Raw genomic sequence first — 57,671 nt, 5'->3', positions numbered from 1 at the left:
GGTGGAACTGGTTTAGGTAAAACTCACTTGCTTCAAGCAATTGGAAACGATGCAATAGAGCATGGTAGAACAATTATTTATGTTACAATTGAACAGTTCATGAATGACTTTACTTTTGCAATTAAAAACAAAAATATGGAACATTTTAGAAGTAAATATAGAAAATGTGATGTCCTACTAATCGATGATATTCAATTTTTAAGTGGAAAAGAACAAACTCAAGAAGAGTTCTTTCACACTTTTAATGAACTTCATAATGCTGAAAAACAAATTGTCATGACTTCAGATAGACTTCCATCTCAAATAGCAGGCCTTGTGGATAGATTAAAATCAAGATTTGAGTGGGGTTTAACAGCTGATGTTCAAATTCCTGGATTAGAGACAAAAATAGCAATTATTGAAAAAAAATCTGAATTAAATGGCATTCATTTAGATAGGGAAATAGTAAATTATATTGCTACAAATCTTGATAACTCTATTAGAGAAATAGAAGGTGTACTAATTAGAATAAATGCAAGTGCAGCCTTACTTAACCAAGAGATTAATTTACCTATGGTACAAAACCTTTTAAAAGAGCAAATTAAAGAAACAAAAGAAAATATAAAACTTCCTGATATAATAACAATCGTTGCAATAGAACTTAATATCAAACCAAGTGATATTAAATCTAAAAAAAGAACAGCAATTGTTGCAAATGCAAGAAGAATAGTGATATATTTAGCAAGAGAGTTAACACATAACTCTATGCCAGATATTGCTAAGTTTTTAGGTATGAAAGATCATAGTTCAATTTCTCATAATATTAAAAAAGCAAATGAGTTAATTGAAAAAGATGAAAATTTTAAACTTATAATAGAAAATTTAAAAAATAAAATCATAAATAGAGGATAGTCGTAGAAAAGTTTTAAACCATTATGTGAATAGGTGTGAATATCTTTAATCTTTTAATCACTCTTCCAAGAGTTGATTTTATCGGATTAAACCAAGAGTTTTCATCTATTCACATAGTCTACTACTACCACTAAATAAAATAATAAATAAAGGGGATAACATGAGATTTATCATTGCTAAAAATATCTTTGAAAATATAATCTCTTCAATGCAACCATTTTTAGAAAAAAAAGATTCTAGTTCTATTACTTCACATATATATTTAGAAGTAATAAATTCTAAATTAATATTAAAAGCTACAGATTATGAAATTGGATTAGAATCTTATGTTAATGATATTGAAGAATCAACAGATGGAAAAGGTACAGTTAACGGAAGTAATTTATTAGGTATTATTAAAAGATTAAAAAATGACAAAATTACTGTTGAAACTATAGATAATAATTTAGTTATAAAACAAAGTAGATCAACTTTTAAATTACCAATGTATGATGCTAATGAATATCCTAATTTAATTATGAATACTGAATTAAATATATTAAATATTTCAACTATTAGTTTAGTAAATAGTATTAGAAAAATTACACCAGCTATTGATAACAACAATCCAAAATTTGAATTAAATGGTGCATTAATTGATATTAAAAATTCTAAAATCAATTTTGTAGCAACAGATACAAGAAGACTTGCTATTTCTCATTTACAAAATATTTCAAATAATGAAGCGCAATTTATTATTCCAAAAAAAGCAATTATAGAAATACAAAAACTATTTTTAGATGATGCAAAAATATCTTATGATGATACAAATTTAGTAGTAGAAACTGATAATTCTAAATTTTTTACAAAACTAATTAATGGGAAATTTCCAGATTATGAAAGAATTATTCCAAATACTTTAAAATATAATTTAACTTTACCAAAAGCTGTTTTAATAGATTCTATTAAACTAGTTACATCTTTGTTTTCAAATATCAAAATTACTTTTTCTCCAAATTCTATGGTATTTGAATCTTTAGATGAAGATACAGAATCTAAAACTCAAATTGATATTGATTTAAATATTAATGAAAATTTTTATTTAGCAGTAAATGCTAAATATTTATTAGATTTTTTAAGCATGTCAAATAATGAAAATGTTGTAGTTGGATTCAATGAATCTAACTTACCATTTTATTTAGAAGATGATAAATTTTTTACAATTGTAATGCCAATTGTGTTAGACAAATAAAAAAGGATAATTAATGAGCCAAGAATATGGTGCTAGCAATATTAAAGTTTTAAAAGGTCTTGAAGCTGTTAGAAAAAGACCAGGTATGTATATTGGTGATACTAACACTAATGGATTACATCATATGGTTTACGAAGTTGTTGATAACTCTATTGATGAGGCAATGGCTGGATATTGTAAAAATATAAAAATTACTATGACAAAAGATCATTGGATCAAAGTTGAAGATGATGGAAGAGGTATTCCAACTGCTATTCATGAAGGTGAAGGAATTTCAGCTGCTACTGTTGTTTTAACTGTACTTCATGCTGGTGGTAAATTTGACAAAGATACGTATAAAGTTTCTGGTGGTCTTCATGGAGTTGGGGTTTCTGTTGTAAATGCCTTATCTAAAGAAGTTAAAATGACTATTTACAGAGAAGGAAAAATTCATTATCAAGAGTTTTCAAAAGGTATTCCAAAAGCTCCTTTAGAAGTTATTGGAGAAAGTCCTAGAAAAACTGGTACTACTATTGAATTTTTAGCTGATGATTCTATTTTTGAAGTAAATACTTATGATTTTGCTGTTTTAGCAAAAAGATTTAGAGAAGTAGCATATTTAAACTCATTTATCTCAATTACTTTAATAAATGAAATAACTAAAAAAACAGAAGTTTATCATTTTGAAGGTGGTATTAAACAGTTTGTTGAAGATATAAATACTGCAACAGCCGTATCAGACGCAGTAGCATTTAATGACAATGTTGATGGAGTAGAAGTTGATATTGCTGTTATGTATAACGATACTTATGTTGAAAAAACTTTATCATTTGTAAATAATATTAGAACAATTGATGGGGGAACTCATGAGGCTGGATTTAAAGCTGGACTTACAAGAAGTATTGTTAAATATTTAAATGAAAATGCAGCAGCTAGAGAAAAAGATACAAAAATCACAGGTGATGATGTAAGAGAAGGTCTTATTGCAATTATTTCTGTAAAAGTTCCAGAACCTCAATTTGAAGGTCAAACAAAAGGTAAACTTGGAAGTTCTTATGTAAAACCTATTTGCCAAAGATTAACATCTGAACAACTAGATAAATACTTTGAAGAAAATCCAGCACAAGCAAAAGCAATTATGGATAAAGCTTTAATGGCAGCACGAGGTAGAGAAGCAGCTAAAAAAGCTAGAGATATGACTAGAAAAAAAGATGCTATGACAGTAGGAACTCTTCCTGGTAAACTAGCAGAATGTCAAAGTAAAGATCCAGCTATTAGAGAATTATATCTAGTAGAAGGGGACTCTGCGGGAGGTTCTGCAAAACAAGGTAGAGATAGGGTTTATCAAGCAATTTTACCACTTAAAGGTAAGATTTTAAATGTAGAAAAATCAAGACTTGATAAGATTTTAAAATCTGATGAAATTAGAAACATGATTACAGCTCTTGGTTGTGGTATTGGTGAAGATTTTGATGAAGAAAAAATCAGATATCATAAAATCATTTTTATGACGGATGCCGATGTTGATGGATCTCACATTCAAACACTGCTTTTAACTTTCTTCTTTAGATTTTTAAGACCAGTTATTGAAAAAGGTTATTTATATATTGCTCAACCACCTCTTTATAGATATAAAAAAGGTAAAAATGAGACATATTTAAAAGATGACAATGCTTTATCTGCTTTTTTAATTGAAAATGGTTTAGAATCATTTGAATTCCAAGGTCTTGGATATAATGATTTAGTGGATTTATTTAAAACAGTTTCTAGATATAGAGGTATGTTACAACAATTAGAAAAAAGATACTCTTTAGCAGAAGTTTTAAAACACTTAATTGAGAATTCAAATTTAGTAAATTTAGATTATCAAGCTTTATATGAAGAAGTAAAAGGATTCCTTGAAGCTAAGGGATATAATATTTTATCAAAAAGATTAACTGATGAAAGTATTCAACTTTTCGTTCAAACAAATGAAGGTCTAGAAGAGTTACTAATAGATGATGAACTTTTTGCCTCACCATATTTTAGTGAAGCTACTTATATTTATAACAAATTAGTAGAAAGAGATTTAACTGTATTTGAAGGAAGAGATTTAGTAGAAATACTTGATGAAATAGAAACTTTAGCTAAAAAAGGTGCATATATCCAAAGATATAAAGGTCTTGGAGAAATGAATCCAGAGCAACTTTGGGAAACAACAATGACACCAGAAGCAAGAAGACTTCTAAGAGTTACTATTGATGATGCAACAATTGCATCTGATACTTTCACACTGTTTATGGGTGATGAAGTAGAGCCAAGAAGAAACTATATCGAGGAACATGCAAAAGACGTAGAACATCTAGACGTTTAAAAGTTTATCTTTTATTCATACTCTGCGTTAAAGCGCAAAATTTACTCAGTCACTTACGACTGAGTAAGCTCCCTCCCAAATTTTACCCTTTGCCTTGATTATAAATAAAATATAAACTTTTAATAATTTATTTTAGGTATATTATTATTTGTTAAGTTTTAGAGCAACTTTCATATAATAAACATTAACTAATTAGTAATTGGAGTAAGTATGGAAACAATGGGATTTCTTGGTAGACTAGCAAATGAAATTGATAATAATCTTTACATTAATTCGGATAATTATATTTTAGATGATAAAACAAATAGGCATGGCATTTTACATGGAGCATATTCTGATGAAGATTATGGTACACCAATAAATTTTTATAAATCAATTGCGTCAGTAGATTTTCTTTGTTTTATTTCTTCTTTACGAGCACCTATTTCATTCTTTGCACCTGAGCCAACAGAACACTCGAAAATGTTAGCTAATTATTATCAAATTTGTAAACAAGTTAGTAATATTAAACCAAAAGCAACTAATAAGAAAATATAACATTATCCATGTATCTTATTATCCTTAAAATATATATGTGATACACTCTCAAATATGAAAAACTTAAAATACTTAGAACACTATCCTAAAGATATAATCTTGCAAATACAAAAGCTAATAGATAATAAAAAGCTTGATAAGTATTTGTTAAATAAATACAAAACTTCTCATGATTATAAAAATGATAAAGCCCTTTACTCTTATGCTATGGATTTTAAAAATAGTTATTTGAAAAAGTCACTTCCTCTTAGTAAGGTGATTTATGATGGGAAGATAAATGTTATCAATGATGCTTTGGGTTTGCATACTATTATTTCTCGGGTTCAAGGTGGGAAGCTTAAGAGTAAAAATGAGATACGAATAGGAACTTTGTTTAAAAATGTTCCAGAAGAGTTTCTTAGGATGATTGTAGTGCATGAATTAGCTCATTTAAAGGAAAAGGAACATGATAAGGCCTTTTATAGTTTATGTTGCTTTATGGAGCCTCATTATCATCAATATGAATTTGACTTAAGAGTTTATCTTACATATATGGATTTATATGGGAAACTTTATTAATATATAACAATCTGCAATAAAATCAATCCACTTTAAAAATTTATCTTATACTTCTACAAATCATATGATTAATGTCCCTTTTAAATGGGATATTTAAAAGGAATAATAAAATGAATATATGTGGAATAGAACTAAAAGCAAATCAAACAATTTTGGTAGTTCAGATTGATGGCGAATATAAAGATTTAAAAACTAAAAAGATTACCCTTGAAGATGATGAAAAACAAGAGTCAATAAGAAGCTATTGTAATGACTTATTAGTGTTTTTGACCGAAAATGATATTGAACAAGTCTATATTAAAAAAAGAGCAAAAAAAGGAAACTTTTCAGGTGGTGCAGTTACTTTTAAAATGGAGAGTTTAATTCAATTAAATCCAAAATGTAAAGTGGATTTGGTATCAGCACAAGCTATGGGAAGTTATGAAAGAAAAAACAGTATTGAGTATCCAGAATCTTTGAATAAATATCAAGAACAAGCTTATTTAGCAATTTTAAGTTCTAAGTAAAAATGGCTTACAAAAATGTAAGTTAAATAAAATAAAATTTTTAAAAATGTCAAAATTATGTAAATTTTTTTGATAAATAGCTCATTTTGTGTTAATTATTTGTTTATTTTTTTAAAGCAAATGAATCTTCTCTAATAAGAAGTATCCCAAAAAAGGTTCTTCTCTTCTATTTGTACTTATATAAGAACAAGTCCTTATATAAGTATAATTTAAGCTTTAACATATAATACTTAAGTTTATTAAACAGTAGTTTAAAATAATATAAGAAATTTAAACTCAGTTTTTTAAAGTATATAACAAAGGGGAAAAAATGTTTAAAAAATTAGTAAAGCTATCTTTAGCTATAGCAATGTTTGGTACATTCTTACAAGGGGCAAGTACATTTACTTTAAAACTACAATCTGCAGATCCATCAGGGTCTATTAATTTTAAGTTACAAGAGAAGTGGGCAAAAACTGTTGCTACAATGACTAATTCTGATATTAATATAGAAGTTTTACCAGTAAATAGTATTGTAAAATATACTGAAACCTTAGATGCTATTGGCGCTGGGGTTCTCGATGGAGAAATTTCTTCAATTGCATATTTTTCTGGTAAAGATCCAGCATTTGCTTTAATGGGAAATACTGTTGGTGCATGGAGTGATCCAAATGATTTAATTTTGTTTATGGAATATGGAGGAGGAAATGAATTTATGAATAAATTGATGAATCCTTATGGTGTAACATTTGTTTCTGCTATGACAAATGGTTTAGAATCATTGGTTGCAAAAAAACCAATAAGAAGTGTTGCAGAGTTAAAAGGTTTGAAAATGAGAGCACCTGAGGGTCTTGTTCAAGCAGTATTTAAAGCAGCAGGTGCAGCGCCTGTAAATTTACCATATAGTGAAGTATTTACTTCATTAGATAAAGGGGTTATAGAAGCAGCGGATGCATCTACTTTAGCTGTAAATGCTCAAGCAGGACTTAATAAAATTGCTAAATTTCCTATATTCCCAGGTTTTCATTCTATTCCTTTAATGGATCTTTCTATTAATACTAAAACTTGGAATAAAATGCCAAAAAATTATCAAGAGATAATTAAAGTTTCTTTTAGAGATTATGTGAGACAAATTATTTCTACAATAAAACTTTCTGATAAAGCAGAAGCTGCAAGAGCAACAGAAACTAAAGATTATACTATTGTAACTTGGCCAGAATCAGAAAAAATAAAATTTAGAAGAATTGCACAAGGTGAGTGGGAAAAAATGTCTACACAATCTCCTAATGCAAAAGAAGCTTATGATCTTATTACTAAGTTTTTAAAAGATAATGGAATGATTTAATGGAAAATACTGAGCTGAAATATAATAAACTTGACCGATTAATAATTTTAATCGGTCGAAAGATTTGTATTTTTTATATAGTTTGTTTTATCATTATTTGTTATGAGGTTTTTTCTCGATATGTACTTAATTCACCTACTTCTTGGGTTCAAGAAACAACAACTTTGATTGCAGGTATTTTATTTATTTGGGGAGGATTACACTCTTTAACAATTGATAGACATATAAAAATAACTATTTTATATGATATGCTATCAAAAAAATACAAGTATTATGTTGATATTTTAATCTCAACATTATTGATAATTTGTTTAGTATTTATGAACTATTCAGCTTTTTTACTTTTCAAAAGTTCTTGGTTTAAGCCATGGGGTGCTTTTTATATGGAAACTTCGGGTTCTGCATGGAATCCACCTTTTCCAGCAATATCAAAACTTGTTTTATTTTTGGTTTTAATATTGATGCTTATACAAGTACTTGTTAAATTTATTTCTATACTTAGGAGAAAATAATGTTTGAATTACTTAATATTTCTTCTATGGGAATAGAAGCTGGTAGTTTATTGATGCTAGGAATGATAATTGGATTATTGATTCTTGGCTTACCGTTGGCATTTATAACTGCCTTGGTTGCTGGATTCTTTTTACTTTTTTGGATTGGACCTCAAGCTTCAAGTTTAATATCAACAAGAGTTTATGCCTTTGTTACATCTTATGCCTTTGTGTCCGTGCCCATGTTTGTATTGATGGCCGCCATACTTGATGGGTCAAATATATCAAGGGACTTATTTGCTGCTATGAAATCTTTTAGTGGTAATATAAGAGGAAGTGTTGCTATACAAACTATAGTTCTAGCAGTTTTTTTAGCTGCAATGTCTGGAATTATAGGTGGTGAAACAATTTTATTAGGAATGATTGCTCTGCCTCAAATGTTAAAAATGGGTTATGATAAAAAACTTGCAATTGGGGTTGTTGTATCTGGTGGTGCTTTAGGAACCATGGTTCCTCCATCTATTGTATTGATAATTTTTGGTTTAACAGCAAATGTTTCAATTTCAGATTTGTTTACAGCATCATTTTTACCGGCTTTAATGCTTGCAGGATTTTATATAGCGTATGTATTAATAAGAGGATATTTAAATCCAAGTATGGTTCCTGAATCAGTACAAGAATATGTTCCTTGGAGTGAGAAGATTAAGTCTTTAAAAAAAGTTATTCTACCATTATTGGTTGCAGCAAGTGTTTTAGGAAGTATTTATATGGGTATAGCATCAGTTACAGAATCTTCTGCTATTGGTGTATTGGGTATTACTCTTTCTGTTTATTTAAGAAAAGAACTTACTTGGAAATTGATGGTTGATAGTGCTTATAAAACGCTAGAAACTTGCGGTACTATTATTTGGATAGGAATAGGAGCTACTTTATTAGTAGGTGTATTTAATCTTATGGGTGGAATTGAGTTTGTTAAAGGTGTAATATTAGCACATGGAAGTGGTTCTCCTATTTATATAATATTTTTAATGATGGTAATTCTATTTTTCTTAGGTATGTTTTTGGATTGGGTTGGAATTGTTTTATTAACAATACCTATTTTTATGCCAATTGTTATTGCCTTAGGTTATGACCCTGTTTGGTTTGGTGTGTTGTTTGCTTTAAATATGCAAATAGCATTTTTATCCCCTCCATTTGGAACGGGTGTATTTATTTTAAAAACTGTTGCTCCGCCAGATGTATCATTAGGTGATATATTTAAAGCTGTAATGCCTTTTATAATGTTACAGGCTTTAGCAATTGTTGTATTAATTGTATTTCCAGAAATTGCATTATGGTGGAAATAAAAATATAAATTTTATTTGTAATTATTTGAATATATAAAAGTTAATAAGGAGAAAATTATGTCAGAAAAAAGAGTTTATGAAATGTATATTAATGGAGAGTTTGTTTCTAATAAAGGTGAAACAACTCCCGTAATTAATCCTTCAACAAAAGAGATTATTTCTTATATCCCAAAAGGAAATGCAGAAGATGCAAAAGTTGCAATTGATGCAGCGCACAATGCACAAGATTCATGGGGAAAATTACCAGCAGTAGAGCGTGGTAATTATCTTAGAAAGATTGCACAAAAAATTAGAGAAAATAGTGATATGCTTGCAAAAACTATCACTGAAGAACAAGGTAAAGTATTAGGTTTAGCAGAAGTTGAAGTTAATTTTACTGCTGATTATTTGGATTATATGGCAGAATGGGCGAGAAGATATGAAGGTGAAATAATCCAAAGTGATAGACCAAATGAAAATATCTTTTTATTTAAATTACCAATAGGAGTAGCAACTGGTGTCTTACCTTGGAATTTCCCATTTTTCTTAATTGCAAGAAAATTAGCTCCTGCACTTTTAACAGGTAATACTATTGTTATAAAACCAAGTGGTGAAACTCCAAACAATGCCTTTGAATTTGCAAAATTAGTTGATGAAATAGATCTTCCAAAAGGTGTATTTAACTTAGTTTCTGGATCTGGTTCAACTGTTGGAAATGAACTTGCAGCAAATGAAAAAGTAGGAATCGTAAGTTTTACAGGAAGTGTTCCAACAGGTGTTAAAATCATGGAAGCAGCTTCTAAAAATGTAACAAAAGTATCTTTAGAATTAGGTGGAAAAGCACCTGCGATTGTTATGGCAGATGCTAATCTTGATATAGCAGTTGAAGCTATCAAGAATTCAAGAGTTACAAATAATGGACAAGTTTGTAATTGTGCTGAAAGAGTTTATGTACATAAAAGTATTGCAAAAGAGTTTGCTGACAGAATCACAAAATCTATGGCTGCTTTAACTTGTGGAAATCCTTTAACAGAACAAGTTGACATGGGACCACTTATTAATGAAGATGCTATTACTCATGTTCAAAAATTAGTAGATTCAGCAGTTGCAGCAGGAGCTTCTATTACAACTGGTGGTAAAAGATGCGATAGGGATGACGGATACTTCTATGAGCCAACAGTAGTAATTGATGTAAAACAAGATATGGATATTATCAAAGAAGAGATTTTTGGACCAGTACTTCCAATCGTAACATTTGATACACTTGATGAAGCTATTGCTTTAGCAAATGATAGTGAGTTTGGATTAACTTCATCAATCTATACACAAAACCTTGATATAGCTATGAGAGCTTGCAAAGAGATAAAATGTGGTGAAACATATATCAATAGAGAAAACTTTGAAGCAATGCAAGGTTTCCACGCTGGATGGAAAAAATCTGGTATTGGTGGAGCTGATGGTAAACATGGTTTAGAAGAATTCTTACAAACTAAAGTTGTATATTTACAATACGATTTAAATAAACAATAATCTATCTATAAAAATAAGTTACCTTTTAAGGTAACTTATTTAAAACTACAAATTCTATAAAAACTATTACAATTAATTATTTCATTTTTATATAAAGTATTTAGATTTATTTTTTTGAAGAGTTATGTGAGATAAGAAATTATCTCACATAGTTAAGAGTTAAGCTTCTTTTTTCACTTCTACTAGATTTTCTCTATTTAAAGTAACACCAAACCCTGGTTTATCAGAAACTTTTAGTCTCCCATTTACTGGAACTGGCTCATCTAATAGTAGTGGATAATATTGTGGTAAAACTTTATCAGCTTTTGGTGCCATCATTAAACACTCAGTAAAAGGTGAAGATAGTTTAGTAATAACATAATGGTGGCTATAAACACCACTTCCATGTGGAATAACTAACTTCCCTGCTGCTTCAGCTAGATTACCTATTTTGATTAGTTCAGTCATACCACCACACCAACCAACATCTGGTTGTAAGATATCAAGGTCACACATTTCAATTAACATTTTGAAACCATATTTAGTAGCTTCATGTTCTCCACCTGTTACCATCATAGTATTACCAGCTGCTTTTTTTAAGTCTCTATAAGCCCAATAATCATCAGGATTAAAACACTCTTCAATCCATTTCATACCTAATTTTTCAGATTCATGCATAAGTTTTTTTGCATATGGAAGATCTAGTGACATCCAACAATCCCACATTAGCATAAAATCATCACCAACAGCTTCTCTCATTTTTCTTGCATATTCTATGTTTTTTCTTAATCCCTCTTCCCCATCAGCTGGACCATATACTAGTGGCATCTTTCCACCAATAAATCCCATCTCTTTTGCTAAATCTGGTCTAGGACCTGTGGCATAAAATTCTAATTCATCTCTAACTTTTCCACCAATCATAGAATAAACAGGTTCATTTCTAATTTTACCTAGTAAATCCCAAAGGGCAAGGTCTACAGCAGAAATAGCATTCATTACGATACCTTTTCTACCATAATAAAGTGTTCCTCTGTACATTTGTTCCCACATCTTTTCGATGTCTGAGGGATTTTGACCTACAATAAATCTATCTATATGATTCATTACTAGCCATGCAGCTGGGTAACCACCAGTTGAGATACCAAAACCTACATTTCCAGTATTGTCTTCAACTTCTACTACAATAGTTTTAAGGGCATTAATTCCAAAGCTTGTTCTTGTTTGTTTATATTCAGGAAAAAGGCTCATAGGAGTTGATATTTGATTAACAATCCAATGCTCTTCACCTTGGTCGTGGTAATCAGCACCACCACCGCTTACTACATAAGCTCGGATACTTTTAATTGTTCTTTTTGACATTTCCATAATTTACCTTTTAATTATAAGATATTAAGTTTTTGCAAGTCATTTTTAAGTGCTTTCTTTTTCTCTTCACTTAAAGAATATGCTGGTAATTTTTCATATTTATCTTCTTTTAGTACTCTAAAATATACAGCTTGTTTACAAGCTTGTAAAAGAGGTTGGCTATATGTATAAACTTTCATTGCACTATTCATTTTATCAAAGTACTCTTTTGTAAGTTCTTCATTTCCTTCATTAAAATATTTATATGTATTTACAGTAAATTCAGGTGCAAAGTTTACAGTAGCATTGATAAATCCATCAACACCTAGTTTTAAGGCTTCTATTGCTTGGCTTTCAAAGGCACAAAAAACAGAAAAATCTTTTTTCTCATCTTTTATTTTTAACATTTTTTCAATATGTTTTATATCTTCAACAGTCTCTTTTATCCCTGCTAAATTATTATTATTTAAGGCTATTCTTCTTACAACATCATAAGTAAAATCAAATCCACTCAATGTTGGGAAATTGTAAATAAGCACATTTTTAGATGTTCTATTACATATTTCACTATAGTATTTTACAATTGTATCTTCATCATAAACAACAAAATAAGGGTTAATAACTAACAATGCTTCTACATCTTTATCTTCTAAATAGTCTATAAATTTAAATGCTTTACTTGAATTTGTTTCTCCAACCCCTACTATAACTTTTATTCTATTTTTTGTATGTGCTAATATATTTTCAACTAAAAATTTCTTTTCTTCAAATGAAAGTGAAAAAAACTCCCCCGTTGTACCTAAAATAGCTACCCCATCTACGCCTTTTTCAATTAAAAAATCTATGTGTTTTTTTATAGAATCAATATCTATTGTTGAATCTTCATTAAATACAGTTATTAAAGGTGGAAATACCCCTTGAATTTTACCCATAAACCTCTCCTTAGTTTTTATATAGTACTTATATAAGTATAAGAACTTATATAGGTTTAGATAAGTTTAATGTTTTTTTTGTATTTTGTCAAGGTAAAATTCTTAGAATTTTTAAATTCTTAGCTTTATATTTTAATATGATATAATATTTTTCTTACGCAATTTTAATGAGTTTTATATGGAGAAATATTGAAGGCACTACATTCGACAACTTCAAGAATCATCAATATTCTTGAGTTAATTTCTAATAACAAAGAAGGTTATACCTTAACTGAAATTTCTAAGCTTTTGGACATACCAAAAACGAGTTTATCACCTATACTTAAAACACTAGTTTATTATAATTATCTAGCTTATAATGAGATAACATTAAAGTATTCTATTTATATTGGAATATTAAGTGTATCTTCTTCTGTAAATAAAAATAATGCAATTGTGAAGTTTATAAAAGAAGAGATGAATAGAATTGTTGCAAGCTGTAATGAAATCTGTCAACTAGGGGTTCTTAATAAGCATGAAGTATTATATGTAGAAAAAGTAAATGCTTCTAATCCCATTCAATTAGCAACTTCAGTAGGTGTACAATTCCCCGCAAATTGTAGTGCACTTGGAAAAGCATTACTTTTCAAGCATTCATTTAAAGAGTTGGAAAATGTCTTTCCAGGTGAACTTGAAAGAAGAACAGAAAACACGATTACCTCAATTAAAGACTTGTATGAAGATATTATAAAAATAGACCAAAATGGATATGCAACAGAGAGAGAAGAAGGAATGAAAGAAGTTGAGTGTATTGCGGTTCCTATTATCAAAGATAATCTTGTTTTAGCAGCTATTAGTGTATCTATACCTTTATTTAGAAGTTCTCAAAAGAAAAAAGACAAAGTAATTGACTTATTGACTGAAAGTAGAAAAAAAGTAGAAAAGTATATTTCAAATATGAATGTAAAATCTATTTTTGACTAAAGTCTATTTTATTTAAAATAGACTTATCAAAATTGCAAAACCTAATACAAAAAGAATCACTCCTGAGATCTTCTCTATTTTATTTGAGTATTTTTGTATTAGAACTCTATTATTTTTTGAATTGATTAAATATACGATAAAAATATCCCAAAATAAAACTACAAAAAACATCCAAAAGGCATAAATTATCTGAAAATCCAAGGGTATTTTATGCGTGCTTGAAATAGAAAACATAGTGAAATAAAATATTGAATTTTTCGGATTTAATATTGCTGATAAAAATCCTTTTAGAAAGTTTTTTAATAACTCTTTTGTTCTTTTGATATTTTTATCATTTTTAAATAACTCCCTTTGTTTTGAAAATATCAAGTGATAAGATAAGTATAATAAATATAGAGCACCTACTAGTTTTATACTTATAAAAAGTATTTGATTATTTTGAATAAGTAAAATTCCAAAAAGAGCAAATAAAATATAAAGTCCATTTGCAAAAGCAATACCAAAAGCTGTAAGAATACCTGCTGTTTTTCCATTTTTTGAAGAGCTTGAAACTAATATAAAAAAATCAGCACCAGGACTTAGAAGTGCAATAAAGTGTGCAAGTGCTAGGGGAATAAAACCTTGTATAAAAATATCTATATTCATAAACTTCCTTTTTAGAAGTCTATACAAATAAAAAATATTTTTATTGTACGAAGTTGTCCTGATACTCTTTTGGAGTTAAGGCTACGATTTTTAAAAAGTTTCTATGCAAATGGCTTTGGTCATAAAAGCCACACTCTAAAGCAGTCTCTACTATACTTATGCCTTTTTTTAGTAGTACCTTCGCATACTCAATTTTTAGATTGATAAAATATGAATATACAGATATTCCTAACTCTTTTTTAAAAAGTTTGATAATATAAAATGTAGAAAGATTAAACTTTTTTGATAGTTCATCTAAAGATATATTCTCACTAATATTTTTATTTAGATATTCCATAATATCTTTTACTTTTGTTTTATAACTCTCTTTTGAGTCTATTTTAAAATCACAATGATTTAAGTATAAATTTGAAATAAATTCCAATAATAAAACCTCTTTTTCTAAATAGAGTTCAGAAGAAAAAATCACTTCACATAATTTAATAAAATCTTCATACTCTTTTTTATTTTCAAGAAATTCTTTAGAAAAAGGAACAAAAGAGTTTAAAGCTGGATTTAACTCTTTTTGTATTTTAAACAGCCATTGTTTTTTTATATAAAGCATATAATAACTTGTCTCTTCACTAGTGATATTATTACAAGAGTGAATTATATTTGGATTTACTATTGCTAAACTATTTTTTGCAATTATATATTTATTGTTTTTATTTGTATATTCTCTTTTTCCACTAACTAAAGCACCTATTGATAAATCATCGTGCAAGTGCTCTTTATAGTTTAATTTGGTCTTAGAGTATCTTAGTTCAATATAAGGAATTTTTTCATCTATAAAAAATTGGGTTTTGTTCATTTTAAATTATTTTATCAATCCAATCTCTTTGAAATATTTTTTAGCACCAGTATGTAATGGAGCAGATAATCCTTCTAAAAAAGATTTTTTGGTAATAGGTGTAAGTGCTAGATGGGCTTTTTTAAATTCATTAAAGTTTTCCATAATCTGTTTTACTACGGTATAAACAGCTTTATCGCTCATCGTAGAATTTGCAACTAATACAGCCTTTACAGCAAAAGTTGGTATCTCTTTTGGGTTACCCCTATAAATACCACCTGGAATATCAGTTTTTGTGAAGTATGGATGTTCTTTAACAAACTTATCAACTTTTGCTCCTGTGATTGGGACAATTATAGTATCTGTAGAGTTTGAGGCATCTTTAATATTCGCTGTTGGATGACCGACCATATAAAAGTATCCATCAAGTTTATTATCCCTTAGGGCATCTGGCATTGCTGAAGATTTTAGATTACCAACATATGATAAATCAGATGTTTCTATATTTAAAGTTTTAAATAAAGCTAATGCAGTGGCTTCAGTGCCTGAGCCTAGATTTCCTATATTTATTCTTTTACCTTTTATATCCGTAATGCCATTTATATTTGCATCTTTTCTTGTAACTAAAGTAAATGATTCAGGATAAATAGCAAGTACTGATCTTAATTTAGGAAATTCTTCACCCTTAAATTTCCCTATACCTTTTGATGCTTGATAAACAATATCTGATTGAACAATTGCAAAATCCAACTCACCACTTTTTATTGCTTTTACATTAAAAACAGAACCACCTGTTGATTCAATAGAACATCTAATATTTGTTTTTTCTTTTGCTTTATTTACAAACTTACAGATTTTCCCACCAGTTGGATAATATGTTCCAGTTACTCCACCTGTACCTATTGTAATAAATTGTGTAGCAAATAAAAAAGTAGGTATAGAACCTAAAAATACCAATAATATAAATTTTTTCATAATAACTCTTCTGATTGTTCTTTGTTTTTATTATACACATAAAAGCTACAAAATAGGTAAAAATATTTTATTTATCTTTTTTATATATAGATATTAATATTCCCAAAAGTATCAATATTGTAGAGATTATCAAAGTAGAAGTTATCTTTTCATTTAAGAATAATACTCCTAAAAATATAGCAAGTGGGGGTATTAAAAGTTGTAAAATCCCAGAAGTTATAATTTTCATATTTGGAAGTAAGTAGTACCATAAAAGATAGCCAATAGAAGAAGTTATTCCTCCTGATATAAATGCTAAAGTTATCCCATAACTTGAAAGCTTTACATTATGAACAAATAATGCAAAAAATATAATCGCAAAAAAAAGAGATTTTGTAAAGTTATCGGTTGTATTTAGTGTAGCATTTGATGATTTCTTTCCAAAGATTGTATAAAGTCCCCACGCAACACCCGATATCATCATCAAAATAGAGTGATAAAGTGATACTTCAAAACCTTCACTTGGATATAATAAGTAAATCAATCCTACAAAAGCTAAACTTATTCCTAAAGCTTTCCTAATATCAATACGCTCCTTTTTTATCAAGGCTGTAATTATAATAGTCAGTTGTACCATTGCAAAAAGTATTAAAGCTCCAAGTCCCGCATCTAAATTTATATAAGCATAAGAAAAACAAATAGCATATAAAAAAAGTAAAAAGGAAGTATGCCAATTTTTATTTAGGCTTAAATTTAGTTTTTTTTCTTTAAAAGACAAAATAATTAATAAAGTCAAAGCTCCAAAAAAAAGCCTAAAAAATGTAAAAGAGTAAGGGTCAATTGAGTTATTTATTAATGCAGCTCTTGCTAAAACTGAGCTTGTTGCAAAGAAAAACAGAGTAAGAGAAACAAGCAAAACAAGTTTTATATTCATCATTTTATTTAAACTCTGGATTATTTTTAAGAAACTCTTCTACTTTGTCTGTATGAGCGTAGATTTTTCCTGTTCTTCTCATATATGAGTTTACTATGTGATAACCATGATTTAATGATGCGGCAATTGACCCTCCTGTATTAAAAGCGATATCTCCTGCAACATACAAAAAAAGTATATTTGTCATGTAGTGTTCATTGTAAATTGGTTTATTTTCACTATCTAATTTTATTCCACAATTTTTTAGAAAATCTATTGGACTAGTTCCTCCAATGGCATATATTATCCTATCAAACAAAGTAAAATATCCATCATCAAAATTAACTTTTATTTTACCCTTTTCATTTTCTAATGAGATAATATTTGTATTTAGTCTAAGTCTTAATTTCTCTTGTCCATTATAGGTTCTTAAAATCTCTTCATTTTCTGGATTTAATCTTGTAAATTGTGCTTTTCTATAAACAAGTGTTACATTGTTATTTTCATCAGCTAATTCATATGCATACTCAGCAGCACTATTCCCACCACCTACTACTAATATTTTCTCCCCTTCACTACAGCCGTCAAGATTAAAATTTACCTTTGCTTTTATAGAAGGGGGAATTCTATAATCTGGCTTATTTGGTTTACCCATTTTACCAATTGCAACTACGACAGCTTTTGATTTGAAACTTTGACTTCCTGTACTAATTAAAAACTCATCTTCTTTTTCATTTTTAATTATTGATTCAACTTCTGTATTAAATAAAGTATCAATCTTATCAAGGTCAAGAAGTTTGTCAAAAAAATCCAAGGTTGACTCTTTAGTTCCATCCATAAAGGGAATATTCCCTTCTATTTGCACACTTTTACCTTTCCAATCTTTATCAACTCTTTTATTTTCTTTATAGAATTTTCTAATAGTACTTGAGTGATTATCAGCTTTATCTATAAGTATGATATTTTGGATACCATGAACTGCAGCTTCAAGTGCTGTAGCAATTCCCCCTGGTCCTCCACCAATAATAGCTATGTCATAATTATCTGTTTTCATAATAAAGCTCCATAAAATAAGTTTTTCTAATAATATAATATAATAACATGAAATGATAGTAGTATAACATTTGTAAGAATACTTTTGATAAAATCATATACTTATATTATTTAAAGAAATTTTTAAACAAAAGGCAAGAAACAATGAAATATGGTGAAAAAGAGATAGTAGAATTTGATATTAACAAAGAAGAGAATTTTTGGCCAAACAAAAATGATAAAAATTATGTAATAAATATAGAATTGCCAGAATTCATGGCAAAATGTCCAAGAAGTGGTTATCCTGATTTTGCAACAATTTTTATACATTACACTCCAAATAAAAAAGTTATAGAACTTAAGGCCTTAAAATTATATATAAATTCATTTATGCTTAGAGAAGTTTCTCATGAAAATGGAGCAAATGAGATTTTTGATACTTTAATGGAAAAATTAGAACCTAAATGGTTAAAAGTAATTGCAGATTTCAAACCTCGTGGAAATGTTCATACGGTTATTGAAATAGACTCAGCTAAATTATAAGTTGTGACCTTGGAAAGATTAGTAACTACAGCACAAGCGGCAGAGATACTTGGTATATCTTTACAAGGTGTTCACTATAGAATAAAAAGTAATCAACTAAAGTCAATAAAACAATCTGGAAAAACCTATGTTTACCTTTGGGATGATAATAGTAAAAAAGAGGGTTATTCAACTTCTATTGAAGAAGTAGCCCAAAGAAAAGAAGAAGAAAAAATCTATATCCAAAAAGTAATAGAAACAAAAGATGAACAAATTCTTCTTTTGAAAAAGTCAGTAAAATGGCTACGAAGACAGTACCAAGAAGAGATTGAAAGACTAGAAAAAAATCAAGATAAGATTATAAGCGTATTTGATTCAGAGATAAAACTTCTACAAAGTGCCTTTAATGAAATGCGTGCAATTTATAAACCACAATTAAAACCCTTGAGTCCAAAGAAGAAGTTTATTTCTCTGATAGACTTTACAGCTTTGATGAAAACTTATAAAAAAAGTGATAAAGAGATAAAAATTTTGATTTTAAAAGCTATTAAAAATGGGGATAAAAGATTTATTTATAATAAACATACAAAAAAAGTTTTGATTTTAGATGAAGATTTTTCGGATTTTAAGTAAGAAAGAAGTGCTAAGCACTCCTCTCCAGATACCTAAACACACCATAAAAGAAGGTGCCTTGCTATGTTCCCATCCTGGGGCGTTGTCTTCAGATATGATTGTAAAGGTCTAAAGAAGAGCACAAAAAGTACTTTATACTCTTTGTGCTTCTCTTTAAGGGTTGTAATCTTATCCTAATAAACTTAAAATTCTTATAAATTGAAAACTTGACTTTTAATTATAGAAGAGTACAATTCTATCCTTATTTTAAAAAAAAGTGATAATTTGACTAAAAATTTTAATCTCATAGGAATATTTTCCTTAATCTTTGCAATGTTTATTTGGGGTAGCTCTTTTATCGCATTAAAAATAGCGATGCAAGATTTAGGAGAGTTTACAGTTCTATTTTTTAGAATGTTGATAGCTTCTTTGTGTTTTGTTTATTTTATAAAAAGATTTTCAAAATATAGTTTTGAAAAAAGTGATATAAAATATATGCTTTTATTATGTATTTTTGAACCCTCATTATATTTTATCTTTGAAATTAAAGCTTTAACTTATACTTCTGTATCTCAAGCTGGAATGATTACCTCTTTGATGCCTATTATTACTGCAATGGGAGCTGGTTATTTTCTTAAAGAGCTTGTTTCAAGACAACTTTTATTTGGTTCTGTAATAGCAATGATTGGAGCTATTTGGTTAAGTGTACAAGGTAGTGTAACTTTTGGTGCACCAAATCCTATGCTTGGCAATTTTTTAGAGTTGTGTGCTATGGCTTGTGGGGCAGCTTATACAATACTTGCTAGACATTTAATAGAAAAATATCCTGCTCTTTTTATAACTGCAATTCAAGCGTTTGCAGGAGCTATTTTCTTTTTTCCTTTTTTTATATATGAATATATGACGCGAGATATAGTTTTTACTCAAAATTCTGTTATATCTTTAGTTTATTTAGGTGTTGTAGTTACTTTGGCTGGTTATGGCTTATATAATTATGCCTTGACTAAAATTGAAGCTTCAAAGGCGGCAATGTACATAAATCTAATTCCTATCTTTACAATGATTTTGGCATTTTTTATATTAAAAGAAAAATTGAGTATTGAAGAGTTGATTGCTAGTGTTACAATTTTAAGTGGAGTTATAATATCTCAAATCCCTGTTAAAAGATTTAGAAGAAAAAGAAAAATAGTTTGATTTATCTAACTCTTTTTTTCTCAAGTTTTGTTTCTGCAACATTTTTTCCAATGGTTAGTGAAGCAGTTCTTGTCTATGATATTTTACAAGGGTATAATTTAACTCTTTTGCTTTTTGTAGCAACTTTAGGTAATAGTTTAGGCTCATGTGTAAATTATTTTCTTGGGTTAAAAGGTGAAGAGTATTTAGAAAATAAAAAGTATATCCCTAAAAAGAGTATAGATAGGGCAAAATTTTTTTTTGATAAATATGGAGGCTGGTCACTACTTCTATCTTGGATGCCAATTATTGGTGATCCTATTACTTTAATAGCTGGTGTTTTAAAATACAAATTCACATATTTTTTTGCTTTAGTAATAGTTGCTAAATTTGTAAGATATGCAGTATTGGCATATCTTACTTTATTGTATTAGATTATATTTATATTATAAGCTTTAAATTGAGCAAAAATATTATCATTTATTTTAATTCCAAGATTTTTATAACTTGAATTTGTAATTTTTGCATCTATTAAATCTTTTTCTCCACATCTAATACTCAAAAAAGTATTAATTCCATCATCATTAATCTTTTCAACTATTCCTTTTAAAGAGTTTCTTGCACTATTTGAGTTTATACCTTTTGTAATTACTATTGAGCTTGTTTCAATTAAGAGTTTTACAGATTTATTAAGAGTTAATTCTCTTTTTTCTAAAAATTCTGTGCTAACTATTGTTATTAGCTTTTGTTCTGAAGCTAAGGTAATCTCTATTTCACAAGTTTCATTTTTCGATAATATACTAGTGATTTTACCTTCAAGTTTTGAAAAAACCGGTTTTTCATTTTTTAGATTTATAACAAGATTATCAAAAAGATTACTCATATTTTTTAAATAAGTTTCGTGAAGATTCATTAACTCATCGTATGCACTTATAATCTCTTTTGCATAAGTGGTTATAACTGTACCTCCACCCCCAACACCACCAGTTACTTTTGTGACTAAAGGTTCTTGCGAAAGTTTGTTCATAATATCTACACTATCCCATGCTGCTTTATAGCTCATCTTCATTTGTTTTGCAGCTTTTGAAATAGAACCATATATTTGGATATTTTTTAAAAGTTCTACTCTTCCTTTACCTATAAAGCCTTTTTCATCTTTATTTACCCAAAAATTGCCATTAATATTAAATTTATTTTCCATAAATGAAATATAACCTAATGAAATATAATTGTCAATATTTTATAATATAAATAAATGAATAAAAAATAAACAGAAATTAATTCCTTATATATAAAAAAAAGGTAATATATAAAATTTATAATTTATTTTAAGGCTTATAATGGGGAAAATACCTAAAAATATTTTTTTAATAATTTTTTTTACATCATATCTATTTGCTTCAACTTCACAGAAAGAACTTTCTTTGAGTTTTAAAGAAAAAGAGTGGATAAAAAATAACCCAAATGTTGATATTGCTATATCAATGCGTTTCCCTCCTTTTTCTTATATTGAAAATGGCAATTCAAAAGGTCTAGTTATCGATATTCTTCAAAGAATTGAAAATTTATCAGGTTTAACTTTTAAGATAAATGCATTACCTTGGTCCGAAGCTTTGAACAGTTTTAAGAACAAAGATGTAAAGATTATCTGTAATATATCTTATACTAAAAAGAGGGAATCTTTTACTTTATTTTCAAAGCCTTATTATGAAATACCTAATTTTATTTTTGGATTAAAAGATAATGAAAGCTATAAGGGAGCGGATAGTTTAAAGGGAAAAACTTTAGCTGTGACTAAAGGTATTTTTTATATTAATGATATAAAAAAACAAGGAATAAATGTCTTAGAATTTGATACGGCATTAGAAAAAATCAAAGCAGTTATTGAAGGAAAAGCAGATTATTTTGTATCTTCTTATACAAAAGGAGAAAAAGCAATTAAAGATAATTCATTTACAAATTTAAAAGTAATAGATGAGTTTACAAAAATCAAAAAAGAGGATTTAAGATTTGGAGTTAATGTAGATAATCCTATTTTAAACTCTATAATAGAAAAAGCCTTAGATAAAATTTCCACTCAAGAGTTAAACTCAATAGCGGATAAATGGATTATATTTGATAAAGATAATGCTGATTATAAATATGTTAAGTTTACTGAAGAAGAAATAAAATATATTAAGAGTAATCCTAATATAAAATATAGTGAAATAAATTGGATGCCTTTGTCTATTATTGAAAATAATGAGATGCAAGGTATTATAGGAGACTTTCTTAAAATAATAAGTGTTAGATCAGGTCTTAAGTTTCAATTTGTTCCTTCAAGGTCTTGGAAAGATGTTTTGGATAAATTTAATGAAGGAGAAATAGATTTAATTCCTTCTGTTACTTCAAGTTCAGAAAAAGAGTCCTTGGGGCTTGTTTCTAAAATGTATTCAAAGTTTCCCATGGTAATAATAACTGGTTCAAAGTATTCTTATGTAAATAGTTTAAATGATTTAAAAAATAAAGTAATTGCTGTTCCTAAACATTATACAAGTTATAATTTTATCAAAAAAAATTATCCAGCTATCCAGATATTAGAAACTTCCAATATCCAAGAAGCTTTAATTTTAGTTGAAAAAGGCAGAGCAGATGCTTTTATTGGACATATTGCAACTTCAGTATTTTATATTTCTCAACTTCATTTAAGTGATTTAAAGATTTCAGGAAGTACACTTTTTGATTTTGAACATCGTTATTTAGTACAAAAAAATAATCCAATTTTATTATCAATAATTAATAAATCAATAGATTCAATTACACAAAAAGAGAAAAAAGATATTTATTCAAATTGGATTCAAACTACTGTTAAAGAAAAAACACTAGATTATAAAATCTTGATAATTATTTTATTAATAACTTTATTTATAGTTATAGGTTTTATATATAGGCAAATTGTTTTAAAAAAATATAATAATGAACTAAAGAAATCATATCATAATGTACAAAGTATTATTAATTCGACATTAGAAGCAATTATCATCACTGAAAATAGAATATGTATTGATGCAAATGAGTCAGCATTAAAGCTTTTTAATTTAAGTAAAGATGAAATGATAGGATTAGATTATTTAGAGTTTGTATCTGATGAATATAAACAAAAAATTAAAGAAACCTTTTCAAGTGATAGTAGTGAACCTTTTGAATTAAATGTTGTAAGTTCAGAAAAAAAGATTATCCCTGCTTTAGGAAGAGGTACTAATTTAAAATTGAATGATAGACTTATTAGAATCTCTTCTATTATTGACTTATCAGAGGTAAAGAACAAAGAAAAACTTTTGATTGAACAATCTAAAATGGCAGCATTAGGTGAGATGATTGGACATATTGCTCACCAATGGAGGCAACCATTAAGTGTAATTACGACAATAAGTAGTAGTTGGAGTATTTATAATGAGATTGGAAAATTAAATAATACTAAGGTTTTAAAAGACTCAAAGCAGATTATAGCAAATGCTAATTATTTATCTCAAACAATTGATGACTTTAGATCTTTTATTAAAGATGCAGATAGCTCAAAAGAGTTTGATATAAAAGAGTTAATGGAGAATTTAAATAGACTTATTTCTCATTCTTTACACAGTTCTCAGGTTAAGTTCATATTTACTAATAATTTAAAAAAAGTGGTAAAAGGAAATCAAAATCAAGTGCTTCAAGCTCTTATTAATATAGTAAATAATGCTGTTGATGCTTTAACAGAAAACAAAAAAGATGAAGAGAGATTGCTCTTTATTAAAGTTACACAAGATAAAGATACTATTTGTGTAAGTATAAAAGATAACGCCAATGGAATACCTGCAAATATAATGAATAAAATATATGAACCATATTTTACTACAAAACATGAATCTAATGGAACAGGGCTTGGTTTATATATGTCTTATTCAATAATTAAAAAAATGGGTGGAGAAATAAAAGTTTCAAATGTAGAATATGAGTATGAGAATAAAAAATATACAGGTGCAAAATTTCTAATCTCTTTAAAGAGTGTTGATTAGAACAAAGACTTTAAAGTCTTTGTTTTAATCTTAAAATTGTCCTACATTTGCGTAAGATTCTCTATCTTCCATTGGAATGTCAGTAATAAATTTTTGCTCTTTTACGCTTGGAAGCATAAGACCTTTTGTTTTATGTTCTCTAATTTTATAAGTGCCTTCATCGTTACCCATTGCATAATAATCTGAGAATTCACTAGTATAAGGCATGTCCCATACAATTGCACCCTCTGTTGGACAAGCTTCCGCACATCTTGGTTTATCTGCATGATCAACACATTCAACACATGATTCTGGTTTTACATAAAATACATCTGTAGGATTTTTAGCATTGCCATCTTCTAAAATCGCTGCAACTGGACACTCTGGAGCACATGCTTCACAACTTATACACTCTTCTGTAATTTTAACTGCCATTGTCTTTCCTTATATAAAAATATAAGAAATAAGATGCAAATAGTGTTCCACTATTGCTTTAGTTTTCTACATGATAGTACCAAGCATTTAAATTACTTCTTTTAAATTTTTTATTTGTGTAAAATTCTTTGGCTGTAGTATTATCTTCATCACAAACAAGTTGTAATCTTGTCAATGAGTTTTTTTTAGCATAATCTTTTATATACTCTAAAAGATAAGTTCCTACTCCTAAATCTCTATAGTCATCTTTGATTACAAAGTCTTCAATAAGTCCTACTTTTGTCCCCATAACCGTTGAAATAATTTTTTGAATAGTTATCATTCCTATTACTTCATTTTCAAATTTTACAAGAATCACTTCCGCACTTCGATTATTTAATAATAATTTGATACCTTCTTCATGTCTTTTTTCATTGAAAGTAAAATCTTCTTCAATGCAAAATAATGATTGAAGAAGATTTACAATGCTTGGGAAATCTTCTTTTGTAGCTTTACATATTTGTAGATTGCTTTTTAATATCATTGTAGTTTATCTCCTTAGAGACTTTTTTCTGAGTACTTTTTTCATAGATTAAATCTATATCTTTTTTATTACAAATATACTCTTGTGTAATTACACATGAACCTAAGTTCTCTTCTGATGGTATTGTATATTGTAATGGTAACATAAGTTTTTCAATTATACCCCTAAGTCCTCTAGCTCCTACATCTTTTTCATAGGCGATATTTGCAATTTCATCTAGGGCTTTATCTTCAAATTTTAAATCTACTCCATCAAGCTCAAAAAGTATTTCATACTGTTTTGTGATGGCATTTTTAGGCTCTTTTAAAACTCTTATTAAATCTTCTTTTGAAAGCTTGTTAAGTTCTGCAATTACTGGAATTCTACCAATAAACTCAGGAATCAATCCAAAAGAGATAAGCTCTTTTGCTTCTATATCTTTTTTATCTTTTAGTTTGTTATCTTTATTTAAAAATCCCATGACAGATGATTTTTCTTTGTTTTCATCTTTTCTCAATCCAACAAAAGCGCCACCACAGATAAATAAGACATGGGTAGTATCAAAAATTATTGTTTCAGCTGAAGAGTTTTTTCTACTTCCTTTTACTGGAACATAAACTTCTGCTCCTTCTAGAATTTTTAATAGTCCTTGTTGAACACCTTCTCCACTTACATCTCTACCACTTGTGGCACTTTCACTTTTATTGGCTATTTTGTCTATTTCATCGATATAAACAATACCTCTTTTTGCTTTTTCCAAATCAAAATCAGCAGCTGCCAAAAGTCTTGAAAGTATAGATTCCACATCTTCACCCACATATCCAGCTTCAGTTAAAGCTGTTGCATCTGCAACTGCAAAGGGTACATCCATGATTTTAGCAAGTGATTTTGCAAGTAGAGTTTTACCACTTCCTGTTGGACCTATTAGCATGATATTTGATTTTTCTAGTTCAACATTTTTGATAATTGGTTTATCGATTCTTTTGTAATGATTATAAAGTGCTACTGCTAAAACTTTTTTAGCATCATCTTGACCTATTACATATTCATCAAGATGTTCTTTTATTTTAATTGGAACGCTAAGACCTTTTTGAAACTCTTTTTTTGCCTCTTTTATAGTCTCTTTTTCCATAACATTTGAGCACATAGAGATACATTCATCACAAATATTTGATTTTTCACTTGAAAATATTTTTTTAACTTCTTTTATCTCTTTCCCACAAAAGTCACATGATTTTAATTTATTAGGCATAGTTATTTATAAACTCATTTAAACTCAAATTTAAATTTTCTAAATTATGAGTTTTGATAAATTTATCCTCTTTTTTTGTTAGTTCAGGTTTATTAAATATAGCAAACCCACCTTTTAAATCCATTGTTATTTCATTTGCAACCATTCTAAAAGTATCTTTAGAAAAATCAACACCCATAAAAAGGTACTCTTTGTCTTTTCTAAAATCTTTTAAAATAGGAGGCATAGCAAATCCACCCATGGCTTCAGTTAACCAATCCACAAAATCAGCATCAGAGATGATAAAGTTCATCTCAGGTTTTGTTGAGCCCATAGGTTTAAATAAAATTGGCAAATCTAAAGTTAAAGCCTCTTTTTCTATCTTTTCATAGGCATTTTTACTCACATCAAATTTATAAATAATAAATCTATCATAATCAGCAGTTATTCTAGAAACCCCAGTTATTAAGAAGTGTTCAACATCACTATAGATTTTTTGTAAACTATCATCTAGATTTGTATCAATTACATATTTGGGTTTGATTTGTTTTAACCAAGTATAAACTTTAGGCAAATCATACTCTTTGGAACTATAGATGTGGTTTGTCATTTGAACAATAAACTCTCTACCTTTTCTCTGCTCTAAACTCATGGCAGCTCTTGAATATTCATACATAAGTCTTGGGCTCATAGCTCTTCCATTATTTAAAGCTAAAATCATCGAATCACTATCATATGGCAACTGACTACCATCTTTTGCTTGTATTTTTTCAAAGACACCCATACCAAGAAATGGTACCATCGATCCATTTTTTAATTTTTCTACTATATCTTCCATTAAATATCCTATAGTAATATTTAATTAACTACTATGCAAAAACCGTTCCCTAATATTATGATTTTAAATTTACTATTTTGCCACATTTTCGCCACAGCATTAATTTATAATTACATTAAATTATTAAACTAAAAAATTAATTCATTAATTTTTAAGTTATTAAATTAATTTTAAATCTAGGAGAATAAAATGGAAAATGGAATGAATAGACGTACATTTTTAAAATCAAGTACAGTTGCTGCAGCTGCAGTAGTCCAAGCTCATGCAATACCATTAGTTGGTGAAAGTTTATTTAATGATAAACCTTTAGAGATGAGTGCTTCTCACTTTGGCGCATTTAGAGCAAGAGATAAAAACTCAAGATTTGAAGGTGTGGAAGCATTTAAAGGTGATGAATATCCATCTTCTTTGATAAACGCACTTCCAGCAAGAACATATGCAGAAGATAGAATTCTTTACCCGTGTGTTAGAGAAGATTATCTTAAAAATGGATATAAAAGTGATAAATCAAAAAGAGGTAAAGATAAATTTGTTCGTGTTTCATGGGAAAAAGCTTTAGAATTAGTTGCTAATGAAATTAAAAGAACACATAAAGATTATGGTGATGAAGCCATTTATGGAGGAAGTTATGGTTGGTATTGTGTAGGATCATTAAATAATCCTCAAGCACTTTTAGGAAGAATGCTTCATTTAACAGGTGGATACACTTCAAGAACTTGTACATATTCAACACATGCTATTAGACAAATTACTCCTTATATTGTAGGAACAGATGAATCTACTGCAAGACCAACTGCTTATCCAGTATTAATTGAAAATTCTGAATGTATTGTATTTTGGGGTGCTGATATTGTAAATACAAATCAAATTGCATGGGGTGTTCCAGATCATAAAACATATACTTATTTAAAAGAGTTAAAAGCACAAGCTAAAAAAAGAGGATTAAAATTTTATATAATTGACCCTGTTTATAATAATACTGGTATGTATTTTGATGCAGAGCATATTAAAATTAATCCTACAACGGATGTTGCTTTGATGCTTGGAATAGCTCATTATCTTTATACTAATAAATTACATGATGAGAAATTTTTGAGAAAATGTACTTATGGATTTAAACAATTTTCACAATACTTAATTGGTAAAACTGAAGATATGATTGAAAAAACTCCAGAATGGGCATCTAAAATTTGTGGTGTTGATGCTGAAGTAATTAAAATGTTAGCAAAAGAATTTGCTTCAAAAAGAACAATGTTAATGGGAGGATGGTCTACACAAAGAGCTCATCATGGGGAACAACCAAACTGGATGTTAATTACTCTTGCAACTATGCTTGGAGATATTGGATTACCTGGTGGGGGATACTCTTGTAATTATCATTATTCTGGAAATGGTGTTCCAATGCCAGCTGCTGCAACAGGAAATGCTCAAAGTGAAAAAGGTTCTAAAAGTGAAAAAAATGGACTTTCTGCTTCTCCTGGACTTGGTGGAATAGGAAGAAAAACAACAATTGATGGACCATGGAAAGATAATAAAGTTCCAGTTATCCCTGTTTCTAGAATTGTTGAGTGTTTAGAAAATCCAGGAAAAGAGATAAAATTTGATGGGAAAATAATTAAATATCCAGATATCAAAATGGCATACTGGGCAGGAGGAAATCCTTTCCACCATCACCAAGATAGAAATAGAATGATTAAAGCATATAGAAAATTAGAAACATTTGTTGTACAAGATGCCTTCTGGACTGCAACTGCTAGAATGGGAGATATTATTCTTCCTTCAACACTAGAGCAAGAAAGAAATGATATCGCAAAAGCTCATTCAAATAGTTTTATTTTTGCTATGAAACAAGTATCTAAACCATATGCAGAAGTGAAAGATGATTTTGATATTTTTACTGGAATATTAGAACATTTCTCTAAAGAGCATGTTCATGCTTTCACAGAAGGTAGAGACAAAATGGGATGGATTAAACACTTCTATGAAGTTTCATATAAAAAAGCACAAAGTTCTGGAGTGAAAATGCCTACTTTTGATGAATTTTGGAAAAAAGGATTTTGTGAATTTGAAACTCCAGAAATCGCAAAAAAATACATAAGATTTGAAGAATTTAGAAAAAATCCAATTATTAATAGACTTGGAACTCCATCTGGAAAAATTGAGATTTTCTCAAAAAAAGTGGCAAGTTATGGTTATGATGATTGTAAAGGACATCCTATGTGGTTTGAACCAATGGAATGGGTAGGTTCTAAAAAAGCTGAAAAATATCCATTGAATTTAATTACGCCACATCCTAAATATAGACTTCACTCTCAATTGAATAATACTTGGATTAGACATCTTGAAGAAGTAAATGGAAGAGAACCTATTTGGTTAAATACTGATGATGCAAAAAAACGTGGTATAAAAAATGGTGATGTTGTAAGAGTATTTAATGGACGAGGGCAAATCTTAGCGGGTGCAGTAGTAACTGAATTTGTAAAAAAAGGTGCAGTACGAATGCAAGAGGGAGCTTGGTATGATCCAACTGAAGCAGGAGAACCTGGTACTTTATGTAGACATGGTGATGTTAATGTATTAATTCCTGATGAAGGAACTTCAAGTCTTGCTCAAGGAAATCAAGCAACTGCACTTGTTGAAATTGAAAAATTTGATGGAGAGATTCCAGCTATTGGAATATTTAAAGCTCCAAAAATAAAAGGAGCTTAGATGAAAAATTTAAGAAAAATATTATTGGTTTTAGTATCAGTTGTTACACTTGGTGTAGCTGCTGATACAGCATATTTATCTCAAAATACAAAATTGTATAAAGATGTAAATAAAAAAGAGGTTATTGGTGATTTAATTGTGGCTTCGCACTTAAAAGTTCTTTCAAAAGAAGGTAATCTAACAAAAGTAGAATTTATTGGTTATGCTCCTGAAGATAGCCCAACAGTTTATGAAAAAGCAGGTTTTTTAATCACTGGTTTTGAAGGTAAAGATTTTGCTGATTATAAAATTATCGGAAAAAAAGTTGATGAGTATGATAATGAATGGTTTGAAGTTTTAATAAAAGGTTATATTATAAGTGATTCTTTAACAAATGATAAAACTAAAATTATAGCAGAAGGTAAAAATATGTTTGAGGCGAAATGTGGTGTATGTCATGATATTCATCATAAAGAGGAATTTATCCCAAATGTATGGCCAAGTATTTTAAATAATATGGCACCACAAGCTGGGCTTACAAAAGATGAAAGAATGAAAATAGAAAAATATCTTCAAGAACAATAAATTTATGGTTTCTTCTATTTGAAGAAACCTACTGGATATGTTAAAATAGAGTTATATTTTATAAAAAAGGCTTATATGTTTAAAAAGTTATTCTTAATATTTTTTATTGTCTCTTCTTTAAGTGCATCATCAAAGTATATATTATTATTACATTCATATAATAAAGGCTTAGTTTGGAGTGAAAATATTTCCAAAGGTATTGATGATTCTTTAAAAGTACTTCCTGATTATGAACTCTCTACGGAATATTTAGATAATAAAAGAAATAAAAATAAAGAGTATCACAAACTTATTAGACAAGCTTACATAGAAAAATTCAAAAAACAAAAATTTGATATTGTTATCGCAGCAGATAATGCAGCTGTTCAATTTGTGTTAAAACATAAAAATGAACTGTTTAAAAATACTCCTTTAGTCTTTACTGGAATTGAAGAGATGAATCCGGGTATTGATGTTACTAAAGTATTAAAAGATAAAATTAGCTTAATACTGGAGCATAAACCTTTAAAAAGTGGCATTGAAGCAATCTTGCAAGTAATGCCTGATTTAAAATATTTATATGTTATAAATGATAAAACTTATACTTCTGAAATGATTAATAAAATAATAAAAGAAAAATTAGATAGCTTTAAAAATAGAATTGATTATAAATTATATTTAGATGGGAATATTTCTCAAATATATAAAGATTTTAAAACTCTTCCAAAAAATAGTGCAGTTTGGTTTGGAAATTTATATCTTAATGAAAATGAAAACTATATACCTTTTTTAAAAGTCAATAAACTTTTAAATAACTCTCCTGTTCCTGTATTTTCTATGACTGATTATCACTTAGGTAAAGGAGTTATTGGAGGTCATTTATTGAGAGGTTATTATGTTGGCTATGAAGCTGGTAAAAGGGCTGTTGAAATTATGCAAGGTAAGAAAGTTGATTATACAAAACCAATATTGGCACATACCCAATATGTTTATGATTATAAAGTTATGGAAAAATATGGCTTAAATACAAATTTAGTCCCTTCAGGTTCAATTTTTATAAATGAACCAGAAACATTTTTTGAAAAATATAAAATTTGGATTTATAGAATATTTATAATCTCCCCTTTTATTCTATTTTTCTTAGTTCTTGCACTTATAAATATTTATAAAAGAGATAAATTGTCAAAACAATTGATAGCTGAAAATAAAAGAGAACAAGTTCTTTTAAATAATGTAAAAAGTGCAGTGTTTTGGATTGATATAAATGGATATATTAGAGGTCATAATCGATCTTTTTCAAAAATATTTTATAATGGGAAAGATGGAATTGGTCTTTATATTTGTGATGTTTTTAAACCATTTTGCACAGTAATAACAAAAGAAAAAATATCTATTGATGAAGATATTGAATTTGTTTATAATAATAATTCCTTTTTTGCAAGAAGTAAAACATATTATGATGAAAATGGAAAAGATAGTGGAACAGTAACAATTATTACTGATATAACAGAAAAGAAACAACTTGAAATCAATAAACAGTTTATAATCCAACAATCAAAACTAACAGAAGTTGGAGAAATGCTTTCAGCTATTGTGCATCAATGGAAGGTACCACTAATTGAACTTTCAGTAGTTGCCCATAAAATGCAAAGTTATTACAAAAAAGATAAATTAAGTAAAGAGAATATGGATGGATTTTTTGATACTATTATGAAACAAATCATTTATATGGGTGATACAATAGATGAATTTAGACAATTTATCAAACCATCTAATAAACCAGTACTTTTTGATATTGATAAAGGAATTAATGAAATTGAGACAATACTTGATAGTTCATTAAAATATAACAATATTCAATTAGAATATGTTAATAACTTAGATAGTTCATATAGTCTTTTTGGATATCCAAATGAGTTTAAACAAGTTTTACTAAACATAATAAACAATGCAAAAGATTCAATTATATTATCAAGAGAGTTTAAAAAGAGTGGAAAAATCATGATTTTACTTTCTAGAAATGCAACTTATATTAATTTAAGTGTAATTGATGATGGGAAAGGATTTGATGCTGATGCATTAAAACATCTTTTTGAAGCTTTTTATACTAATAAAAAAAATGGTGATGGCTTTGGTTTGTATATGGCAAAACTTATTATTGAAAATAAAATGCATGGTGTAATAAACGCTTTCAATACAGAAAATGGTGCAAATATAGAGATATTACTACCTTTGAATATAGAAAGGGATTAGATGAAAGTTTTAATATTAGAAGATAATGAAAGTTTATTAGAATTAATCACAGAAGAATTAGAAGATATTGGATATGAAGTATCAAGTTTTAATGATGGATTAGATGCACTTGACCATTGTATAGATGGATTTGATTGTTTTATTTTAGATATAAATGTCCCAAATGTAGATGGAATTTCATTGTTAAAAGAGATAAGAAATAGAGATAAAACAACCCCTGCAATAATTATAAGTGCAAACTTTGAATTAGAAAATGTAAAAAAAGCATATTCAAATGGATGCAATGACTTTTTAAAAAAGCCATTTTATATGTATGAGTTAGAGACAAAAATAAAACAATTATGTCATCTGGGAGAAGAAAAAAATCTATTAGCTAATTATACATATAATTTAAGTTCAGAAACATTATTTGATGAAAACAAAGAAGCGGTAAAACTTACAAGAAAAGAGAGACGCTTTATATCCCTTTTAATTAAACATGAAAATAAAATGACGCCTTTAGAGTATATAGAAGATTATGTTTGGGAAGGAGAAATGACAACTTCAGTTGGAATTAGATCTATGATTAAAAGATTAAGAGTAAAACTTCCAGATGGGATGATAGTTTCACAGCACTTTGGATATGAAATAAAAACCTTCTAAATACTCTACAAAGACCAAAATGCCACCATTTCGCCACAAAAATTTCATATAATTTTTTATTAAAAGAAAGGAGAATTATTTGAAAAAGGCATTAGTTTTTTCTCTTTTTATTGCCTCTTTAGCTTATGCAAATCCTTATGGAAAATGTATAGTTTGTCATGGAGAAAATGGAGATAAATCAGCTTTAAATGGTAAATCATTAATTATTAATGAGATGTCAAAGGCAGATATAAAATCTGCACTAATTGGCTACAAAAATGGAACTTATGGTGGGGCTTTAAAAGCAATGATGAAAGTCCAATCTATGCCATTAAGTAATGAGGATATTGAATTTATAGCTAATAAGATTGGTAAATAAATTTAAAATTTTGATGGTCTTTTGACTTAACAATATAAAAAATAAAAATAAAATAAAATCAATTAGCTACAAGATGAGAGTCTTGTAGCTTTTTTTATTATCCATGACACCCAACTCCTGTATATGATTGGTAAACCTTATTTAATTCAATTCTTATTCTATCCATGTCTAAAGGCTTTGATAAATCATCTGGCATATCAATATGATAAATAGCTCCATCTTTGCCAACTAAAAATAAGGCTTTTGTTAAACAGTTTTTTAAAGTGCCACTTATTATTTTTGTTCCATACATATTTGCATAATCTTCATTGATATCAAAAACAGGAAGTATTTTTTTAAACTTATAGTCAAAATCAATCTTTTTATTAAATATCAAATAAGTAAAAATCTCAACTTTTGCATCATTCATAAACTCATCAAAAGCTATAATTTCTTTTTTAAAATCTTCAAAATTTGGAAATGATAAAAAGATCTGAATCATTCTATTTGGACTTGCTTTTTTTATAATTAATTCATTACCTTGTAAATCTACAGCTTCAATATCTTCAGCCATATATCCCACATCTATAAATTCATCAATGAGTTCAAACTCTTCATTCTTGTAGTTCATTTGTTATTCCATATTTATTGATTTTATAACCCATTTGTCTAAGTGTTATTCCTAACTCTTTTGCTGCATTTGATTGGTTGAAGTTATTTGCAATTAAAGCTTCTGTTATAGCTTCTTTTTCCATATCTTCTAGGCTTTTTTTATGGCTTGCTTGTTTTGAAGAAGCTATTGGTTTATCTTCTAATTTCCCTTTTTCAAGTGCAGGAAGAAGAAGTGACATATCAAAACTATCTATACCATTTTCATTGCCCATTAAAACAATTCTCTCCATGGTATTTTCTAGTTCTCTTACATTTCCAGGCCAAGGATAAGAAGCTAAAAGTTCCATTGCTTCATCTAATATTTTTACATTTTTTTTATGGTTTTTGATTGCTCTTTCTAAAAAGAAATTTACAAGTTGTTTTATATCATCACCTCTTTCTCTAAGTGGTGGTAAATCAATTGGTATTACATTTAATCTATAATATAAATCTTCTCTAAATTTTCCCTCTTTTACCATTTGCTCTAGGTTTCTATTTGTAGCAGCTACTAGTCTAACATTTACTTTAATAGTCTTACTTCCACCTACTCTTTCGAACTCTCTCTCTTGTAAGACTCTTAGAAGTTTTACTTGAGCAGAAGATGAAATATCACCTATCTCATCTAAGAACAAAGTTCCTTTATCTGCTAATTCAAATCTTCCTTTTCTAGTCTCCCTTGCATCTGTGAAGGCACCTTTTTCATGACCAAAAAGTTCACTTTCAAGTAAGGTATCAGTAATAGCAGCACAGTTCAATTTAATAAAAGGCTCATTTGCTCTTTTACTTCTTTTATGAATTGCAGCAGCAACTAGCTCTTTACCAGTTCCTGTCTCTCCTCTTACTAATACTGTAACTTCTGATTGGGCTATTCTTTGTATTACTTGAAAAACTTGTTTCATCTTTGGACTATCTCCAATGATATCTCCGAAGTTATGAACCTTTGAGTCCCATTCCATTTTATAATATGATTTCAAATCTTCTAATCTTTCTTTCTCTTTTATGTTTAATTGATAAGAGTAGATAGTTTGTGCAAATATTGAACCAATAATTGTAAGTATTCTTACACAATCTTCAAATCCTATTTCCGTACTTTTAGTAAGAGCAGCACCCAAAACACCAACAGTTTCATTTTCAACAACTAAAGGAACAGCTACATATGAAAGATTTGAAAAATCTCTTTTTCCTGATTTGTTTAAAAATAGTGAATCATTGTGAATATTTTCCACAACAACTGGTTCTTTAGATAAAGCAGCAACACCTGTTGCTCCTTCACCCACTTTATAAACTGATAGTTTTTTTTGAATAGTTGATAATTCAACTGATGCAAATACTGTAAGTAAATCCTCTTCTAAAATATGAACTGTACAGTTTGTAAGATTTAAACTATTTTTCAAAATCTTTATAGATTTTTCTAAGGAAGTTTCCAAATCATAATGATTTGATATTACTGCTGAGATTTCATAAAGTGTTGTTAATTCTCTAAGAGTTAAACATGAGCTACAGGCTGTATTATCAAATAATGACATGAAAAATCCTTTTTAATAATAGTATAACATACTGAATACAAATTCATATATTATTTTGTATATTTTATATACAAGCGGGTCTTAGTTAGTAAGTTTTTTACAAACTTCTTCTTTTGGTAAATTCTTTGGACCTGGTTGAATCCACCATGTTTCACCATTTGAAAGTTCACACTCTCCACCCCAATTTTCTTCACTATCAAACTCTACAGATTCTATAATCTCTTCCATATCTTTTTTCGCAAAATAAAAATATATTTTGCCCTCATTTTCTCTTAACATTACTTTTGCCATTTTCTTCTCCTTTTTTTAATTTAATCCAATCTATTTATAAATAGATTTCTTATTTTTGTAATCAATGAATTATCCTCATATCTTAATCTAAAGTAACCTTTTTGAACCTCTTTTATTAAGATGTGTTTTTTTAGATTTTCATCTTCACTTGGATAATCTTCTCTAAAATGAGCACCTCTACTCTCTTTTCTTTTTTGTGCTGAAAGTATTATCGCTTCTGATATTTCAAGGGCATTTCTAAGTTCCAATATGGAAATTAGTTCAACATTATTAGTCTTTTCTTTATTTATACAATGAAGGGAATATGACTCTCTTCTTAGATATTTTACATAATCAAAGGCTTTAATCAAACTCTCTTCAGAACGTATAATCCCTACTTTTTCAAATAAAACTTTTCCTAATGAGATTCTAATTGCATTGAAATTTTTTGTAGTATCACCTTCGAAAATTTTATCTATATTTTGAATATCTCTTATAACAATATTATAATCAATTGGTAAATACTCTTTGTAGTGAGTATATTCATAAGCTTTTTTACCCACTAGTTCCCCAAAGATAGTTCCCTCTAAAAGAGAATTTCCTCCAAGTCTATTTGCTCCATGTACTCCATTTGAAGCCATTTCTCCACAGATAAAAAGTCCTTTTATAGAAGTCTCACCCATATTTGTATCAACCCCACCCATACTATAATGGGCTACAGGTTTTATTTTTAATAACTCTTTGCTAATGTCTATTCCAACTTGATTATAAGCAGCATTAAAAAGTGATGGTAGTTTTTCTTGAATTTTTTCATATCCTAAATGTCTTAAGTCAATAAATACTTCTTTTCCATTGTTTTGTTGTTCAAGTATTGCTTTTGCAATTTTATCTCTTGTCTCAAGCTCATTGATGAATCTCTCACCATTACTATTTATTAAAAATCCACCTTCAGCTCTAGCAGCTTCAGTTACTAGGTAATTTGTTTTTGCTATTCCTGTTGGATGAAATTGCATAAATTCCATATCTTTTAGAACTAATCCAGCTCTTAAACAAACAGCTAATAAATCACCCGTATAATCTTGTGCATTGGTAGAGTTTCCTCTAAATATTCCAGCATACCCACCACCTGCAAGAACTACAGTTTTTGCTGGATATACTAAAATAGAAGTATCTAATCTTCTTAGACAAACTACCCCAGAAATAGCGTTTCCATGGCTAGCTAGGTTTAGTACATAAGTATTTACCAAAAAGCTTATACCTACTTCTTTTGCTTTTTTTATAAGTGCTTGAGTTATAGCAAAGCCAGTTTTATCTCCCACATAACAAGTTCTATTTGCTGAGCCTCCACCAAAAGGTCTTTGTAAAATATTTCCCTTTTCATCTTTATCAAAATTTACTCCATAATCTTCAAGTTTTGAGATTATATTAGAAGCATTTTTACACATATAACTTATGGCATTTATATCTGCTAGACCTTTTGATGATTTGAAAGTATCATCAATATGAGAATTTATTGCATAAGAATCTTTAGAGTTTAAAACTGCATTTATTCCACCACTTGCCATGGCAGAATTTGATTTGAAGATATTTCCTTTTGTGATGAGAGCTACAGTATTATCAACTTTTTTGGCTTCTATTGCTGCCATAAGTCCAGCGATACCACCACCCACTACAACTACATCATAAATCATATTATACTCTATACATTAAGTCGTAGTGTGCTCTTGGAGTTGTTTTTATTTCTGTAATTCTTAGATTACTTTTTATATGAACAGGTACTTTTGAAGCAAAAAGTGAACTTATAATTCCAGGTGTTGATCTTACAAATTGAAGCGCTAATTGAATATCATTTTCTAGAACCATTTTATTATCCAATAAGTAACCAGTTTCAGCTTTAAATGACTTTTTAAATAGATTCATTTGAAGTAAAGAAGAACTACTAATAACATCAATTTTTAGTCTATATGCTGCTTGTAAAAGTGTACATTCTTCACCTTTTACTGTTTGTGTTGGCATTGTATATATGTTTGTTTTTGCAATATTAAAAGGAGTTTGAATATATTTGAAATGGTGATTTTCTCCCCCAACTTTTAGTGCAATTTCTACTAAATCTTCTAGGTTGATATGTTCACCTGTAGATTTATCACTAAATCCATTCCAAACAGCAACTCCATAGTATTTGATAAAGCCCATTGTTATCATTTTTTCAAATCGTTTAAAAATAGACTCAACTTTCTTTAGAAATTTTTTATATCCATTTTTTTGTATTTGAATTTCTGGATTATGTAAATAGTAAATATCAAATTTATCAATACCCATATTTTCTAAAGATTTTTTACATGACCACTCTATAAAATCAGCACTCAAACAGTGTTGGTCTAGTTCAATATCTTCTTTTGTAGCAAGTTTTGTATTGATAATATTATCTTCAATCCAAGTATATGGATTCTTTGGAAATGGATATTCAAGTTGAATAAAACCACCCTTTGAACAAATAATTAGTTCTTCCCTTGTAACTATTTTCTCTTCAAAAAGTTCTTTTAATGCAATACCAATCTCTTTTTCACTTTGCCCATATCTATAATTACTTGCAGAATCTATTAGGTTTATGCCATTTTTAACAGCTTCTTTTACACCCTCAATATAATGAAAAACATAATTCTCTTCTTTGTAAGGTTCTTTGTTAAAAGTTCCAAGACCAAGTTTTGAAAAAATCAGGTCATTACTTTTGATATAAAACTCTTTGTAAGATGAAAACTTTTTTGCAAAATTATGAGTTGCTTCTAAAGTTGCTTCTGTCATAAATACTTTTCCTTATTCAATTCCTTTGTAAAAAAAGAGTAAAATTGGGTAAATTTTACTCTTTAAAATTTAACTACAAAAGGTTGACTAATATATATGCAAGAAGTGTTCCCTAAAAATCATGGGTTTATGTAATTAAAGAGTAACTTATATTTTGCTATTATTAATGTAATCCATAAAAAAGAGATGTCAAATGAAGATAATTATTATAGGTGGAGGAATTGCCGCAGTTTATTTAGCAAATAATATTTTAAATGTAGATTCATCATGTAGTGTTACTATTCTTAGTGATGAAGAATATATCCCTTATGATAGGATACATCTTTGTAGATTAATTGAATCTAATAATGATGTTGAGAATATAAAGCTTGAACTAAATAGTTCTGTGAACTTACAACTTAAGCAAACTATTTCAAATATCAATAAAGATAAAAAACAAGTCTTTTCAAATGATAAAACTTATGACTATGACAAACTTATAATTGCCACAGGCTCTACTCCTATAACTCTTCTAGATACAACTTTAGAAAATGTCTCTGTTTTTAGAAATGTAAATGATTGTAAGAAAATAGAACAATATTGTAAAACAAATGAAGTAGTTCTTGTGGGAAGTGGACCCATTGCTTTGGAACTACTTGATACTTTAAATGAAATGGCTGATGTAAAAAGTATAACTTTACTCATAAGAAGTAGACACTTATACGATAAATATATATCTGCTGAATCTATGCAAATAATGGAAAATAGTTTTTTAAAAAATAAAAAAGCAAGAATCTCTTATGAAGATGAGATTGTTGAATGCAAAATCAAAAATAATAAAATCGAAGTTTTAAAAACAAAAAAATTAAATATAAAAAATCCTTTTATTGTTTTTGGAATAGGAATAAAAGCAAATGCAAAACCTTTTGAAAAATTTATTGATGTAAACAAAGGTATTTTAGTAAATGAGTTTATGCAAAGTAGTGATAAAAATATCTATGCAGTTGGAGAGTGTGCTGAAGTTGTAAAAGATAATTTTGTAGCAGGTCACGTAAAAGAGTGTACAACCCAAGCAAATGTAGCAATATCTCATATCTTTCAAAAAGATATTATTAACTTTGAACTTGATACTGCAGTTGATATGCTTAAAATTGGGGATTTTACTTTAGTTGAAATTTGCTCATCAGATTTTGATAAAGGTTTTGAAAAGGTTGTTATTGAATCAATAGATAAAAAAAGAGTTGATGAATACTTCTTAAAAGATAAAAAGCTAATAAGATTTATCGGAATTAATTCAAATATTGATACAGCATATTTAGAAAAAGTTATAAATGAAAAGGATGAGATAGATTTAAACTATTTATATGAAAATAGAGAATTAAGCCCAAGAGGAAAATTAGTTTGTGCGTGTAAACATATTTATTATGAGGATTTAAAAGATCTTGTGATTTCATGTAAGATTGACTCTTTTTCTTCATTAAAAGAGTTCAGTGAAGCAGGAAGAGTTTGTGGAAGATGTAAAAAAGAGATAGATGATATTATTTTGGATTCACAACATTTAATAGATTATGATACTCCTAAAAAAACTCCTGAAGAGCTAAGATTAGAAGAAGAATTAAAAAGAAGTCAAAGAAGTATTGAGAAGTTTAAAAAACTACATCCAAAAAATAATATGGATGAAAATAATTTAGAATCGGCACTAAAAATGCTTGATATGGGTAAAAGTGAAATTAATAGTTGGATCTCTATGGTAACAGCTAGTATGAAATTAAACCCAGCCTTTGAAGATGTTGTAAGTGAGGGAATTAAAAATTTAAATAAGATTCCAATTATTTGGTTGGAGTTAAGTGATTGTAGCGGGAATAGTGAAGCCTTTATAAAATCATCAAATCCAGTATTAGAAGACTTGATATTTGATTATATCTCTTTAGATTATCATGAGTTACTTATGAGTGCAAGTGGTGATGAGAGTGAGACTATCTTAGAAAATATAATCAAAAATGATAAAGGAAAATATGTCTTGATAGTTGAAGGTGCAGTTTCTTTAGGTCTTGATGGAAAGTATTTACGAATAGGGAAAAAAGGTGAAACAGGAGTTGAGCTTTTAAAAAAATGTGCAAAAGATGCAGCACTCGTATTAGCAGTTGGTTCATGTGCTTTTGATGGAGGAGTAGTATCTGCCTATCCAAATCCAACAGGTGCTGTTGGAGTGGCTCAAGCTTTAAATAGAGATGATATTATAAATATCACAGGCTGTCCCACAAATCCTATAAATATAGTAGGAACCTTGCTTTCATATATGATGTTTGAAGAAATACCAGCTTTGGATAAATTTAACCGTCCTTTATGGGCTTATGAACAAAGGGTTCATGATAATTGTGAAAGAAGAGGTCATTATGAACTTGGCGAATTTGTAAAAGAATGGGGAGATGATGGGGCAAAAAATGGTTGGTGTCTTTTTGAGATGGGTTGTAAAGGTCCATTTGCTAATGTAAATTGCCCATCTATGAAGTTTAATCAAGGAACAAGTTGGCCGGTACAAGTTGGGCATGGCTGTATGGGGTGTACTGAACTTGGATTTTTTGATAAATTTGCAAATGAGAGAGTATATAAAGAAAAAGAGGATGAAAAATAATGAAAAAAATTGTTATTGATCCCATTACTAGAATTGAGGGGCATTTAAGAGCTGAAGTAGAAGTTGATGAAAATGGTATTGTAAAAGAAGCTTATGTAAGCGGACAACTTTTTCGAGGTATTGAAATTATTTTACAAAATAGAGACCCAAGAGATGCAGGACTTCTAGCAGGAAGAGTTTGTGGAGTTTGTACAAATTCTCACTTTAGAGGAGCTATTGGAGCAGTAGAAAGTGCTTATTCTTTGAGTATCCCAGAAAATGCTAGGATAATAAGAGATTTGATGTCTATGGCTTTATTTATTCAAGACCACGTGGTACATTTTTATCAGTTACATTTGCTTGATTTTGTTGATGTCCTAAGTGCCTTAAAGGCAAATCCAAAAGAGACAACAAAAGAGGCTCATAAGTATTGTGAAAAACCATTTAGAAACTCAAATACACATTATGAAGCAGTTTTAGAAAAGCTTCAAAACTTTATAGATGCTGGAAGATTAGGGCCTTTTAATAGTGGATATTGGGGGCATAGTGATTATAAATTAAGTAGTGAACAAAATTTAATTTTATTATCCCACTATTTTGAAGCCTTACAATTTCAAACAAAAATCTCAAAAGCCATAGCAATTTTTGGAGGTAAAACTCCCCATCCTCAATCTTTGGTTGTAGGTGGTATTACAAGTGTTGCAGATATGCTAAATCCCCAAAGACTCAATGACTTCATTTTTGTAATAAAAGAGGCAAGTGATTTTATAAATCGAGCTTATTTACCTGATATGAAATTATTAGCAATTGCCTATAAAGATGAGATAAAATCGAAAAGTGGAAAAACAATAGGTAACTTTTTAAGTGTGGGTGGTTACCCTATAAATAAAGAGATGAAACTTTTTTCTGGTGGAGTTATATTTGAACAAGATTTATCAAATATACAAGAATTTGATGCCAACAAAATAAAAGAAGAAGTTCAAAGAGCTTGGTATAGTGATGATGCAAAACAAGAACCTTTTTATACTGATTTAAATGAAGATGGTACTTTAAAAACTAAAAATAAAGATGACAAATATTCTTGGATAAAAGCTCCCCGATATGATGGCAAGACTATGGAAACAGGTCCAATTGCAAGACTTATTATTAGTTATTTAAACAATAATACTGCCATAAACTCTTTTGTTGATGAGTTTTTAAAAGAGACCTCTTTGAGTCTTGAAGATTTAAATTCAACTGTTGGAAGAAATTGTGCAAGGGCAATTGAGAGTCAATATATTTGTGAATATATTTTTAAACTAGTTTCAAATTTAATTCAAAATATTAAATACTATGATACAAATACTTGGGACAGATACAATTTTGAAGAGCTAAAAAAAGATGCAAGTGGGTATGTTTTCTTAGAAGTTCCAAGAGGAGTTTTACTTCATAGTATAAATATAGAAAATGCCAAAATTAAAAATTATCAAATCATAGCTCCAACAACTTGGAATGCAACTCCAAAAAATAGTGATGGTATTAGAGGTGCATATGAAGAGGCTTTAGTTGGAATCAAAATAAAAGATTTAGAAAAACCTCTTGAGGTTTTAAAAGTCCTACACTCTTTTGATCCATGTTTAGCATGTGCTGTGCATATCATAGATACAAAAGGTAAGTATTTAGGAGAGTATAAAGTTTAATTTTCTTTTGGAAGTAATTTCATTTTACTTCCAAAATCTGCCATACCACTTGAGTACATAGCACTTGAAACTATACCGTCAACGCCTAAAGAGGCATATTCTTTTACATTTGATAAATTTATTCCACCTGCAGCTAAGATGCTTACGCTTGGAAAATTCTCATTTTTATATTGAATGATTTTTTTTAATATAGGAATTTTTATTTTATCAATTTGAATTACATCTACTTCATTTTGCATTAGAATTATTGCATCTTCATATGTTTCAGTTTCTATTACTATTTTTTTCTCTGGGGTTTTTTGTTTTAATCTTTTTATATCATTTAAAAAGTCTTTTTCATTTTTATAAACTATTCTGTGTTGAGGGAAAAGAAGAATACTTTCACTTAATCCTAAACGATGTGGTGTAGCTCCACCTATTATAATTGATTTTATACATAATTTTTTTGCAAAAGGAAAACTTTTTCTAGTGGATAAAAGTTCACAAGTTTTATTTACGCTTTCTATTTCTTTTTTCATTTTATTAGTATTACTTGCCATCTTACAACTATATTCTAATAATACTTGACAAACTTTCCATGCCTTATGAACATCTTCATATTTACCAATAAACTCCAAAATTACATCATTTTGTTTTATAAAAGTTTTTGATGGAACAAAACTTTTCACTTTGCAATTTAAAAGCTCAGCAATTCTTTTTGCTTCTTCACTACAAGAGACAATAATATCTTCTCTAGTAAAGATACTTAATTTTGCTTTCTTATTTGATTGTCCTTGAAGATAAGTGGTTAAATCAAAGTAAGGTATATCATCATTTATATATTGTTGAAGTTCATTATCTGTTAGAATGAACATATTTTTATCCTTTTATTTTAAATCTGTTTTATTAATGGGGCAAAAGCTTTTGTACTTACTAAAACTTTTTGTCCTATATTTAAATTTTTTGCTTCATCATTACTTATAACAACCTCCACAAGCTGTTGACCTATTGATACAATTGCTACTTGAATAACATCAACTTTTATAATATCAAGTAATTCTCCCTCAAATGAGAATTTTTGAGAACCACTTGTTTTTAATAAAATATCTTTAGCTTTTCCATCATTTATAACTAAACCTTGATTTAAAACTATAACTCTATTTGATAATCTATACATTTCACTTGGATCATGACTTACCATTATTGTGGTTGTATTAAACTCTTTGTGAAGTGTTAATATCTCTTGTTGTAGTTTTACTCTCATTTGAGGGTCTAAGGCTGATAAAGGCTCATCCATAAGTAAAAGTTTTGGTTTATTCATTAGTGCTCGACAAAGGCTAACTCTTTGTTTTTGTCCACCACTTAAAGTGTTAGGTAATCTATTTTTTAACTCTTGCATTTCGGTTAATTTTAAAAGTTTTATTGCTAAGTCTTTATCTTTTTTTACAAATAAAAGATTATCTATCACACTCATATTTGGAAATAGTGCATAGTCTTGGAAAACAAAACCTATTTCTCTTTTTTGTGGAGCTAGAAAAATTGATTCATTTTGCCAATAGCTTTCACCTATTTTTATCTCACCTTTGGCTTCTTCTAGACCTGCAAGTATTCTTAAAAGTGTAGTTTTACCACTCCCGCTCAATCCTGCTAATGCAATAAAATCACCCTCATTAATCTCTAAATTTACATCCAAATTCATCTGTCCATCTGAACCATGTAGTTTTTTAAAAATATCTATTTTTATCATAACCTATATCCCAAACTTTTTGTTATTTCTGCCATTGAAGATATAAACACTAAGAAGTACTAAAAAGCTTATTATTACCATAATAGCACTATAAATATGGGCACTTTTATAATCCATTATTTCTACCATTTCATATATAGCAACTGAAGCTACTTTTGTCTCACCTGGAATACTTCCTCCTACCATAAGAACAACTCCAAACTCTCCTACTGTATGTGCGAAGGTTACAATTATTGCTGTAAGAAGAGCTGGTTTTATATTTGGTAAGGCTACTTTTAATAAAGTTTTTATTTTCCCTTTTCCACAAATATAACTAGCTTCAATCATATTTTTACTAATACTTTCAAAACCACTTTGTAAGGGTTGAACCATAAAAGGTAGACTATAAAAACAACTAGCAATTACAAGCCCATAAAAATTGAATACTAGTTTTACTCCAAGAGTATTTTCAAAAAAGGCACCTATTGGAGAATTATAAGATAAAGCCCACAAAATATAAAACCCTAGAACAGAAGGAGGTAAAACTATTGGAAGAGCTGTAATTGCTTCTAAAAAAGGTTTCAATCTTGATTTTGTTTGTGAGAGATACCAAGAAAGAGGTAATGAAATCACAAATAAAATTAAAGTTGTAATAAATGCTAATTTAAATGAGAGTATAAAGGGACCAAATTCTATAGCTTTCAGGGTTTCAAACATTTATTACTTCCTCAATAGATAAATCACTTGCTTTTATAAAAATATTAATTTCATCATCTTTTTTTAGATTCATTTTTTTTGCACTTGCTTGGGTTATAATTGATTGGAAATATGAATTTTTAGCTTTTATTGTCACACTACAAAGGAGTTTACCCTCTTCTATACTTTCAATCTTTGCTTTTATTTGATTAGAGAAACTAATCATACCTTCAAAATCTCTTGCCAAGATAATATTTGTAGCTTTTGCCACTAATATAACTTTTTGACCGATTTTAATATTTTCATTAAGATCTAAACTCATCATTTTGAGTTTAATTCCTGAAAAATCAAATTGCACAATATTGAGATTATCAATATTGTCTATTTGAGATATGATAGCTTCTATTTTATTCATGGTACTAAATATCCAAATTTGTTAAATATTTTTTTTGCATCTGCACTTAATATAAAGTCATAAAATGCTTTTGCTTCTTTATTGTCTTTTGCATTTTTTATAATAACAATTCCTTGATTAATAGGAGTATAAAGTTTTGGATTTACATCTACCCAGTTTACTCCTTCTTTATACATACTCATTTTTGGACTATATAAAGATGATTTTGCAATAAATCCTATATCAGTTGCAGTTGTGGCATAAGTTACTGTTTGTGAGATAGATTCGGCATAAACATATTTTTTTACAACTTCGTCATAAATTTTTGCATTTTTCATAGCTTCAACTGCAGCTTTCCCATAAGGGGCAGTTTTTGGATTTGCAATAGCAATTTTATTTACTGAACTGTCATTTGCTAGATTTATTCCTTTTGACATATCTAGTTTTTTAATACTTAAAATTGCTAAACTTCCTTGTGCATAAATAACTGGTTTTGTAATAGCAATCTTATCACTATATAAAGCTTCTGGATATTTCATATTTGCAGCCATCAAAATATTATAAGGGGCACCATTTTTAATTTGTGCCGTTAGTTTTCCACTACTTCCAAGTGTAACATTTACTTTTGTATCTGGATTTGTTTTATTAAACTCATTAATCAAATCACCAATTGCATAACTTACATTTGCAGCAACTGCAATATTGATTTGTCCTGCAAATAAACTTAAACTTACAACTAATATTCCTAAGATAATTTTTTTCATATTATTTCCTTATTTTCCTATCATAATATCTGAAGATTTAATTACAGCACTCATCTTTTTTCCAATTCTTATGTCTAAAAATTTTGCTGCCTCTGTTGTAATTACAGAAGTAATTGTATCTCCACCAATATCAATAATAATCTCAGAGTTTACTTCCCCTGTGGTTATTTTGATAACTTCACCTTGAAATTTGTTTCTTGCACTAATATTTAGTGTTAAATCAGCTGTTAATAAAACTGAACTTGATTTGAATATTGCTATTACATCATTATCATTTTTTAAAGATAATGATTCAACCGCACTATTTGTAATCACACTAACAAGCGAATAACCGCTTTTAAGTTTAACAAAAACACAGGAGTTTACTTTTCCTTGTTCTATATGTTCAACTTTCCCTTGAATTTGATTTCTTGCACTTATTTGCATAACCATCCTTTGGATAGATTTAAGAGCTCTTGTAAGAAAATCAGTCATTTTTGTTAAATGTGTTAAAATCTTTTGATGTGCTTTTGTAGCTTTAATTATTGATTCTATTCGTTCAATAGCTACTAGAAGTTGTATCCTTTTTTCTAATAAAAAAGTTGTGTCAGAATTTAACAAAGTCAAAGATGGTCGAAATTCCAAAAGGACTCCTTATATATTAATATATATAGCGATAATCATAAAAATATGAAAATCAATAAACAATATGCAAGAAGCATACCGTTATATACTTTAATATATAATGAATTACTTCTCTTTTATTATTTTTCTTAATACATATTCTAAAATACCGTTGTTTTTATAATATTCAACTTCTATTTGCGTATCAAGGCGACATAATACTTGGAATTCCAATACTTTCCCATTTGTTTTATATGCTTTTACTTGTAGAATAGTTCTTGGAGTTATCTCACTTATTTCTAAGATATCGATTGTTTCACTTCCATCTAATCCTAAGTCTTTCCAGCTTGTATCTATAAATTGTAAAGGCAAGACACCCATACCTACAAGATTACTTCTATGGATTCGTTCGTAACTTTGAGCAATTACTGCGCTTACTCCTAAAAGTGATGTTCCTTTTGCTGCCCAGTCTCTTGAACTACCTGTTCCGTACTCTTTTCCTGCTAAAATAACACTTGCACTCTTTTCTTGTTTGTATTTCATCGCAATATTGTAGATATAATCTTCTTCTTCGTTTGGCATATATTTTGAAAAACCACCCTCTTTTGGATAAACAAGATTATTATTTATACGAACATTAGCAAATGTTCCTCTCATCATTACTTCATGATTTCCTCTTCTTGAACCATAAGAGTTAAACTCTTCAACTTTTATTCCTTCTTCTTGTAAGTATTTACCTGCTGGATACTCAGGTGGAATTATTCCTGCAGGAGAGATATGATCTGTAGTTACAGTATCTCCAAACATTGCTAATATTTTAGCTTTTTGAATATCTTCTTTTTTTGTTGTATTTAAAGTAAAATTATCAAAAAAAGGTGCTTTTTTAATATAGCTTGACTTTTCAATCCATTTATAAGTATCTGATTTAGTTATTGGTAAACTTTTCCAATTTTCATCACCTTGTAAAATCTGTGCATATCTTTGTTTATATTGTTCACTAGTAACATTTTTATTAATTAGTTCTCTTACTTCATCATTTTGAGGCCATAAATCTTTCATAAAAATAGGATTTTCATTTTTATCAAAAGCAATTGGATCTTTGTATAAATCAATATCAACAGTTCCTGCTATTGCATAAATCATTACTAGCATTGGAGACATTAGATAGTTTTGTCTTACATAAGGATGAATTCGGGCTTCAAAGTTTCTATTTCCAGAAAGCACTGAAGCAACTGAAAGTTTATTTTCAATGATAGCATCATTGATAGGTTTTTTTAAAGGCCCTGAATTCCCTATACAAGTAGTACAGCCATAAGCTGTAAGATTAAAGCCTAATTTATCTAGATATTTATCAAGTTGGGCACTTTTTAAGTAGTCAGTGACCACTTTAGACCCTGGAGCTAAACTTGTTTTAACATATGGTTTTATAGACAGACCTAGTTCTACAGCTTTTTTTGCAATAAGACCAGCTCCTAGCATAACAAAGGGATTTGAGGTATTTGTACAGCTGGTAATTGCTGCAATTACTATATCACTTTGTTTTAAAGCTATTGTTTCTGTCTCAAGTTCTATATCTACACTTTTGTAACTTCCTGCTTCTTCTTTTGTAGTTTTTTGCAATTGGTCTAAGAATAAATGTTGATGTGGTTCTTTAGGTCCTGCTATACTTGGTTTTACACTTGAGAGATCAAATTCAATAGTATCTGTATATTCAGGTTCATTTTCTTCATCATAAAAAAGCATATTGTTTTTTGTATAACTTTCAACAAATTGTGCTTGATCTGCTCTATTTGTCTCTTTCATATATCGTAAAGTCTCATCATCTACTGGGAAAAATGCCATAGTTGAACCAAATTCAGGAGACATATTAGATATAGTGGCTCTATCTGGTAATGTTAAAGATTTTAGTCCTGGTCCGTATACTTCAACAAATTTCTCTACAACTTTATATTCACGAAGTATTTTTGTTATAGCTAATACTACATCCGTTCCTGTAATTCCTTCCTTTATCTCTCCTGATAAACGAAGTCCTATCACTTCAGGTATTGGCATATAATAAGGTTGCCCTAACATTACGGCTTCTGCTTCAATTCCACCTACTCCCCAACCCATTACCCCAATAGAATTTATCATAGTTGTATGGGAATCAGTTCCAACTAATGTGTCACAATAAGCAATTTTCTCTCCATCTTTTTCTTCTCTTTGAACAATTTGTCCTAAATATTCTAGATTTACTTGATGGCAAATTCCTGATCTTGGAGGAACAATACGAAGATTATCAAAACTTACTTGAGCCCATTTTAAAACAGAATATCTTTCTTCATTTCTTTTATATTCCATTTGTACATTTTTATCTAAACTATCTTCTGTTCCATTAAAATCAACTTGTACAGAGTGATCTACAATAAGATCAACTGGTACCAAAGGATTGATAAGTGATGCATCTTTGCCTTCTTTTGCAATAGCATCTCGCATAGAAGCTAAATCAACAATTGCAGGTATTCCTGTAAAATCTTGCATAATAACTCTTGCTGGATGATATGGAATTTCATATGGAGTTTCATATTTCTTTTTCCAAGAAGCAAGTTCTTTTATATCTTGTTCCGTAATCATTTTCTGATCAAAATTCCTAAGTAGGTTTTCTAATAAGATACGAATTGAGTAGGGAAGTTTATTTATTTTTGTTAAATCTGAGGTTTGAAGTTTTTTTAGATCATAAAAAGTATATTTCTGTTCAGCAAACTCAAAGTGGCTTTTAAACTCTTCTTTTTTCATAGGTGTCCCCTTTTTTAAAGATGAATCCTACAATTATATTTAAATTTACTGATGATAATTTTAAGTGTATAGATTAAATTAAAAAACCAAGAACCTAAGTCCTTGGTTTTAATATGATTTGAAATAATGTTAGACTATCTTACTGAATCGAAGAAATAATCTGTTTGGGCAATATCTTTAGTCTCTTCATCTAATTGGTCTAAGATACCATTAGTAATCCAAGTTAAAAGGTTGATACCACCTTCATACCCACTCATTGAGTATCTATGTAAGTGATGTCTATCAAAAATTGGGAACCCAATTCTAATAAGTGGAGTTTTTGTATCTCTGTAAAGTTCTTTACCATAAACATTTCCAATCATGAAATCAACTGGTTCTGTGAATAATAATGATCTTAATGCCCATAAATCTTTACCTGGCCAAATATTACATTCACTAGATCTATTTGATTTATCTAAGATTTCTCTCATTTGGGCTTCCCAATTTTTTCTTGGTGCATTATGACATACAACATGAGTTGGAATTGCTCCCATTTCAACTAAGAAAGAAACCATTCCTAATAAGAAATCAGGATCTCCCCAGATTGCGATTTTTTTACCATGCATATATGGGTAAGAATCTTGCATTGCATCAACAAGTCTAGCTCTTTGTTGTTTTAATTCTTCTGGAACTTCTTTACCAGTTAATTCTGCTAATTTCATAACAAATGCGTCTGTACCACTTAAACCAATTGGATTACAAGTTTCATAAGTTTGTTTCCATTTGTTTTTAATAGTTTTAGCAGTTGCTATTGTAGAATACTTTTGTAAAGAGATAGTTGCTTTTGCATTTACTGCAGTTTTAGCATCTTCAATTTTAGTTCCACCAGCATATAATTTATATTCACCAGCTCCAGTATCCCATTGCTCTTCATGGTCACCAATCATTATGATTTTATCACCGAACATTTTAGAGATTTTTTTAATCTCTTTTAATGAACCTAAATATGGTTCAAATCCAGGGATAATATTAATTCTCTCTTCATCAACTTTTTCAGCTTTAGGAGGATTTAATTGCTCTAAAGTAGATTTCATCATATTATCGTAACCTGTAATATGCGAACCAACAAAAGATGGAGTATGTGCATGAGGAATAAGAACGTCATCTAATTCACCTTCTGCTTCTTCTTTAGCTCCAATAATAAATGCACCTAAGTCATCACCGATAACTTCTGCCATACAAGTTGTACTAACAGCAATCATTTCAGGCTTATATAACGCGTTACAGTTTCTTAACCCATCTTTCATATTTGCTAATCCACCAAATACCGCTGCAGATTCACTCATTGAATCAGAAACACATGGAGTTGGTTCTTTAAAGTGTCTTGTAAAATATGTTCTAAAGTATGCAACACACCCATGGCTTCCATGTACATAAGGCATAGTATTTTCAAAACCAAGACCTACCATTACTGCACCTAGAGGTTGACAAGCTTTAGCAGGGTTAACAGTAATTGCTTCTCTTGCAAGATTTTTTTCTCTATAATCCCATGATTTAGTCCATTCTTGGATTTCATCAACTTTAGCTGGATTGATAGCTCCCATTGAACCTTCAAATTCTTTTTTATTTTTTAAAACTTCTTGATATTCAGGTTTTAAAAATAGTTTTTGTCCGTTTACTATATTATCTAAATCTTGCATATTACGCTCCCACTTCTTCTTTGTCCCATGGTGCTTTAGTATGATTCCAAACAGGAGAATTCATAGCTAAATCCATATCTTTCGCAAAAATTGCAAATGCATCATACCCATGGTATGGTCCACTGTAATCCCAAGAGTGCATTTGTCTAAATGGTAATCCCATTTTTTGAAATACATATTTCTCTTTTACCCCAGCTGCAACTAAGTCAGGTCTCAATTTTTTAACAAATTCTTCTAACTCATACTCATTTGCATCATCATAAATAAGTGTTGATCTTCCTAAATCTTCTTTAGTTCTTTTATAATCATCACCATGTCCGAACTCATAACCAGTACCAATAACTTCCATTCCTAAATCTTCATAAGCTCCAATAACGTGTCTTGGTCTTAATCCACCAACATAAAGCATAACTTTTTTACCCTCTAACATTGGTTTATATTTAGCAATAACAGCGTCTGTCATTGCAGTATATTTAGCTATTGTAGCTTCAGTTTTTGCTTGTATTGTCTCATCAAAGAATGAAGCAATTTTTCTTAAAGACTCAGTAGTTTTACTTGGTCCAAAGAAGTTATATTCCATCCAAGGTATACCAAACTCTTGCTCCATATGTCTAGAAATATAGTTCATAGATCTATAACAGTGAAGTAAGTTTAATTTTGCTTTCGGCGCAATTGCTAACTCTTTATAAGTAGCATCACCAGACCATTGTGCAATAACTCTTAATCCCATTTCTTCTAAGATTAATCTTGTAGACCAAGCATCTCCCCCGATGTTATAATCTCCAATAATTGCTACATCATAAGGAGTTGATTCAAAATCTTTTCTATGTGATGTATCAGGCATAACATGATCTCTTATCATATCATTTGCGATGTGGTGACCAAGAGATTGTGAAACCCCTCTAAACCCTTCACATGATACAGCAACAGTTTGATGACCTGTCTCTTTTTTATGCACTTTAGCTACTGCTTGAATATCATCACCGATTAGACCGATTGGACATTCTGATTGAATTGAAATACCATTGTTTAATGGGAATAATTCATCAATCTCTTCTAATGCTTTTTTAAGTTTTTTATCTCCACCGAAAACGATATCTTTTTCGTTAAAGTCAGTTGAGAAGTTCATTGTAACAAATGTATCAACACCAGTTGTACCGATATAATAATTTCTTCTACCACCTCTTGAATATTGTCCACATCCAATTGGTCCATGAGAGATATGAATCATATCTTTAATTGGTCCCCAAACAACCCCTTTAGATCCTGCGTATGCACAACCTCTTTGTGACATAACACCTGGTACAGTTTGTTTGTTACTTCTTGTAGTATCACAAGAACCTTTAACACCTTCTGGATTGTCAACTCCTAAGTGTTTTGCTCTATTTTTTTTAGCTTTTTCTGGATAAGCTTCAAGTACTTCTGCAATCGCTTGCTTTTGAAGACTCTCTAATGTTTCTGGTCCCATAATTTTTTCCTTATAAATTGTCCCAATTTTTAAGGGACTTTATTTTTATAATTTCTTTTGACAAGGATTTGTAAAAAATCCGCAAAAGTTGTCAACTCCTAAAGAGAACAACGAGTTGTCCTTTTTATAATTTTGTTTACGCTACTTTAACTCTATATAGATTCATGTCATCTAATTTTTTACAAATAGCTTTAGTTGCATCACCATCTACAGATTTTGATATTTCAGAAATTTGGTATTTATTAGTATAATAAACCATTTTATAACCATCTTTTTCTTTACACTCAGTATTAGTATAATAATCAACTAATGCAGTATGTAAAAAAGAACCTTCTGGGATAGAAATTTCTTCTAATTTTACACCTTCTCTTGTTTCACTTGAAACAGTTACAGATTTACCTGTAGCATCAATTCCATCTTGCACTTTCTTTATTACTTTATCAAAACTTACATCATTACCCATATCAGCTGGGAAGTGGTATCCACATACAAACATTTTATTCTCCTTTTAAAATGTCCCATTTTTAAAGGGACCTATATTTTATGACTTCTTTTAACAAGATTTATAAAAAATCTTTAAAGAAGCAAATCCTAAAGGGCGAAAGAATTCGCCAACATACAGCTTAATACTTACTATTTTTTAAGCTTCTTCTGCTTTTTTACCTAAGTTTTCTTCGTCAACTTCTTCTTCTAATCCAAATTCCATTAATAGATTTTCTAAGTCATCCATTTCTAATGGTTCAGGAATAACTTTTAAATCATTAGCGATGATTTTTCTAGCTAATTCTTTATATTCCATAGCTTGATCTGAAGATGGAGCAAATTCAACAACTGTCATTCTTCTTAATTCAGCTCTTTGTACATGGTTAGATCTTGGTACGAAGTGAATCATTTGAGTACCAATTTGCATTGCTAAGTGTTTAGCAAGGTCATACTCTTTATCTGTCATTCTCGCATTACAAATTAAACCAGCAAGTCTAACTCCACCAGTATTTGCATATTTTAAAATACCTTTAGAAATATTGTTAGCTGCGTACATAGCCATCATTTCACCAGACATTACGATATAAATCTCTTGTGCTTTACCTTCTCTAATTGGCATAGCAAATCCACCACAAACAACATCTCCAAGAACATCATAAGATACGAAATCTAACTCATCATCATATGCACCTTCTTCTTCTAAGAAGTTAATTGCTGTAATAACACCTCTACCTGCACATCCAACACCTGGCTCAGGACCACCTGATTCTGTACAATTAATATAACCTTCAGTAATATCAGTATTGTCTGGGTGAAATTCACCAGCACCTGGTTTACATACATCTTCTAATTCTAAATCTTCAACAGTTCCAGCCTCAGATGCTAATTGCATAATTGTAGATTGTGCTTTTTCATGTAAGATAAGTCTAGTTGAATCCGCTTTTGGGTCACACCCAACGATTAAAATTTTCTTTGCATAGTAGTGACACATTGCTGCTAATGTGTTTTGAGATGTAGTTGATTTACCAATCCCACCTTTTCCATAAAACGCTATTTGTCTTAAATCTGACATATTGTCTCCTTTTAATATTATTAATTACAAATAGATAATTGCATATTGCGTTCCACAAGATGAAAAAAAGAATATTTTTTTTAAATATTTTTATAATTCCCCGTAAAATAGGAGTTTGGGTGGATAAATTCTTTTTATAAGTTGAAAATAGGATAAAATTTATCTTGTTTGCATAATTGTTTTTTTACTACAAATTTTGTAAATTTTGTTATTTTGGAGTGTAAGTTTTAGTAAAATCAACCATAGGTTGATTTAAAATGTGAGCTTTATTTTAATTAAATTTTAGAATTCTTTACAAAATTCTTTACTATATTTAGCTTCTCCTATAAAAACTAAAATATCATTTTCTTTTATTTTATAAGAGGAGTCAATATTTAAAACCCAAGTTCCATCTGATTTATAAGAGACTATTTTAAGTTTTTTGTACTCTTCTTTTATCTCATAAATTCTTCTATTGATAAATTTTTCATTTGCTACTAGTTTTATGATTTTTATATTGTTACTTATGTCTATCTCTTCTATAGTCATATTATCAATAAGTTTATTTACTAACATTCTTCCCGCTATTTTTTCAGGATAGATTATTTTAAAAGCACCAATTTTTGATAATATTTCACCATGAGTTGATGTGATAGCTTTTGCAATAATATTTTGATTATTTAAATCTTTTAGTGCCATTACTGTTAAAATACTTGCTTCTATATTTTCACCAATACTAACAATAACCGTATCAAGATTGTATATTCCAACATCTTCTAGGGCTTGTTTATTTGTACTATCAAGTACAAAAGCATTATCAATGTATTCGCTTATCTCTTGAATTCTTTTTTCATCATTATCTACTGCTATTACTTTTACATCTAATCTTGATAAACTCTTTACAATATAAGATCCAAATTTTCCTAATCCAATAACTGCGATTGTTTTCATATAATAATCCTTCCTACTGGGTATTTAAAATGTTTTGTTTTTGCTTTTCCTACTAAGATTAAACCAAAAGCAAAGACTCCAAGTCTTCCTGCTAACATCATAATTATGATAATACTTTTTCCAAAGGTGTCAAATTCTTGAGAAAAACTTAGAATATCCCCATTCCCTGTTGATACTCCAACTGTCCCAAAGGCAGAAACAACTTCAAATAAAATTCTTAAAAAAGGTAAATTTTGTGTTTCTACTAATATTAAAGTGGCTAAAAGTACAAAGAAAGAGGATGAAAGAATAATTGCTAGAGCTTTATTTATAATTTTTTGTTCAATTGTTCTTTTAAAAATACTTGGTTGTTGATTACTCTCTTTTAAAATATAAATTACTGTAATAATTAAAATAGCAACAGTAGTTATTTTCATACCACCAGCTGTACTTCCTTGTCCTGCTCCTGTCATCATAAATAAGGTTGAAAAGAAAAGAGAAGATTCTTTTAATGCTCCCAAATCAATGCTATTAAAACCGCTAGTTCTAAAGTTAATCGAGAGAAAAAAAGCATTTAATAATTTATCATAAACAGATAAGTTTCCAAGAGTTTTTGGGTTATCCCATTCAATGGATAAAAATAATATCATTCCTGCAATTATTAAAATAATTGTTCCATATATCATAATTCTTGTATGAATAGTAAACCTTTTAGCAAATTTTCTATTTTCATAAATTTCAATTAAAACAAAATATCCCATTCCTCCTAAGACTACTAAGATACAGATTGTAACTAAGGAAATAGTGTCACTTTGATATCCTACAAGACTATTTGTAAATAAAGAGAAGCCTGCATTGTTAAACGCACTTACACTATGAAATATTCCATACCAAATAGATTCCAAAAGATCATACTTCTTAAGAAATTGAGTAGTTAAAACAATAGCTCCTGCTAGTTCTATAACTAATACAACAGCAAAAATCTTTTTTAAGAATCTTCGAACATGCATGTTTGGTAAATCTAATGATTGTCTCATTGCTCTTTTTTCATCTATATCTAGTCTTTGTCTAAGAGATAAAAAGAAAATGATTACTAATGACATATATCCTATTCCACCAATTTGGATAAGAATCATAATAATAACTTCACCTAAAAAAGTAAAGTTTTCAGAAGTACTTGTAACAATGAGTCCTGTCACACATGTAGCACTAGTAGCTGTAAAAATAGAATCGATAAAGGATAAACTTCCTTTATGACAAATAGGCAAAGAAAGAACTAATGCTCCAAAAAATATAACTAATACATATCCTAAAAATATAGATTTTACATATTTATGTTCCACTAATTATTAATCCTAATTTTCACTATAAGAAAATCTATAACCAATTCCAGACTCAGTTTTTATATATTTTGGTCTAGTACTGTTTTGTTCTATTTTTTTTCTTAAAGTATTTACATAAGTTCTTAAATAT

At 28.9% G+C, this 57,671-nt stretch carries 54 protein-coding genes (2 of these 54 cut by a window edge); 23 read left to right on the top strand and 31 right to left on the bottom strand.

What is annotated here, in order from left to right; all coding sequences use genetic code 11:
* From dnaA to aldA, 10 genes are all read left to right on the top strand, one after another.
* Positions 1–891 carry the 3' portion of a chromosomal replication initiator protein DnaA gene (gene dnaA, locus CRU95_RS06835; protein ID WP_129100400.1) on the top strand. It extends 423 nt beyond the left edge of the window, so 891 of the gene's 1,314 nt are visible here — the last part of the coding sequence; its start codon lies off the left edge, out of view; its stop codon occupies positions 889–891.
* A gap of 160 nt (positions 892–1,051) precedes the next feature.
* Positions 1,052–2,122 carry a DNA polymerase III subunit beta gene (gene dnaN, locus CRU95_RS06830; protein ID WP_129100399.1) on the top strand — a complete coding sequence of 357 codons (1,071 nt, stop codon included), beginning with the start codon at positions 1,052–1,054 and terminating at the stop codon, positions 2,120–2,122.
* A 13-nt stretch (positions 2,123–2,135) separates the two neighbouring features.
* Positions 2,136–4,454 (top strand): DNA topoisomerase (ATP-hydrolyzing) subunit B, encoded by a 2,319-nt coding sequence (gene gyrB / locus CRU95_RS06825; RefSeq protein WP_129100398.1) that lies wholly within the window; start codon positions 2,136–2,138, stop codon positions 4,452–4,454.
* Positions 4,455–4,664: 210 nt separating this feature from the next.
* Positions 4,665–4,991 carry a hypothetical protein gene (locus CRU95_RS06820; protein ID WP_129100397.1) on the top strand — a complete coding sequence of 109 codons (327 nt, stop codon included), beginning with the start codon at positions 4,665–4,667 and terminating at the stop codon, positions 4,989–4,991.
* A 54-nt stretch (positions 4,992–5,045) separates the two neighbouring features.
* Entirely contained in the window at positions 5,046–5,549 is a 504-nt protein-coding gene (locus CRU95_RS06815; RefSeq protein ID WP_129100396.1) for a M48 family metallopeptidase, read from the top strand.
* 110 nt (positions 5,550–5,659) lie between these two features.
* The gene (locus CRU95_RS06810; RefSeq protein WP_129100395.1) at positions 5,660–6,055 is read left to right on the top strand and encodes a DUF3010 family protein; all 396 of its coding nucleotides are present in this window, start codon (positions 5,660–5,662) and stop codon (positions 6,053–6,055) included.
* A 310-nt stretch (positions 6,056–6,365) separates the two neighbouring features.
* Complete coding sequence (locus tag CRU95_RS06805; RefSeq protein WP_129100394.1) at positions 6,366–7,379, top strand: TRAP transporter substrate-binding protein; 1,014 nt, start codon at positions 6,366–6,368, stop codon at positions 7,377–7,379.
* On the top strand, positions 7,379–7,891 hold the full coding sequence (locus CRU95_RS06800) for a TRAP transporter small permease subunit (RefSeq protein WP_129100393.1): 513 nt from the start codon (positions 7,379–7,381) through the stop codon (positions 7,889–7,891). The genes CRU95_RS06805 and CRU95_RS06800 overlap by 1 nt, the downstream gene beginning before the upstream one ends.
* Positions 7,891–9,216 carry a TRAP transporter large permease subunit gene (locus CRU95_RS06795; RefSeq protein ID WP_129100392.1) on the top strand — a complete coding sequence of 442 codons (1,326 nt, stop codon included), beginning with the start codon at positions 7,891–7,893 and terminating at the stop codon, positions 9,214–9,216. Before CRU95_RS06800 ends, CRU95_RS06795 begins: the two co-directional genes overlap by 1 nt.
* Before the next feature lie 57 nt (positions 9,217–9,273).
* On the top strand, positions 9,274–10,725 hold the full coding sequence (aldA, locus tag CRU95_RS06790) for an aldehyde dehydrogenase (protein ID WP_129100391.1): 1,452 nt from the start codon (positions 9,274–9,276) through the stop codon (positions 10,723–10,725).
* Positions 10,726–10,884: 159 nt separating this feature from the next.
* Here aldA and rhmD read toward each other — a convergent pair whose 3' ends face one another.
* Together rhmD and CRU95_RS06780 are read right to left on the bottom strand one after the other, a co-directional pair.
* Positions 10,885–12,069, bottom strand: coding sequence for an L-rhamnonate dehydratase (gene rhmD / locus CRU95_RS06785; RefSeq protein WP_258238650.1), 1,185 nt, complete (start codon positions 12,067–12,069; stop codon positions 10,885–10,887).
* 14 nt (positions 12,070–12,083) lie between these two features.
* Positions 12,084–12,980 carry a dihydrodipicolinate synthase family protein gene (locus CRU95_RS06780; protein ID WP_129100390.1) on the bottom strand — a complete coding sequence of 299 codons (897 nt, stop codon included), beginning with the start codon at positions 12,978–12,980 and terminating at the stop codon, positions 12,084–12,086.
* 189 nt (positions 12,981–13,169) lie between these two features.
* On the opposite strand from CRU95_RS06780, the gene CRU95_RS06775 reads away from it, so the two are divergent.
* Positions 13,170–13,943, top strand: coding sequence for an IclR family transcriptional regulator (locus tag CRU95_RS06775; protein WP_129100389.1), 774 nt, complete (start codon positions 13,170–13,172; stop codon positions 13,941–13,943).
* A gap of 12 nt (positions 13,944–13,955) precedes the next feature.
* Here the strand turns inward: CRU95_RS06775 and CRU95_RS06770 are convergent, their stop codons facing one another.
* The 5 genes from CRU95_RS06770 to CRU95_RS06750 all read right to left on the bottom strand — a co-directional run bounded on the left by CRU95_RS06770 (position 13,956) and on the right by CRU95_RS06750 (position 18,338).
* The gene (locus CRU95_RS06770) at positions 13,956–14,588 is read right to left on the bottom strand and encodes a LysE family translocator (RefSeq protein ID WP_129100388.1); all 633 of its coding nucleotides are present in this window, start codon (positions 14,586–14,588) and stop codon (positions 13,956–13,958) included.
* A gap of 40 nt (positions 14,589–14,628) precedes the next feature.
* Positions 14,629–15,438 (bottom strand): AraC family transcriptional regulator, encoded by an 810-nt coding sequence (locus CRU95_RS06765; protein WP_129100387.1) that lies wholly within the window; start codon positions 15,436–15,438, stop codon positions 14,629–14,631.
* A 6-nt stretch (positions 15,439–15,444) separates the two neighbouring features.
* Entirely contained in the window at positions 15,445–16,392 is a 948-nt protein-coding gene (locus CRU95_RS06760; RefSeq protein ID WP_129100386.1) for a TAXI family TRAP transporter solute-binding subunit, read from the bottom strand.
* Positions 16,393–16,459: 67 nt separating this feature from the next.
* Positions 16,460–17,305, bottom strand: coding sequence for a DMT family transporter (locus tag CRU95_RS06755; protein ID WP_258238649.1), 846 nt, complete (start codon positions 17,303–17,305; stop codon positions 16,460–16,462).
* Between the two features lie 4 nt (positions 17,306–17,309).
* Positions 17,310–18,338, bottom strand: a complete 1,029-nt coding sequence (locus tag CRU95_RS06750; RefSeq protein ID WP_129100384.1) for an NAD(P)-binding domain-containing protein — start codon at positions 18,336–18,338, stop codon at positions 17,310–17,312.
* A 143-nt stretch (positions 18,339–18,481) separates the two neighbouring features.
* Here CRU95_RS06750 and queF point away from each other — a divergent pair, with 143 nt between their 5' ends.
* From queF to CRU95_RS06730, 4 genes are all read left to right on the top strand, one after another.
* On the top strand, positions 18,482–18,859 hold the full coding sequence (gene queF, locus CRU95_RS06745) for a preQ(1) synthase (RefSeq protein WP_013133835.1): 378 nt from the start codon (positions 18,482–18,484) through the stop codon (positions 18,857–18,859).
* 9 nt (positions 18,860–18,868) lie between these two features.
* Positions 18,869–19,471: a helix-turn-helix domain-containing protein gene (locus CRU95_RS06740; protein ID WP_129100383.1), complete on the top strand. Its 603-nt coding sequence runs from the start codon at positions 18,869–18,871 to the stop codon at positions 19,469–19,471.
* Between the two features lie 264 nt (positions 19,472–19,735).
* Positions 19,736–20,644: a DMT family transporter gene (locus tag CRU95_RS06735; RefSeq protein WP_258238647.1), complete on the top strand. Its 909-nt coding sequence runs from the start codon at positions 19,736–19,738 to the stop codon at positions 20,642–20,644.
* On the top strand, positions 20,641–21,057 hold the full coding sequence (locus CRU95_RS06730) for a YqaA family protein (protein ID WP_129100382.1): 417 nt from the start codon (positions 20,641–20,643) through the stop codon (positions 21,055–21,057). Before CRU95_RS06735 ends, CRU95_RS06730 begins: the two co-directional genes overlap by 4 nt.
* Here CRU95_RS06730 and CRU95_RS06725 read toward each other — a convergent pair.
* Positions 21,054–21,824, bottom strand: a complete 771-nt coding sequence (locus CRU95_RS06725) for a TOBE domain-containing protein (RefSeq protein ID WP_129100381.1) — start codon at positions 21,822–21,824, stop codon at positions 21,054–21,056. The genes CRU95_RS06730 and CRU95_RS06725 overlap by 4 nt on opposite strands.
* A gap of 139 nt (positions 21,825–21,963) precedes the next feature.
* Between CRU95_RS06725 and CRU95_RS06720 the strand changes: the two genes are divergently transcribed.
* Positions 21,964–24,660, top strand: a complete 2,697-nt coding sequence (locus CRU95_RS06720) for a transporter substrate-binding domain-containing protein (RefSeq protein WP_129100380.1) — start codon at positions 21,964–21,966, stop codon at positions 24,658–24,660.
* Positions 24,661–24,690: 30 nt separating this feature from the next.
* Here CRU95_RS06720 and CRU95_RS06715 read toward each other — a convergent pair whose 3' ends face one another.
* Genes CRU95_RS06715 through CRU95_RS06700 form a run of 4 tightly spaced genes read right to left on the bottom strand, consistent with a single transcriptional unit; the run spans position 24,691 to position 27,645 of the window.
* Entirely contained in the window at positions 24,691–25,074 is a 384-nt protein-coding gene (locus CRU95_RS06715) for a 4Fe-4S dicluster domain-containing protein (RefSeq protein WP_129100379.1), read from the bottom strand.
* Between the two features lie 58 nt (positions 25,075–25,132).
* Complete coding sequence (locus CRU95_RS06710) at positions 25,133–25,597, bottom strand: GNAT family N-acetyltransferase (RefSeq protein WP_129100378.1); 465 nt, start codon at positions 25,595–25,597, stop codon at positions 25,133–25,135.
* Positions 25,566–26,828, bottom strand: a complete 1,263-nt coding sequence (clpX, locus tag CRU95_RS06705) for an ATP-dependent Clp protease ATP-binding subunit ClpX (RefSeq protein WP_129100377.1) — start codon at positions 26,826–26,828, stop codon at positions 25,566–25,568. Before clpX ends, CRU95_RS06710 begins: the two co-directional genes overlap by 32 nt.
* Positions 26,821–27,645, bottom strand: coding sequence for an SIR2 family protein (locus CRU95_RS06700; protein WP_129100376.1), 825 nt, complete (start codon positions 27,643–27,645; stop codon positions 26,821–26,823). The genes clpX and CRU95_RS06700 overlap by 8 nt, the downstream gene beginning before the upstream one ends.
* A 189-nt stretch (positions 27,646–27,834) precedes the next feature.
* Here CRU95_RS06700 and CRU95_RS06695 point away from each other — a divergent pair, with 189 nt between their 5' ends.
* The 5 genes from CRU95_RS06695 to CRU95_RS06675 all read left to right on the top strand — a co-directional run bounded on the left by CRU95_RS06695 (position 27,835) and on the right by CRU95_RS06675 (position 34,150).
* The gene (locus CRU95_RS06695) at positions 27,835–30,354 is read left to right on the top strand and encodes a molybdopterin guanine dinucleotide-containing S/N-oxide reductase (protein ID WP_129100375.1); all 2,520 of its coding nucleotides are present in this window, start codon (positions 27,835–27,837) and stop codon (positions 30,352–30,354) included.
* Positions 30,355–30,918, top strand: coding sequence for a hypothetical protein (locus CRU95_RS06690; protein WP_129100374.1), 564 nt, complete (start codon positions 30,355–30,357; stop codon positions 30,916–30,918).
* Between the two features lie 75 nt (positions 30,919–30,993).
* A complete protein-coding gene (locus tag CRU95_RS06685) occupies positions 30,994–33,150 on the top strand; it encodes an ABC transporter substrate binding protein (RefSeq protein WP_129100373.1) in 2,157 nt (718 codons plus the stop codon).
* Positions 33,151–33,792 (top strand): response regulator transcription factor, encoded by a 642-nt coding sequence (locus CRU95_RS06680; protein WP_129100372.1) that lies wholly within the window; start codon positions 33,151–33,153, stop codon positions 33,790–33,792. It begins immediately after the preceding gene.
* A gap of 79 nt (positions 33,793–33,871) precedes the next feature.
* Positions 33,872–34,150, top strand: a complete 279-nt coding sequence (locus tag CRU95_RS06675; protein ID WP_129100371.1) for a c-type cytochrome — start codon at positions 33,872–33,874, stop codon at positions 34,148–34,150.
* Positions 34,151–34,247: 97 nt separating this feature from the next.
* On the opposite strand, the gene CRU95_RS06670 is transcribed toward CRU95_RS06675, so the two are convergent.
* The 5 genes from CRU95_RS06670 to CRU95_RS06650 form a co-directional block, all read right to left on the bottom strand.
* The gene (locus tag CRU95_RS06670; protein ID WP_129100370.1) at positions 34,248–34,760 is read right to left on the bottom strand and encodes a hypothetical protein; all 513 of its coding nucleotides are present in this window, start codon (positions 34,758–34,760) and stop codon (positions 34,248–34,250) included.
* Positions 34,744–36,306 (bottom strand): sigma 54-interacting transcriptional regulator, encoded by a 1,563-nt coding sequence (locus CRU95_RS06665; protein WP_129100369.1) that lies wholly within the window; start codon positions 36,304–36,306, stop codon positions 34,744–34,746. Before CRU95_RS06665 ends, CRU95_RS06670 begins: the two co-directional genes overlap by 17 nt.
* 81 nt (positions 36,307–36,387) lie before the next feature.
* On the bottom strand, positions 36,388–36,597 hold the full coding sequence (gene nifT, locus CRU95_RS06660) for a putative nitrogen fixation protein NifT (RefSeq protein ID WP_129100368.1): 210 nt from the start codon (positions 36,595–36,597) through the stop codon (positions 36,388–36,390).
* Positions 36,598–36,617: 20 nt separating this feature from the next.
* Positions 36,618–38,267 carry an L-aspartate oxidase gene (locus CRU95_RS06655; protein ID WP_129100367.1) on the bottom strand — a complete coding sequence of 550 codons (1,650 nt, stop codon included), beginning with the start codon at positions 38,265–38,267 and terminating at the stop codon, positions 36,618–36,620.
* A 1-nt stretch (position 38,268) separates the two neighbouring features.
* The gene (locus CRU95_RS06650) at positions 38,269–39,378 is read right to left on the bottom strand and encodes an aldo/keto reductase (protein WP_129100366.1); all 1,110 of its coding nucleotides are present in this window, start codon (positions 39,376–39,378) and stop codon (positions 38,269–38,271) included.
* A 193-nt stretch (positions 39,379–39,571) separates the two neighbouring features.
* Between CRU95_RS06650 and CRU95_RS06645 the strand changes: the two genes are divergently transcribed.
* Both CRU95_RS06645 and CRU95_RS06640 read left to right on the top strand, forming a co-directional pair.
* Positions 39,572–41,992, top strand: a complete 2,421-nt coding sequence (locus CRU95_RS06645) for a hydrogenase small subunit (protein ID WP_129100365.1) — start codon at positions 39,572–39,574, stop codon at positions 41,990–41,992.
* The gene (locus tag CRU95_RS06640) at positions 41,992–43,650 is read left to right on the top strand and encodes a nickel-dependent hydrogenase large subunit (RefSeq protein ID WP_129100364.1); all 1,659 of its coding nucleotides are present in this window, start codon (positions 41,992–41,994) and stop codon (positions 43,648–43,650) included. Before CRU95_RS06645 ends, CRU95_RS06640 begins: the two co-directional genes overlap by 1 nt.
* Here the strand turns inward: CRU95_RS06640 and modD are convergent.
* The 14 genes from modD to CRU95_RS06570 form a co-directional block, all read right to left on the bottom strand.
* Entirely contained in the window at positions 43,647–44,504 is an 858-nt protein-coding gene (modD, locus tag CRU95_RS06635) for a ModD protein (protein WP_129100363.1), read from the bottom strand. The two genes, CRU95_RS06640 and modD, sit on opposite strands and share 4 nt — an antisense overlap.
* Before the next feature lie 17 nt (positions 44,505–44,521).
* A complete protein-coding gene (locus CRU95_RS06630) occupies positions 44,522–45,376 on the bottom strand; it encodes an ABC transporter ATP-binding protein (RefSeq protein ID WP_129100362.1) in 855 nt (284 codons plus the stop codon).
* Positions 45,377–45,379: 3 nt separating this feature from the next.
* Positions 45,380–46,072, bottom strand: a complete 693-nt coding sequence (gene modB, locus CRU95_RS06625; protein WP_129100361.1) for a molybdate ABC transporter permease subunit — start codon at positions 46,070–46,072, stop codon at positions 45,380–45,382.
* The gene (locus CRU95_RS06620; RefSeq protein ID WP_129100360.1) at positions 46,065–46,466 is read right to left on the bottom strand and encodes a molybdopterin-binding protein; all 402 of its coding nucleotides are present in this window, start codon (positions 46,464–46,466) and stop codon (positions 46,065–46,067) included. The genes modB and CRU95_RS06620 overlap by 8 nt, the downstream gene beginning before the upstream one ends.
* A complete protein-coding gene (modA, locus tag CRU95_RS06615) occupies positions 46,463–47,209 on the bottom strand; it encodes a molybdate ABC transporter substrate-binding protein (RefSeq protein WP_129100359.1) in 747 nt (248 codons plus the stop codon). The genes CRU95_RS06620 and modA overlap by 4 nt, the downstream gene beginning before the upstream one ends.
* A 9-nt stretch (positions 47,210–47,218) precedes the next feature.
* Positions 47,219–47,833: a molybdopterin-binding protein gene (locus tag CRU95_RS06610; protein WP_129100358.1), complete on the bottom strand. Its 615-nt coding sequence runs from the start codon at positions 47,831–47,833 to the stop codon at positions 47,219–47,221.
* Between the two features lie 105 nt (positions 47,834–47,938).
* Positions 47,939–50,587, bottom strand: coding sequence for an aconitate hydratase AcnA (gene acnA, locus CRU95_RS06605; RefSeq protein ID WP_129100357.1), 2,649 nt, complete (start codon positions 50,585–50,587; stop codon positions 47,939–47,941).
* Positions 50,588–50,721: 134 nt separating this feature from the next.
* Entirely contained in the window at positions 50,722–52,266 is a 1,545-nt protein-coding gene (nifK, locus tag CRU95_RS06600) for a nitrogenase molybdenum-iron protein subunit beta (protein WP_129100356.1), read from the bottom strand.
* Position 52,267: 1 nt separating this feature from the next.
* Entirely contained in the window at positions 52,268–53,734 is a 1,467-nt protein-coding gene (gene nifD / locus CRU95_RS06595) for a nitrogenase molybdenum-iron protein alpha chain (RefSeq protein WP_129100355.1), read from the bottom strand.
* Between the two features lie 136 nt (positions 53,735–53,870).
* Positions 53,871–54,230, bottom strand: coding sequence for a hypothetical protein (locus CRU95_RS06590; RefSeq protein WP_129100354.1), 360 nt, complete (start codon positions 54,228–54,230; stop codon positions 53,871–53,873).
* Positions 54,231–54,374: 144 nt separating this feature from the next.
* Positions 54,375–55,289 (bottom strand): nitrogenase iron protein, encoded by a 915-nt coding sequence (gene nifH, locus CRU95_RS06585; RefSeq protein ID WP_129100353.1) that lies wholly within the window; start codon positions 55,287–55,289, stop codon positions 54,375–54,377.
* 282 nt (positions 55,290–55,571) lie between these two features.
* Entirely contained in the window at positions 55,572–56,219 is a 648-nt protein-coding gene (locus tag CRU95_RS06580) for a TrkA family potassium uptake protein (RefSeq protein WP_129100352.1), read from the bottom strand.
* A complete protein-coding gene (locus CRU95_RS06575) occupies positions 56,216–57,541 on the bottom strand; it encodes a TrkH family potassium uptake protein (RefSeq protein WP_129100351.1) in 1,326 nt (441 codons plus the stop codon). The genes CRU95_RS06580 and CRU95_RS06575 overlap by 4 nt, the downstream gene beginning before the upstream one ends.
* A 12-nt stretch (positions 57,542–57,553) precedes the next feature.
* A protein-coding gene (locus tag CRU95_RS06570; RefSeq protein WP_129100350.1) for a response regulator crosses the window boundary here: on the bottom strand, positions 57,554–57,671 show its final stretch. It continues 572 nt past the right edge of the window; the window shows 118 of its 690 coding nt (coding positions 573–690); its start codon lies beyond the right edge, outside the window; the stop codon is at positions 57,554–57,556.

This window comes from Arcobacter sp. F2176 (assembly GCF_004116465.1).
Lineage (GTDB): Bacteria > Campylobacterota > Campylobacteria > Campylobacterales > Arcobacteraceae > Arcobacter > Arcobacter siniprincipis.
Note: the sequence above shows the minus strand (reverse complement) of the source record. Positions and strands in the feature narration are given on the sequence as shown.

Bases quoted from the DNA above. Each gene is read 5' to 3' on its own strand.
- CRU95_RS06810 (WP_129100395.1), top strand. From the start codon at position 5,660: ATGAATATATGTGGAATAGAACTAAAAGCAAATCAAACAATTTTGGTA.
- CRU95_RS06760 (WP_129100386.1), bottom strand. From the start codon at position 16,392: ATGAAAAAATTTATATTATTGGTATTTTTAGGTTCTATACCTACTTTT.
- nifD (WP_129100355.1), bottom strand. From the start codon at position 53,734: ATGGGACCAGAAACATTAGAGAGTCTTCAAAAGCAAGCGATTGCAGAA.
- CRU95_RS06750 (WP_129100384.1), bottom strand. From the start codon at position 18,338: ATGAAAACAGATAATTATGACATAGCTATTATTGGTGGAGGACCAGGG.
- CRU95_RS06665 (WP_129100369.1), bottom strand. From the start codon at position 36,306: ATGTCATTATTTGATAATACAGCCTGTAGCTCATGTTTAACTCTTAGA.
- CRU95_RS06620 (WP_129100360.1), bottom strand. From the start codon at position 46,466: ATGAATAAAATAGAAGCTATCATATCTCAAATAGACAATATTGATAAT.
- CRU95_RS06715 (WP_129100379.1), bottom strand. From the start codon at position 25,074: ATGGCAGTTAAAATTACAGAAGAGTGTATAAGTTGTGAAGCATGTGCT.
- CRU95_RS06805 (WP_129100394.1), top strand. From the start codon at position 6,366: ATGTTTAAAAAATTAGTAAAGCTATCTTTAGCTATAGCAATGTTTGGT.
- queF (WP_013133835.1), top strand. From the start codon at position 18,482: ATGAAATATGGTGAAAAAGAGATAGTAGAATTTGATATTAACAAAGAA.
- CRU95_RS06700 (WP_129100376.1), bottom strand. From the start codon at position 27,645: ATGGAAGATATAGTAGAAAAATTAAAAAATGGATCGATGGTACCATTT.
- modD (WP_129100363.1), bottom strand. From the start codon at position 44,504: ATGTTCATTCTAACAGATAATGAACTTCAACAATATATAAATGATGAT.
- nifK (WP_129100356.1), bottom strand. From the start codon at position 52,266: ATGCAAGATTTAGATAATATAGTAAACGGACAAAAACTATTTTTAAAA.
- CRU95_RS06795 (WP_129100392.1), top strand. From the start codon at position 7,891: ATGTTTGAATTACTTAATATTTCTTCTATGGGAATAGAAGCTGGTAGT.
- dnaN (WP_129100399.1), top strand. From the start codon at position 1,052: ATGAGATTTATCATTGCTAAAAATATCTTTGAAAATATAATCTCTTCA.
- CRU95_RS06630 (WP_129100362.1), bottom strand. From the start codon at position 45,376: ATGATAAAAATAGATATTTTTAAAAAACTACATGGTTCAGATGGACAG.
- CRU95_RS06655 (WP_129100367.1), bottom strand. From the start codon at position 38,267: ATGATTTATGATGTAGTTGTAGTGGGTGGTGGTATCGCTGGACTTATG.
- CRU95_RS06710 (WP_129100378.1), bottom strand. From the start codon at position 25,597: ATGATATTAAAAAGCAATCTACAAATATGTAAAGCTACAAAAGAAGAT.
- modB (WP_129100361.1), bottom strand. From the start codon at position 46,072: ATGTTTGAAACCCTGAAAGCTATAGAATTTGGTCCCTTTATACTCTCA.
- CRU95_RS06820 (WP_129100397.1), top strand. From the start codon at position 4,665: ATGGAAACAATGGGATTTCTTGGTAGACTAGCAAATGAAATTGATAAT.
- CRU95_RS06680 (WP_129100372.1), top strand. From the start codon at position 33,151: ATGAAAGTTTTAATATTAGAAGATAATGAAAGTTTATTAGAATTAATC.
- CRU95_RS06815 (WP_129100396.1), top strand. From the start codon at position 5,046: ATGAAAAACTTAAAATACTTAGAACACTATCCTAAAGATATAATCTTG.
- rhmD (WP_258238650.1), bottom strand. From the start codon at position 12,069: ATGGAAATGTCAAAAAGAACAATTAAAAGTATCCGAGCTTATGTAGTA.
- nifT (WP_129100368.1), bottom strand. From the start codon at position 36,597: ATGGCAAAAGTAATGTTAAGAGAAAATGAGGGCAAAATATATTTTTAT.
- CRU95_RS06685 (WP_129100373.1), top strand. From the start codon at position 30,994: ATGTTTAAAAAGTTATTCTTAATATTTTTTATTGTCTCTTCTTTAAGT.
- modA (WP_129100359.1), bottom strand. From the start codon at position 47,209: ATGAAAAAAATTATCTTAGGAATATTAGTTGTAAGTTTAAGTTTATTT.
- CRU95_RS06770 (WP_129100388.1), bottom strand. From the start codon at position 14,588: ATGAATATAGATATTTTTATACAAGGTTTTATTCCCCTAGCACTTGCA.
- CRU95_RS06780 (WP_129100390.1), bottom strand. From the start codon at position 12,980: ATGGGTAAAATTCAAGGGGTATTTCCACCTTTAATAACTGTATTTAAT.
- CRU95_RS06725 (WP_129100381.1), bottom strand. From the start codon at position 21,824: ATGGAAAATAAATTTAATATTAATGGCAATTTTTGGGTAAATAAAGAT.
- CRU95_RS06580 (WP_129100352.1), bottom strand. From the start codon at position 56,219: ATGAAAACAATCGCAGTTATTGGATTAGGAAAATTTGGATCTTATATT.
- CRU95_RS06695 (WP_129100375.1), top strand. From the start codon at position 27,835: ATGGAAAATGGAATGAATAGACGTACATTTTTAAAATCAAGTACAGTT.
- CRU95_RS06755 (WP_258238649.1), bottom strand. From the start codon at position 17,305: ATGAATATAAAACTTGTTTTGCTTGTTTCTCTTACTCTGTTTTTCTTT.
- CRU95_RS06800 (WP_129100393.1), top strand. From the start codon at position 7,379: ATGGAAAATACTGAGCTGAAATATAATAAACTTGACCGATTAATAATT.
- CRU95_RS06765 (WP_129100387.1), bottom strand. From the start codon at position 15,438: ATGAACAAAACCCAATTTTTTATAGATGAAAAAATTCCTTATATTGAA.
- CRU95_RS06670 (WP_129100370.1), bottom strand. From the start codon at position 34,760: ATGAACTACAAGAATGAAGAGTTTGAACTCATTGATGAATTTATAGAT.
- nifH (WP_129100353.1), bottom strand. From the start codon at position 55,289: ATGTCAGATTTAAGACAAATAGCGTTTTATGGAAAAGGTGGGATTGGT.
- gyrB (WP_129100398.1), top strand. From the start codon at position 2,136: ATGAGCCAAGAATATGGTGCTAGCAATATTAAAGTTTTAAAAGGTCTT.
- CRU95_RS06690 (WP_129100374.1), top strand. From the start codon at position 30,355: ATGAAAAATTTAAGAAAAATATTATTGGTTTTAGTATCAGTTGTTACA.
- aldA (WP_129100391.1), top strand. From the start codon at position 9,274: ATGTCAGAAAAAAGAGTTTATGAAATGTATATTAATGGAGAGTTTGTT.
- CRU95_RS06650 (WP_129100366.1), bottom strand. From the start codon at position 39,378: ATGACAGAAGCAACTTTAGAAGCAACTCATAATTTTGCAAAAAAGTTT.
- CRU95_RS06640 (WP_129100364.1), top strand. From the start codon at position 41,992: ATGAAAAAAATTGTTATTGATCCCATTACTAGAATTGAGGGGCATTTA.
- CRU95_RS06645 (WP_129100365.1), top strand. From the start codon at position 39,572: ATGAAGATAATTATTATAGGTGGAGGAATTGCCGCAGTTTATTTAGCA.
- CRU95_RS06590 (WP_129100354.1), bottom strand. From the start codon at position 54,230: ATGTTTGTATGTGGATACCACTTCCCAGCTGATATGGGTAATGATGTA.
- clpX (WP_129100377.1), bottom strand. From the start codon at position 26,828: ATGCCTAATAAATTAAAATCATGTGACTTTTGTGGGAAAGAGATAAAA.
- CRU95_RS06720 (WP_129100380.1), top strand. From the start codon at position 21,964: ATGGGGAAAATACCTAAAAATATTTTTTTAATAATTTTTTTTACATCA.
- acnA (WP_129100357.1), bottom strand. From the start codon at position 50,587: ATGAAAAAAGAAGAGTTTAAAAGCCACTTTGAGTTTGCTGAACAGAAA.